Source organism: Pedobacter sp. GR22-6 (assembly GCF_037402555.1).
Taxonomy (GTDB): Bacteria; Bacteroidota; Bacteroidia; order Sphingobacteriales; family Sphingobacteriaceae; genus Pedobacter.
This window is the reverse complement of sequence record NZ_JBBEUC010000005.1, coordinates 1-57,671: the sequence shown is the minus strand read 5'-3', so window position 1 is coordinate 57,671 and position 57,671 is coordinate 1. Positions and strand designations below refer to the sequence as shown.

Here is a 57,671-nt window from a genome sequence, read left to right as displayed (position 1 = left end):
TTATAGCCAAATACAATAGCATCGACGGTTACTTTAATGTCCTGGTTTATGAAAGAGTTTGCTTGGTCCATATTTGAAGAGAAATTAGATACAAAGTAAACGATTTATATATTGTCTACAATAAACAGTGCTTTAGCCCAGTGTTTCTGGGAAGTACAAAAAATTGAAATTAGTATCTGAGAGAAATGTGCGTTTAGTTATTGATATCGACCACTAAAATTCTTCAAAACTGTCTCTTTCCCTAATCTCTTCTCCTATTAAAATAATCTGAAGAGTGTCTTTATCAATAGCGAAGTTCACATTTATAAAGTTATCTAATTCTGTTTCTGTTAGTTCGCATCCGCTAAATTCTGTGGCATTGTAGTTGATTTTGAACTTACCTTGAAATTCAGCCCCAAAGACAAGGTCGATTATTTTAAATACGGCCACCTTATATCTGCCCGGCAGATAATTGTCTAGAAGGTAGCTGATTTCGGTTTTGTGCTTACTTAACTCCTCCTGCAGTATTTTTGGCGCATCAGAGGGCTGATCGACAATAGATTGAATGATGCTAGGTGAAATGGAGAGTTTTTCTTCTGGAATCTTCATGATACTAAGTTAATAAACTCAGCTAGCCTTACAATACCTGTTTTTTATGTTGTAGATCCATAGGATGCGAGTCAACTCTGCCTTCGTGTTGGTGTTTTTCTGATTTTGGTTAAGCTGATGTGTGAGGAGAGGATTGCTGCTCTAGCAAAAGGAGAAACACATTAATTACTATATTCGAATGACTCGACAACATAAAGAGATATACAAATGAAAATACAGATCATCAGTGACCTTCATCAGGAATTTGGCGTTTCAGATCTGAACTTTGATAATGCGGATCTGGTGATCTTAGCAGGAGACACTAATCTGGGAATAAAAGGGATTGAATGGGTGAAGGAGAATAAATCTTGAGGGATTTATTAGTAGATACAAACCGATGTATTGGATACATGGACATATCCACACACCAGTCCGATATAAGATTGGGGATACAGAGATCATATGCAATCCTCATGGATACCTCGATGAAAAATACAATGGTTACGATAAAGAACTGATTATAGAAATATAGCTCCTGCATTTGCACTAGTAACAGGATAGTTGAAACTTTCAACTGCATTTTTCAGAAATCATATTGATGTTTACCTAACTTTAATTAAATGCAGGAAAAAGAGATAGAAATATTTGATCCGACGAATCTTTCAGACTGGCGGAAGTGGCTGGAGAAAAACCACCTGTCCAAACAGTCTGTATGGCTTGTTTGCTACAACAAAAATTCCGGTAAAAAATCAATAGCCTGGAGTGAATCGGTAGATGTGGCACTATGTTTTGGCTGGATAGATAGCAAGAAAATAAAGGTTGATGAGGAAAGAACACATCAGTTTTTTAGCAAAAGAAAAGCCAGGAGCACCTGGTCGAAAATCAACAAAGTTAAAGTGGCTCAGCTTATTGAACAAGGCCTGATGACTGATGCCGGGTACAAGAGTATTGATGTTGCAAAGCAAAATGGTTCCTGGACAATTTTAGATACGGTTGAAAATCTGGTTATTCCTGAGGATCTACGTGTTGAGTTTGAAAAAAATACTGTAGCCGGAGCGTTTTTCGATGGTATGAGTAAGTCCTCAAAGAAAGCCGTGCTTCAATGGCTCGTGCTTGCAAAAACAGCGGAAACGCGACAAAAACGTATTGCGGAAATAGTAGAATGTGCAGCGCAAAACCTGAAGCCGAAGCATTTGCGCTGAACACATCATTTTTAAGTTCGTAGGATTACAGAGAAGTTAAAAGCAGTTGCGCAATAACAGTTGCTTTTAAAATATTTTTAATCTTCCGGCTTCTCTTTAGGATTTGCCATACGCACAATCCTGGGTTCAAACTTTGCAAGTACATCAACCAGGTCGTTTTGTGCGGCCATTACTGCATGGATATCTTTGTAAGCCATAGGTGCTTCATCTACATCGCTCCCCATTAATGTAATTCGTTTCTCTACCAGATTGGCAGCAATTAGTTTTTTATCCAGTGTCTTAAAGGCGGCACTTCTGCTCATTAAGCGGCCCGCGCCATGACTGGCTGAGTTGATGCTTGTAGCGTTACCTTTTCCTCGTACTAAAAACCCTGGGGTACTCATACTTCCTGGAATGATCCCTAAAACACCCTCGCCAGCCGGAGTGGCTCCTTTGCGGTGTACCATTACTTCGGTACCATCTGCCAATTGTTCTTTCCAGGCAAAATTGTGGTGATTTTCTATCCTGGTCAATGGATTAATTCCCAAAGCACGGGCTATTTTATTATGGATCTCATGGTGATTTGCACTTGCGTATTCACCGGCTAAATTCATAGCGATCCAGTACTCTTGTCCTTCATCCTTATCCAGATCTAACCAGGCCAAATGCTTCGCTTCGCTGGGAAGTTTTGTTTTCACCATAGCGATTTTGCTGTAGTGGTCTGCCACAGCTCCCCCAAATCCGCGAGAGCCGGAGTGCGATAAGAGCGCAAGGTATTTACCGGCAGGGATACCGTCTAAGGCGCCTTCAGCGATGGTCAATTCTCCCCACTCTACAAAGTGGTTGCCGGTTCCACTGGTACCCAACTGAGCATAAGCCTTGTCTTTCAGCGTACGGATTAGCTTCGTTTCATTCCAGGTTTTGCTGTCGAACAATGAGCTGTCAAAATACGATTTGGTTGTGCAGCCCATACCGAAATAGGTATTGTCAACCAATATGTTTTTTAGCTTGTCTTTCTCTGTATCAACAGTTTCCGCAGGCAGGTCAAAAATGCTCAGACACATTCGACAGGCAATATCTACTCCAACAGCGAATGGAATAATAGCATTTGCCGTTGTAGCTAATACCCCACCAATGGGAAGCCCATAACCTTGATGCGCATCGGGCATCAGTGCACCTGCCACGGAGATAGGTAGCTGTACCGCTGTTCTCATTTGTGCCAGAGCACCTACCTCTATATGTTCTAAGCCCCATACGGGAAACTCTGCTACTTCTTCTTTCAGTTTGAAATTGCTGCGTTCTTGTTTTACAAACTTTCCTTCTTTACGCATGGCGATTACGTCTTCGGCCAGGTTCTTAAACTTCCCACCCTTCTTCAAAGCATAAGGCATCGGGTCATCAATCAGAGCTTCCAAATTGGCAAGGATTTCAGACTTGCCCATCACGTTATGTTTAAGCAAGCCATTGGCCACACGACTAAAATTGACCATAGTTTCCACATCGTTGATGCCTATGGCGTGTAGTTCGTTGTTGCTGATCTTTTCTTTTTCCATGATCTTTTATTATTTATTGATACAAAGAAATATAGCATCTGCGCAGCCTATTTGCGCAGATCAAAATAATTCATGAATCACTAAAATAATATTAGATTATTGCCAGTCAACAGAATGCCTCATCAGTAACCAACAAGAACCGTGAAATATAACCCTGCAGAGCATGCGATCAGTCAAGGAGAATAAAGGCGCTAATTTCATCCCCAACCCATATATACTTATAAATGGTTGTTTGCTCTTGTCCCTCTTTATCTTTTGAATGATGTGAGATGTAAAATGAGCCATCTCCTAAAGGGCACAAACCTGTTGCGCCCCATTTAAAATGCCAGCCTCTGATACCTGTAGCTGAATCTTTTTGTCCGGATTGCAATAAAGGGAGTGTTTTGACTTTTATCTGTTGCTCTCCTGAAGATATTTGCTCATCACCTGCGTTTTGATGCATATCGATTACGAATAGCTCGTAGTTTGGAAATTGGCTTTTTGTACCTGGGTATACCGCAGCGAACAAATTTCCAGTATGTGAATCGTAAGCTAAATTCTGGATCCCGTATCGGCTATTGCCGGTTTTCACAAAATACTTCTCCAATGGTTTTTTCGGCCCGGAATGGTGCAATCGATCCTGGGAAAGTTGCTTCCCATATTTATTCCAGTTGCTGATATCATATTGTAATAAAACCTGATGATCGTTATCTGTTCTGGCTGTATCTCCGTATATACCGTAAGCTACATATAGGTACTTCTTATCCAACATAGAACTTCCCGGTGCGGGAGCGAATGCAATTCCATCTATCCCTGAGCACGCAAAGCGGTGCGGCCTGGTTTCATTTTCGATCTTTACTTCGGCCTCATAGTCATTTACAGCTTCCTTAAGGTAAACCGTGCGTAACAGATCTTCTTTCTCAGCATTCATATTTGGTCTTGAGATCCTGGCTCCGTCGAATATCGCAATATAAAATCCGTTTTCATGCTGGTTTTGTATACCTAAAGATTTACTAATTCCCTTTCCAATCGCATCGCTTTTATATTCCAGTGATCCATAAATTCTTCCGTCATCGGCAATGTCCAAATCCCCTAAATGTCCGGCGAAACCGGTTACACTACCGATCATATTGCCGTCAAGATCCATTTTGACCAACCGGTCTGTAAAAGAAAAATATACATATCCCTTCGCCTGGTCTACCGCAACACCCTGCACGTGGAATTTACCTTGTTTTCCAGAATAAATGGAATCCGGCAAGTTTGGTAGCCGACTACCTTTCAGAGATTGGGCATTTAGTTTTAAAACTAAAAGAAAGAAAGGAATTAGTAATAGGTTTTTCATGCAGTTTAAAAAGGGATAAACCACAAATTTATAGATCTTGTATTAACCTAATCTGAACCTGCCATGAAGTTTTATCTTCTGCCGCTAACTTAAATTTTCTAAGATGGAGAGAATGTTTCCTGCCGGGTCTTTGAACCAGGCGATTACCGGCCCTTCGCCATGCATAATCCCTTTCTCATCGGTTTTTAGTTGCTCATCATCGTAGTGTTCAAATTGAACACCTTTGCTACTCAGCCATTCTACAGTTTTTTCTACACTCTGAACAGGAAAATTTAATACCGTAAAGGTAGCGGGAGTGTGATTCGCTTTAGGATAGACCATAATGGGAGTAACGTCATCAACGTGTAACTCCAGAATTCCCATTGAACCTTCATGGACTTCCAGTTCAAGGGTGCCTTGATAGAAATCTTTTGCTTTTTTCAGGTCATCAACGGAGAATGAGCTGAATGCTTTACTGTTCTTCAACATCGCTTATCGTATTATATTAGCTGATTATTTCGAGGGGTCAGGATTTCCATATGCCAAGCAGTCGCCTAATGATGATGATTTCTGCGATGTGATAGGCTGTATGGTCTGCAATCTGGAGTGCCTCACGCAAAATGCTCTGTCCGGTTCCATGGGGGATTGTTTCGTAAAGGTCTTCAGATTCTAGCAGCTCAATGAATGTATCCAGGTCGTTTTCAATCTCTTCTACAGTTTTTTCCCAGGTTTCTTTGTCTTTCGGAGTAGGATCCTGCGGCCAGTAGCCCTCAGGCCATTCAGGAGATTGATGTGCAGCATTCCGGCTAAACTCCAGCATATCCCATTGGGTAATGCGGATGTGTTCAGTAAGTTGCCAGATGCTATAGGGAAGATTGTGGGGTTGCTCTCCCAGGAGTTCAAAAGGGATGTCGGTGATCGCTTCTTTTATGCCCACATGCGCAGCACCGCCGCTTAGCAATTTTTTAAGTTCTACGATCAACATTTCGGTTCCTTTGCTCATAGTGTTTCCAGTTGGTTGCTATTTACACTACAAATAAAACGGACTAAAGTTTGAAACTCAGTGCACCTGCCAAATGGAATCTACGAAATAAGCATTTTGATCAAAGAAATTCCCTTGCAACCGGAAACCTGTTGATGTAGCCATTTGGTCAATTTCATTCAGGTCATACTTTTGAGAAATTTCCATAAATATGTATTCATTTTTCGAGAATGAAATATTTGCAGAATCGCCGATGCTTACGACCTGATCTTTTAAGCTGATGAGGTAGCTTTTGCAGGATCCTGATTCAGGGTCATAGCTGGCGTAATGCTCAAAATTGCTCAGATCAAATTCAGCATCCAATTCTTCGTTGATCCGGCGTAAAAGGTTAAGGTTAAAGGTACTGGTGATACCGTGTGCATCATTATATGCTGCCAATATCTGCCTTGGCGATTTTTTCAGATCGAAGCCGATGATCAAAAGATCGTCTTTGGACATTTGTGTCCTTAGCTCCGCACAAAATGCCTCGGCTTCTGAGGCATTCATATTTCCAATGTTTGCCCCCATGAATAAGATTACTTTTCTACGTTCTGAAGTTTTAGAAACCTGTTGCAGCATGTCAAGATAATCACCGTTTAGTCCATTGATCTTCAAGCCCGGAAGCATTGCAGGCAGCTTCTCCTCAAGGTCGGCAATGACATGTGCTGAAATGTCAATTGGCAGGTAGCGAAAATCTGCATTCCTGGACAAAAGCTCCTTTAACAGATGGATAGACTTCGTTGCATCTCCAGCTCCCAATTCAATTATGTCAAATGGACTGCCAGATTCCATCAATACTTTAGAAATGTGGCCGGACTGCTTCAGCAGGATATCCATTTCAGCTTTTGTAAGGTAGTATTCGTCCATTTCCATAATCTGCTGAAAGATATAGTCTCCGCGTTCATCATAGAAGTATTTCGAATGCATGAATTTTGGCGAGGCGCTCAGGCCAATCAAAGTTTCCTTCAGGAATTGCGTCCTGGCTGGAGTGATGGGTTCTTTAATCATTATGCTCATCTTATCTGGTTATTGGGCAAGTCGGATGCCTGTAAATTGCCACCTCAAGTGTGGATGAAAAAAATTGCGATAGGTTGATCTGCTATGTCCCTGCGGAGTTGCGTCTGAAGCTCCGCGCAGTACTTTTTGGTTGACCATGAATTTGCCGTTATACTCTCCAATGGCGCCCGGAGCTTTGCTGAATCCAGGATACGGCAAGTAGGCACTTTCTGTCCACTCCCATCGCTGTCCCCATTCAAATGAACCAGAGGCTGCTTCCCACTCAAATTCAGTTGGTAGCCGCATTCCTTTCCAACTGGCAAAAGCATAGGCCTCATAATAGCTCACATGACTTAGAGCTTCATCCGGACTCAAAATTTTCAGTCCGCCTAGTGTATAGTAATGCCATTGCCCATTAATGAGGTGCCAGTAAAGTGGAGCACTGATCTGGTTATTCCTCACCCAGTCCCAGCCTTCAGCATGCCAATGGCGAAAATTGTTGTAGCCACCGTCATTGATAAATTCCAGATATTCTGCGTTGTTGACCAGATTTGCATTGATGGAGAAGTCAGTCAGGTAAACCTTGTGCCTGTTAAGTTCATTATCGAAACAGAACCCCGGACCCTGATGTCCAATTTCGTAAATTCCTTCTTGAAAGTTCAGCATAGCTCCTTTGGAAGATGTGATCCGGGCGCTTTCCTTATCCATATATGCTGGAAATAGTGGATTGTGTCCAAGAATGTATTTGATGTCAGTCAGCAGCAATTCCTGGTGCTGTTGTTCATGATTGAATCCGAGCAAGAGCAATTCTTCGACTTCAAAACTGATCTCTTGCCCAAGTAATTTGATCATAGCCCGGTCTACATGATCGCGGTACTGGTAGATCTCTGTTACTCCCGGTCTGCTCAGGTTGCCACGGTCGGTGCGAATAACACGATTGCCAATCGTTTCATAATAGCTGTTGAAAACGTAATTGTAATCGGCATTATAAACTTGATAGCCTTTCAAATGAGGGCATAAAATGAAAGTTTCGAAGAACCAGGTGGTATGACCCAAATGCCACTTTGGCGGACTCACATCTACTGTGGGTTGCACGACATAATCCTCTATTTGCAGAGGGCGGCAGATGGTTTCAGAATGCGCTCTGATCTGCTTATAATCGTCTATAAGAGTCATCAATTTCGGTCTAAATAATTCTTAAGTTCTGTTATGGTATTAACATGCAGATGATCTGATTGTTTTTGCCTCATCATTAATGCATATGAATTGTTAAAGCCGATCGGCTTCAGCCACTCGATATCAAACCTTTTACGAAAGGCATCTTTCACATATTGGTAAGTCCGGTCCTTGTCCCTGGCAATTTGTTGCGCCAGTTGTGGGTCTGGCTGAAGGAGTACCAGCAGGCCTGTGCCGGTATATTCGGGATAGAGGTCTATCTGATCATTTCTAAGGGCATCGAAGCAGATTTTGGTGCCCCCCAGACCACTTTTTGTCGCCACATCGTATTCAGTGTATCCTTTGATCAACATACCATACATAGCGGCCAGGATATACTGTTCACCAAAGATCTTCGAACCGATGCGTACGGTACCCTTCCCGCCTTTTCTTGCTGTTACCCATAACCCGGTTTTAACCAGAAAATCCTGAGCTACTTTTTCCGGTGTCTGGTGGAGATAATCAGTCTTGTAGTTTAGGTCTGTCATGATAGAGTCGGTGATTTTTCCTGCCAGTTTGTTGAGAACGGTATCCAAGCCTGGAAATTTTTGAAGCGCGTCCGAGCGGATGATGGGGGCAGCATAGTAGGGAGGGAATATCGCCTGATCGTCCTCCAATATTTTAAGATCATAGGCTTTCAGTCTTCCGTCAGTTGAGTATCCGCTGATGACATCCAGTTCTCTTTCGTAGGCAGCCTTATACATGACTGCATCACTGATTACGACCGTTTGGATTTGGAGGCCATAGATTTTCCGAAGACCAATGTCGCCATCCTGCCGGCCCATGAATTCCGGTGTAAAACCAGCAGTTAATTTAGAGCTATAAGCCTTAGGAAGCAAATAAAACCCAGCCAGGCCCAGTAAGAAAATGGGTAAAAAAAGCAGGACTGATTTTAGTTTTTTGACATTCATGTTCTGGATCAGAGATAGCAAAAGATCGAGTACAACGGCTAATAAAGATGCAGGTATGGCGCCTGCAAGGATCATATTTGTGTTATTTAAAGAGATGCCCCCAAAAATGAATTCGCCCAGTCCACCCGCGGCGATATAAGAAGCGAGTGTCGCTACCCCTACATTGATTACAGTCGCCGTGCGGATTCCTGCAAGTATGACTGGCATGGCCAGTGGGAGCTCCACCTGAAGCAGGATTTGACGACTATTCATGCCCAGTGCCCTTGCAGCTTCAATAACTGACTTGTCTATGCCTATAATGCCAGTGTAGGTATTTCTGATAATTGGAAGAAGGGCGTATATCAGCAAGGCCACAATGGCCGGTTTTGCACCAATGCCAAGGAGGGGGATCATAAAGCCCAAAAGGGCAATGCTTGGGATAGTCTGTAAAATGCCGGCAACACCAAGTACCGATCCCGATAGCTTCGTTTTTCTGGCAATTAGTATACCCAAAGGTAAACCAACCAGCACTGCAAGCAGCACTGAGATAAAGGTAAGCCCCACGTGCTGTACGGTCTGCGTCAGCAGCTTATCTGATTCCTGGCTTATAAATTCAATTAAAGATTGTTGCTCATTCATCTTTTCCGAATTTTTGAGATTCCTTTATCAGGTCAGCAAAGCTAAGCGCTTCCAGGGCATTCAATTTAATTTCCAGCGACAGGCGTTGCCCATCAAAAAACTTCCTTGCAAAATCATTAGCAGGCTGATGCAGTAACTCCTCAGGGGTTCCGGTTTGTACGATCTTACCTTTGTCCATGAGACAGATCCTATCGGCCAGTTCGAAGGCCTCCTGTACGTCATGGGTGACCATAATTATGGTTTTTCTTTTCAATTCCTCCAGCTCCTTGAACTCCTTCTGGATACTGGAACGCGTCACATTGTCCAGAGCCCCAAATGGCTCATCCATAAGTAGTACCGGGGGATCAGCCGCCAAGGCTCTTGCCAGTCCGGCACGTTGCATTTGCCCTCCGCTCAATTGCGCAGGAAGCTTGTTCAGGAGTTCCCATGGGAGGTGTAGCTTGTCGGCAAGCTCCTGAATACGTAATTTGATCTTGTCCGGGGCCCATTTCAAGAGTTTAGGAACAATCGCAATGTTTTCGTAGACGCTGTAGTGGGGAAATAAACCAATATGCTGCATCACATAGCCAATACCAAGTCTGAGTATTTCGGGTACCTCCTGCCGGACATCTCTACCATTGATCAGAATACTCCCCTCGTCAGGTTCTATCAAGCGGTTGATCATCTTTAATGTAGTGGTTTTTCCGCAGCCGCTTGTGCCCAGCAGCACGAGGTTTTCCCCTTCGGCTATTTCCAGTGAAAAATCACTTACTGCTATGGTGCTGGCAAAAGCCTTGCCCAGCTGTTCAATCTTAATCATGGTATCGCTTTTTAGCTAGTCTTCGATTTTCATAAAAAGGTTATTGAGCGATTCAGCGTAGGTCGGATGTGCAAAAACACCAAACCTGATCTGCTCGTGGGTAATATTTCCCTGCATGGCCATTTGCAGTACAGTCACGATCTCGCCGCCATCAGCTGCCAGTATCGCTGCACCTAAAATTTGTTTGGTGTCAGCATCAACTACAGCTTTCATCATCCCTTTGGTTTCTCCGGTTTCTATACCCCTGGCGACTTGCGTCATCGGAAGAACGGCAACCTTGATGTTCAGTCCTTTTGCTTTTGCCTGTTGTTCTGATAAGCCAATACGGCCAAGCTGGGGGTCAGTAAACATGCAGTAAGGAACCGGCCGTTCCTCTATGCTGTAGTTTGAGTTTTTCAATAAATTACGATAAACAATAGTGTAATCGTTATAGGCAATATGTGTGAATGCCGGGCCTCCTTTGACATCGCCTAGCGCGTAGATTCCGGAAATGTTGGTTTCCAGGGTAGGATTGACCAATATGTATCCCTTTTCGTCGGTTTTCACTCCTGTGCTTTCCAGTTCAAGTTGTGCTGTCTGCGGACTACGTCCAACGGCGATCAGCACATGGCTGGCACGGATTTTCCTGGATATTCCGTCTACCTCAACGGAAGCAATGATTGCTCCTTTATCATCGAGGTCAAATTGTTTGGTTTTGGCTCTGGTGAGAATTTCAATGTCCTCCTCTTGCAGGAATTTTTTGACTTCTTCGGATATATCTTCATCTTCTTTGCCCAGCAGCCGGGAAGATTGTTCAAGTACGGTGACTTTGCTTCCAAACCTACTGTACATCTGACCAAATTCCAGGCCGATGTAATTGCCGCCTAGAACCAGTAAATGTTCAGGTACATCTACCAAGTCAAGGATTGAGGTGGAAGTCAGGTAGTCAATACTTTGTATCCCATCAATATCAGGGATGATGGTTTTTGCACCAGTATTGATAAAAATCCAATCAGCAGTTAATATTTCCTGAGTGCCATCAGCCGATACAACAGTCAATTCCTTCTCTCCACTAAAATGAGCTTCACCAAATATGAGGTCCAATCCCTTGGTACCTTCCAGCCCGCGCTGGCTGGATTCCCTGAACGATTTAACGATTTCATCTTTACGTTTTACAACCTGCTGAAGGTTGACTTTAACCTTATGGACCTCAACACCAAGTTCGGCAGCTTTTCTTGCCTGAAAAGCTATGCGGGCAGAAGCGATCATTGCTTTTGTTGGTGTACAGCCATCGTTGATGCAGGTTCCGCCAACCATTCTTTTTTCGATGATTGCTGTTTTTTTACCCGATTCCGCCAGCTTTTTGGCGAGTGGTGTACCAGCCTGACCGGCTCCGATGACAATGGCGTCGTAATGCTTCATGTGTTGCTGTTTTTATGAGAATCAATTTTGTTCGATCTTTCAGTTATATTCGTAGGCAATTTCAACAACCATGCAAAGCTTAGACCAATTACTGCGCGGCGAACTTAAAGGTAGCGTTTCTTTGAAACTCTCTGAAGGACTTTCTTCGTTTCCAGAACAGATATTCGAACTTTCAGATTCACTGGAGATTCTGGATCTGTCCAAAAATCAGCTGACTGAGCTGCCTGCAGATTTCGGGAGGCTGAAGAAGTTGAGGATCTTTTTCTGTTCAGAAAACCAATTCCGCGTTTTACCTGAGGTACTGGGAGATTGTCCCTTACTGGATATAGTTGGCTTTAAGTCGAATTGCATCGAAGTCCTTCCTACAAAATCTCTGAATACCAATCTGCGCTGGTTGATTCTCACCGATAATAAAATTGAGGAGTTGCCTGCAGAGATCGGCCATTGTAAAAGGATGCAGAAACTGATGCTGGCAGGGAATCGCCTTTCTTTTTTGCCTAAAGAACTGGAGCGCTGTAATCACCTTTCTCTCTTACGAATCTCCGCAAACCAATTGATCGAATTACCTGAGTGGCTGTTGACCATGCCGAAGCTTTCCTGGTTAGCCTTTTCAGGGAATCCCTTCTGTATCAGGCCGGATTTACCTCTTTTGCCTTTTGTCCGCTGGTCGGATTTACATATAGAGCAATTATTAGGAGAAGGAGCTTCAGGATTGATCTTTAAAGCAACTAGAAAAGTGGGCACGGAAAATCAGGAGGTTGCAGTAAAAGTCTTTAAGGGTGATGTGACCAGTGATGGATTTCCAGAGGATGAAATGATTGCTTATATCGCTGCGGGTGTAAATTCTGGCCTGCCAAGCCTGATCGGAGATATTGATGGACACCCGGAAGGAAAGAAGGGATTGGTGATGGAACTGATTCCGCCAAGGTTTTTTAACCTGGGCTTGCCGCCAAGTTTGGAGAGTTGTACCAGAGATGTCTTTAAGGAGGGTCAGGATCTTTCATTAAGTCAGATATTTAAAATAGCCGAAACCATAGCCTCCTTAGCCGCACAGTTGCACAAAAAAGGCATCATGCATGGCGATCTTTACGCCCACAATACCTTAATAGATCAGGAAGGGAATACATTATTTGGAGACTTTGGTGCTGCATCATTTTATGGTGCAGAAACGCTTAAAAGTGCTGCCGCTTTGGAGGCCCTCGAAGTAAGTGCTTACGGGCAATTACTGGATGATTTAATTTCCTTATGTCACGACACTGCTAGCCAGCCTCTATTGGCGCAGCTGTCGTCGCTTCGGGACAGTTGTCTTCATCCGGATATAAAGGCTCGCCCGGGTTTTGAAAAATTATCGGAAATGGTCAGTGCGCTGAGGCTTTCTCATTCATCTGCAACCAGACCTAGCGCTGCAAGCTGACTTTTAGTATCCCCATAACTCGTGTGGTAAATGCCAGTAAGGCCCAGGCCTTCTGCTACTTGCACAAACAACATACGGTCATCAATATAAACACTGGTTTCCAGATCACTTTGTGAAATGTCTATGGCGACTTTAAAAATGTCGGCATCTGGTTTTCTGAAATGCACGAAGCTTGAAGAAATGAAAAAGTCAATAAATTCATTGAGCCTGAAGGTGGCGATCCGGTATTGGTTGAGTTCTCTGCCTTCGTTGCTGATTACGGCCACTTTAAGATTGTACTTCTTTTTGAGATCGCAAACCAGCTGGATCATTTCAGGAAACGCCTGGGATTTACTGACCATAAAGTTTTTAAAATCATCTTTGCTGAAGCTGCGCTCTTCATAGAATACCAAGCGGTCGAGGTATTCATCCAGGGTAATCTTTCCTACCTCATAGGTGTCGAAGGTTAGGTGGTGTCTTTCTTCAGTTTCTTTGAGGTCCAGACCAAATAGCTGAGCGGCCTCGTATCTTGCCTGCCTGTCCCAGCCGTTTGTCAATAATACGCCTCCGATGTCAGTAAAAAGCGTGGTGATTTTCTTTTGTTGGCTCATATCCAAATATAGATAAATCAGGTCAGGATTTAAATCAAAAACGGGGATATCGTTCAGACATCCCCGTTAGCAGTTAGTTGGTGTAACCTGGATTTTGCACCAGGTTGACGTTGTTGGCCATTTGACGGAACGGAATTGGATAGATTTCTTTATTTACGTCATTGGTAGGTGTATGATCCCACCATGCGCCTTTTGTAAAGCGACCAAATCTGATGATGTCAGTACGTCTTTTACCTTCAAAGATAAACTCACGGCCTTTTTCTGCCAGGAGTTCATCCATAGTGAGTGTAGCGGTGGTATATTTCGCAGCCTCCCAGTCGGCATCGGTAAATGCACGCTTGCGGCTGAGGTTAATGAGATCAACAGCCTCCTGAGTTGCCACGTTATTGTTTTTGCGCATTAATGCTTCTGCTTTATTGAAATAAATTTCGGTTAAGCGGTAAATCATGAAATGATTTTCCCTGTAGTTCGGATCCGCTGTGAGACCAGTTTTGTATTTGTGGAACCTCGCGCCGCTATTTTCCTCTCCTTTGGTCATGCCACCTTCGGTTGTCAGGTCGCCTTCACTTTCCCTTCTGATGGTATTTACGTACACTAACGGTTTTCCAGTGTATTCTTCTGAACCGAGGATTGGAGTGGTTGTTCCGTATTTATATTGGGGCCCAAATAAGAACCATTCTTTTTTACGCTTGTCATTTTCCGCGTACGAGTTGAAGAAAGTCGGAATTACCACATAACCGTTGTTTCCTACATAAGACACACCCAGCGCTTCACTCATGTTGGCAAAGCCCATTAATGGAATCCAGTCCCAGACGAAGCCATTTTTAAGGCTGTAAGCATACTGGAACAGTGCTTCCGGAGCGCTGGCATTCGTATTGGCAAAGGTCTCTGTCAGGTTAGGTGCAAGGCGGGGAGTTCCACCAAGCCCACCCGCAGCACCGGTCATAATTTTATCACAAGCTGCAATGCATTGGTCCCACATGGACGTACCAGCCCACTTCTCTGCGTTCAGGTATAATTCTGCGAGCATTGCATAACCACCAGTCTGACCGATACGCCCAACCAATGAAGCTGAGTAGGGTGCAAGTTGGGGTACGTAAGTCTCCAGTTCTGTTTTAATGAATTCAAAAACTGCTTTTCGGGATGCTGTTGGAGGATTTTTAGGCAAGCCGACTTGTGTCACAATTGGGATGTTTCCCCACATGTCCATCAATTTGATATAATGGAAACCTCTGAGCACATGAAGCTCGGCGAGGATGGTTTTTAATTCCGCAGGATTCATTCCGATAGCTACGGCATCCACTTTTTCCAGATCTTCTATTGCAGCGTTTGTGTAGCCCAATCCAGTCCACATTCCTGACCATGCATTGGTTAACCTTGATTCGTTGACTGTCCATGTATGATAATGCTGCCTGATGTGATCTCCATTATCGAAAGCATGACGTCCTTTTTGGGGCCATGCGACCTGATCCGAACACATTTCTGCATGGTAGTAATATCCATCTCCGCGAATGGGCGCTAGCCAGGATTGAAGATGTGTCATTGGACGTAATGCACCCTGCAAAACTTCTGTACGGTTCTTGTAAAAGTTGTCTTTATACAATTCGCTGTAAAGTGTTTCATCCAGCTTTGTGCAGGCATTTAGTGTACCTAAAGCCGCAATTGTGCTAAGTATATATATTGATTTTTTAATTTGAAATTTCATAATGTATGTTGTTAAATAAACTAGAAACCTAGGCTGAAACCTACTGTCCATGATGTAGTTCTTGGATAAAAGCCTCTGGAATCAATGCCTGTTTCGAAACCAGTGTCTTGTAATTCCGGATCGAGACCGTCATAACCCGTCAGGGTAAGCACATTTCTACCGGAAATGTAAGCTCTCATGTTTCTGATGTAGCTACTGTTGAACTTAAAGTTGTAGCCAAGTGTCAGGTTGTCCAATTTTACGAAATCTCCTTTTTCCAGGTAGTAGTCTGAATAAAGAGGACTCTCTTTCAATTGTGCATGCTTAGTGAAGGCACTGTTGAAGATGTTATTCGGAAGATAACCTTTATTACCGTAGAAGATTTCCTGCAGGTTTAAAATGTCGAATCCGAACTTCCCTCTAAGCAGCAGGCTCAAATCGAAATTCTTGTACCTGAATGTCTGGTTTAAACCAACATTATATTTTGGAACACCATTTCCTAATATTGCCCAGTCATCCTGCGTGATCTGTGCAGCCGGTGCAACAGAGCCATCTGCTTTGTAAAACAACCATCCTCCTGCATCAGAAAAACCTGCAAAGCGTTTACCATAGAAATTTCCGATGGTACCACCTTCATATACGCGGATAGATGGACCCATTGCACCTGGATTCGGGATGTCCCCGAAGTTCAGCCATTGAGCTTTAAATACGTCGTTGGATAATTTGCTCAGCTCATTAAATTGTGAGTTTGCGGTCAAGTCTATGCTCCATTGGAGATCTTTATTGCGAACTGGAGTACCAGAGATTAATATTTCCACGCCATGATTTCTGATAGAACCTACGTTTGTCAATAGATCTGCCCGCACGTAAGAGGGTTGCTGTGCTGCATAATTGAATAAAAGGTCTCTGGTCTCTCTATTATAAACGTCGATCGCACCAGTAATCCTGTTATTAAACAAGGCGTAGTCCAAACCAAAGTTCCATTCTGCCTTGCGCTCCCAGCGTAAATCTGGATTAGGATTTTTACCAGCGCCGTAGGTCTGATAGAATGTACCTTCCTGTGGATAAACCCCTCCTGTTCCCAGCGTAATGAGAGAAAGGTAGTTTCCGATGCCTTGATTTCCAGTTATGCCATATCCGACACGGAGTTTAAGGTTGTTGATCGCCGGAAGCCCTTTCATGAAATTTTCCTCAGTAATTTGCCAGCCCAGGGAAGCAGCAGGGAAATTGCCCCATTTATTATTGATGCCGAATTTGGACGAGCCTTCACGGCGTAAGATAAATTGTGCGAAATACCTGCCTTTGTAGGCATAATTGGCACGGCCGAAGAATGCGATTAAGGTATTGTCTTCTTTGAAACTTGCAATTTCTGGTCTAGGTAATAATGGATTAGTATTGGCAGTACCTGAACCCAAATTCCAATCTAAAAAGGCATCGGTAGTTAAGCCATTGTTGCTGACATTGAAGCGTTCAGTTGTACCATATTGGTAACTATATCCCAATAGTCCGGTTAAGTTATGGTCGTCTGCAATGGTCTTTTTGAAGTTGATCGTCGACTCCAATGTCTTTGTCCAATCCAGAACATTCTCTTTTCTTCCGTAACCGAAACCTCGATAATTGGTTTGTGCACGCTGTTCCCAGTCGTCTTTTGACCGAAACTGTCTGTTATTATAATTGTTCCGAAGATAGGAGCCAAATACAGACACAGATATTTCATCAATTACGTCCAGGGTCATACGGGCATCACCTGAGAAGGTCTGTTGGTTGCGTTCGTTGATCCGGTTGGCAAAACGAGAGAGCGGATTGTATCCATCGTTAATCTCTGTCCAGCCTCCATCTGCCTTTTTTAATGGCATTGTGGGGTTCCAGATTACAGCTTGTTCGAAGTCGCCCCCGCCCCCGCCAAGTAAATTGGCCTTGTTGAAGTTTCCGGCCATATTCATTTGGAAAGACAGCTTATCTTTCAGTCCTTTCTGATTGATGTTTAGCCGGCCGCCAAATTGATTCCTGCTGTTCTCTTTAGCAATACCTTCGAAATCATTTAAGTACAAGGAGGCGCGGTAGTTGGATTTCTCTGTGCCACCTGAAGACGCAAGATTGTGGTATTGGCTCAGGTTCTGTTTGTTGATAAGTTCATCATACAGATCCGTAGATCCACCAAGGTCAACTGCTCGGGGCAATTCGCCCGCAGCCAGTCTGGTTCTCCATTGCTCTGCGGAAAGGAAATCAGGTTTTTTATCTACAAAATCACGTTGGAAATAGGTGTTATAGTCAAACTGTCCTTCTCCTGCTTTGCCTTTTTTGGTGGTAATCAAGATTACCCCTGCATTTCCTCTTGTACCGTAGATAGCAGCGGCTGAACCATCTTTCAATACGTCGATTGACTCGATGTCGTCCTGTTGCAAGAGATCGAGGTTTCCTCCGGGGATACCATCTATAACTATGAGTGGAGTAATGGTACCGGTTAAGGAGGTCACGCCACGAAGTTGAATTGCCGCACTTGAATTGGGATTATTTCCTTGTGTCCTGGTAATGGTTAGACCTGCAACTTTACCTTGAATCAGATCCATCGGTGATCTGGATGCACCTCTGTTGAAATCTTCGGATTTCAACGTAGCGACTGCGGAAGTTACTTCTTTACGCTTCTGTGTACCATAACCTACTACGACTACTTCATCCAGTTTACTGAGTTCATCCTTCATGGTAAAATCGATGGTTACCGATTTTCCTTCTGTAACTATAATCCCTGCTTTACGTTGAGTGGCAAATGAAATATAGCTTACTTCTATTGTATAAGTTCCGGGAGCAACATTTATGCTAAACTTTCCTTCCTCGTCGGCACCGACTGTTCTGTTCAGTTCTACCACTTTGATGCTAGCCCCTACCATAGGCAGGCTCTGCTCGTCCGTCACTTTACCGGTAATTTTCCCCGGCACCTGCATTTTATATAGGGTTACTACACCATTGTTTTCCTGAAAGCCAATGTGGTTGGGGGCCAAGATTGATTTCAATACCGTTTCCAGAGTCTTGTGCTCAAATTGTACGCTGCTTAGCACAATCTGCTCAAGTTTTAGGTTATCTGTAAAAGCAAATTCGATCTTGTTTCTCGACTGTATGCCCTGGATCAGGTCATATAGATTTGTTTTGCTGGAGGCTATATTCAGCCGCCTGTTGAGTAACTGGCCGTTAGACACCCCGGCCCATAATAGCTGCGAGGCCAGAACCGTAACCAGGGTACTGATTAATGTGATGCGCATAAGCTTCTGCAGTAGCAGTAATTTTCGTTTCATTAAATTTTTGTTAAACTCAAAATATGTACGGACAATGCTTTGATTAACCAAGCCGCTTTCATAGCTTTGAGTAGTTAGTAATTGATTCATTTACATTGCTAATGCCGGCAGTTTGTAGCGTCCAAACTCGAAACTGTCGACAAAGAATCATTAGGCGGATTCTATCGAGTTCGCCTAATGTTATTTTTAGTAGATTCTTATCTCATTTGAGCCCTCCTGTTTAAATTTTTTGTTTTGCAGTATGATCATTAGATTTTTTAGCACTTCTTCCTTCCGCTGATTAGAGCGAAGGGTAATGTTGTAAAGGAAGGATTTAACTTTATCGTCGGTCGTGCGGAGATTTACTCCGTACAAATTGAGCATTGCTTGTTTGAGCTCATCGTAACCTGCCTTTTGCAATACTACTTTTCCTGCCGTCCATGCTGTGTGGTTTATGGAATCAATTTTCACTAGCTGGTACAGTTCAGCTTTTTTATCGTAATCCAGTCCCTGGTTTTTTGTAAGCAATGCAAGTTGTTTGTGGCGCTCGTTCACACTCACTTTTCCACGCGTCACACTTACCTTGATCTGACTCAGGTGCGGGTAATTGCGTACATTGAAAGATGTACCCAATACACGCACTTGAAGTTCACTGGCATCTACAATAAATGGACGGAGCGTATCTCTTTTTACCTCGAAATTTGCTTCTCCACTTAGTTGGACCTGGCGGCTTCCCCTGCCATAATTCTTTTTGAGCGTCAGGCTTGAATTTGCATTTAGCCATATCACGGTACTGTCTTGCAACAATATTTTTTTGACCTCCTTAACGCCTGTTTGATAGGTCTTACTCAATATTGCAATTTCCTTTGTGGTCTCGGTCCGGGGTTGAAAATATTGGTAGCTGGCATAGGCACCCATTAGAATGACCACTGATGCTGCCAGCCTTAACCAACTTCTGTTATACCATGTTGTTTTCGGAGTCTGAGGGGCTATTCTTGAGAAAATATTTTCGCGTGTGGTACTGGTTTCCTCTCGTGTACGGATTCCGGGAATGAACAGCTGATCCTCGTCAAAAGATTCATACCAGGTATCTACAATGAGCCGCTCTGCTTCAGTTGCAGTTCCGTTATTGTATTTCTTTAAGAGTTTTTTTAAAAATGATGCTTGCACTATTCTTCGTTTACATAGAGATAGTGCATGTAAAGACTGGAAAGTACTTCAAGAGAAGGTTATCTTACTGTTAAGATAATATTAACAGCGCTAAAACAGTAAAGAATGATTCGTTGAGATCAGGATGCTTGCTGGAGATAATTACTTTAAGGCGCCTTAAAGCCTCTGTACTGTTATTCTTGACCGTCTGTTCGGCGAGGCCAAGGGCTTCAGCAATTTCAGAGATGGTATGATCTTTTGCACGCATCAGAAAAATCTTGCGCATATTTTCCGGAAACCCTTGTACAGCTTCATCCAATGTTTTCTTTACATCAGATGCAGCCATGATGTCGTAGACGCTGCTTTCAATTTCCTCCATTCTGGAAAGCAGGTAAGCGGAAGCTTCTTCGTGGAGATTTTTTCGCTCTATGGATTTGATGATGTTATATTTAAGCGCATTGTGTAGGTATCCCTTGAAAGATGATGTGATTGCTATGCTATGCCGGCGTGTCCAGATATTTGCGAAAATGTCCTGGACCATGTCTTCCGACTCCGACTGGTCTCTTAATCTTTTGTAGGCTTTCTGATAAAGCTCAGGCCAATGACGGTTAAAGAGTTCTTCAAACGCTCTAGGGTGGTCATTTTTCATGCCCTCCAGTAATTTGGAATCTATATCTAACTCAGTATCCATGGATTGATTTGTGCGGCAAAGATATCGCCTTCTTTTACTTATGCAAAATCATCCATGTTAAGTTTTTATAAGCATTTAGCAGAAATTAAAAAGGGGCATTTATCATGCCCCTTGTAGTGTTTTATGGAGGATTTTAGTATCCTGGATTTTGTTTGAATTCTTTTGATACATCCATTGTCGACTGTGGGATTGGGAAAATCCTGCGCTCTGGTTTTGAAGTCGGTTTTGCACTGAAAGGCAGTTCGTATTTACCGAAGCGGATCATTTGGGGTCTCCTAAGAAGTTCCCAATAAGTTTCAAAGGCAATTTCCCTGTACAAATCAGCTTCGGTCAGCGATGTAATCATTCTTCCCGGAGCATTGTTGTGATAAGCTTCCCTAGTTCTGGAAGTACGCAGCAGGTTGATGTCTGCCATCGCCTGTCCGGTTTGTCCTTTTCGGAAATAAGCTTCTGCCCTCATGGTATAAATGGCGCCGAGACGGAACAGCGGAATATCGACATTACTTGTTCCATTACCTTCTTCAGGATCGAATTCATATTTAAATACCCGTGCACCGCGGTTGATCTCGTTCTGAGCAAACACAGCCTGTCTTGGATTACTGAAGTTTAAGGCGGGAGTGAAGTCCATTCTTGTTCCTGTACTCTTTTCCATATAAAGTTCTGAAACCTTGATTCTGCCGTCACTTGTCATTTCAAAGCCTCCGGCTGATGTTAACTTAGGTCCATATTGCGGGCCGAACAGAATTCCGCGAGTGAAATGAAACCAGGGTTGATTGCTCACCGGTACGCGATCAGACGCCGGTACGCTTCCAATGGCGTCATTGGTAAACCATGTTCCGTCTGCATACTGATATTTTCTGGAAAAGCGCGGATCATCATGGTTGCCATCCCAGGTGGCAAAGAATTCCGGACTGATGCAAGCCGCATTAGTTCCTCTATTAAGAGGAGATGCTCTTTGATTTCTTTCTACACATACGTATGCGAAAGAGTTGGAACCATTCCTGATGTAGTCGATTTTTTGTGTAACGACCCAAATTAGTTCCGAACCATTGTTGTTTTTGATGTCGAAGTTCTCGAAATAGTTGCTTTTCAGCTGAAATTTTCCTGAATTAATTAGCAGGGTACTATAGTAGATCACTTTATCCATATCTGTCTCTGTACTATTTACCGCAGGCTCATTGAAATTGAATGTGGCTGCATATCTGTTTTTGAATACCGCGCGATTCAAATACATATTAGTCAACAGACCATAAGCCGCTTCTTTAGTAAAGCGACCGTTGTGTGTCGATTGTTGTCCAAGGCTGGCAAGAGTTGGGATCAATGCCTCAACTTGTTTTATCAACTCGTCGATCTCTGTTGCCGCTTGTTTGATTTCTAAAGGCGCTTTTTCAATTTCCGGGTTACGATAAGGTGCCTGGCCATATAAATCCAGCGTAGTAAAAGTGTAGTAAGCGAGTAGGGCTTTAGCTTCTGCCAGATAAAGTTCTTTCTGCGGGTGAGTACTAGCTCCTACTTCCTTGATGGCTGTCAGAGATCTTGTAATCCCATTGGTCAGGTTGTTCCAATTGTCGGTTACAATCGCATTGTCCGGAGCCCAGGTAAATTCATGCATGGCTCTCCATTTGCCGCCATCTCCCCAGTCACTACCCCTGGTGGGCAGCAAAGCCTCATCAGTAGTATATTCTTGTAGAGAAAAGACACCGCCATGATCTACAAACGTGCCGTCTCCAAGCCTATCGTATGCTGCGGCTATGGCACCTTCCGGACTTGAAGCATTGTTGCCCAACACTTCATCTAATACGACTTCGTCTAATTTTGTGCATCCTGTGAAGCATACTATCGCAAGTAAAATCAGGATATGCTGTAGTTTAAATAATTTGTTCGTCTTCATCATTATAATTTTATGCTGGCACCAAAAAGGAATGTTCTCGCTGTTGGATAGCTGGAGTAATCAATACCCAGCGACTGATTGCCCCCGCTGGCTTTAGGGCTGTTGATCAATGGGTCGTAACCGGTATAGTCAGTGATGGTCAGTAGGTTTTGACCGGTTACATATAGGTTCAAGTTCTGCAACCAGTTCCAGCCTTTGATTTTGAAGTTGTAACCTAAACGTGCTGAATTCAATCGGATGAAATCTGATTTCTCGAGGAAAAGCGTTGAGATCTGTGGAGCATTGGCAGAGTTTGCACCTGATTCATAATAACCCGTAGCTACGTTTCGATCGGAAGCCAAATTGTTGATGTTTAAGGCATTCAATCCTGTATTGTTCACGAGGTACGCTCCGGTCTGACCAATAATGGAGAAGGAGAAGTCAAAGCTTTTGTAAGACATCTGACTGTTAAAACCATAACTGAACTTCGGCAAGGCACTTTCAAAGATTTTTCGGTCTTTATTGTCAATCACACCATCTGAATTTTGATCCTTAAAAATATTTCCGCCTTTTTCATCAAAGCCGATATGCTCGGGGAGATAGAATGATCCTGCGGAATAGCCAGATTTATATATGTTGGCTAATACGCCAGACTGTCCCGGACCGGAGATTGCGCCAGATAAAACCTCTGACATCGGAAGATTTTTGATTTTATTATTCAATGTTGCACCATTGACATCTACTGACCAGTTGAAGTTTTGATTGCTGATTACTCTGGAACCCAACATAAACTCAAGTCCTTTGTTGACAATCTCACCATCAATATTTACCCATACCGTAGGTGTCGGGCTCAAAACTGGGGCAGTCATGTTTAAAATTGCGTCCGTTGTCGTTTTGTTGAAATAATCTAACGTACCGTAAAACTTCCCTTTCCAGAGTTCGAAGTCAAGGCCGATATTGTATTGCGTTACTACTTCCCATTTCAAGTCAGGGTTGGGAGTTCTGGTTACTGAAATACCATTAACAAGGTTTAGATCGCTATTCAAGTAATATCCATCAGCAGGGGATAATGCATAGCTTGCCTTGGTGAGTTTGTTTTGTACCTCTTGGTTTCCTGTTTGTCCCCAGCTGGCCCTAAGTTTCAACTCAGTCAGTTGAGGGATCTGCTGCATGAATGATTCTTGAGCCACATTCCAGCCTGCTGCGAAGGATGGGAAATAACCATATTTGTTATTGTCTCCAAAACGCGTAGATCCATCCGCTCTCAATGAAGCGGTAAATAGATACTTATTATTGAAGGAATAATTCACTCTGGAAAAGAACGACTGTAGTTCATTCTCCTGTGCAAATCCAGATACTCCAAATTGTATCCCAGAAAACGCAGGGTTGTTTTCAGGCAAAACGGGCAATGTAACAGGTCCTTTTAAACTTAATTGATCCATTGCAAAGCTATTGCCGGAACGTTCAAATTTTTGATAAGAGAAACCGCCCAATACTTCTAGTTTGTGTTTGTCCTGCAATAGGTTGTAAGTAAGATAGTGCTCCATCAAAGTACTCTTGGAGTCTAAATTGTACTGTACATAACGCCCGTTAGGGTTTCTATCGGTCACATTTGGAAATATCGTAGTATTTCTCTCTGCGACAGATCTGTCCAGACCTAAGTTTAATTTATATTCTAAGCCTTTTACAAGTCTGAAAGAAAGGTCTGTATTTCCCAGTATCCTTGTAGTGCGGGTTCTGTCCTTATAGATACTCAACAAATAAGCAGGGTTATAGTGGGCGTTCATGTTGAAGTTGGTGTATTTTCCATCTTCTGCAAATACATTTCTTGTAGGATTCGCCATGAGGGTATGGATGATCAGTTGACCATCGGAACCTCCATCATCACTGGTAGGGACACCGTCGTCTTTAGTTTCACTAGCTGTCAAATTGATTCCAATCTTCAGGCGTTGGTCATCCAAGAATGATTCCGCGCCATTGATCCTGGCGGAAGTACGTCTGAAATTGCTGTTTTTCACGATACCTTCCTGGTCCATCTGCGCAGCTGAGGCATAGTAGTTCCCTGAACTGGTTTGTTTAGAGAAGGATAAGGAATTGTTCCTTGTCACTGCTTGTCTGTAGATTACGTCCTGCCAGTCGGTATTACCTCCATGATCGAAAGCCGGATCTTTAATGGCCTTTCTATATTCGTCGGCCGACAATACATCCAATTTATGTGCTACAGTAGAAAGACCGAGGTAAGAATCGAGGGAAAAAGTGCCTTCTCCTTTTTTGCCTTTCTTAGTGGTTACAATCACTACACCATTTGATCCGCGGGCACCGTAAATCGCTGCTGCAGATGCATCCTTCAACACAGAGATGGATTCAATATCTGAGGTGTTGAGGAAGTTCAATGGATTTTTGGCTTTTGATGATCCAAAACCCACGTTTTGCCCTGTTGGACTTACATCATCATTTGTCAGTGGAACTCCGTCTACCACAAACAAAGGTGTACTCCCACTTCTGATGGAACCCACACCACGAATGGAGACATCAACGCCACCACCCGGTTCACCAGAGGCTCCAACAACCCTTACTCCGGCTACCTTTCCTTGTAAAAGATTATCTGCGGAGACAACCACTCCCTGTCTGAAATTCTTTTCATCCAGTTGAGCTACCGATCCTGTTACATCTTTTTTGGTTTGTTTTCCATATCCAACGACCAGTACTTCGCCCAGACTGGAAGCGTCTGATTCCAATTGGATATTTAACATGTTGCTGTTCACAACTACCTGCTTGTTTTTATAGCCGATGAAGGAGATTTCCAAGGTCTTACCTCTTGCAATTTTGATTTCAAACCTTCCTCCCGCATCTGTCGTGACACCGTTTTTTGTGCCGCTTTCTTTTACTGTAGCACCGGGAAGTGGATCGCCATTTTCGTCAAGGACTTTTCCTTTAACGATTTCCTGAGCCTTCATTGGAGCTTCAGGTTTTTTTTCCCGGATAGTTTTACTCACCAGTACCAGGTTGTTGACAATGCTATAGGAGAAGTCAGCCTGATCTGCCAGGTTTTTTAGTATAGCTTTAAAGGGCTTAATGTAAGCAATGTGGTATTGCTTCTGATCTGAGATAATGGCCTCGCTATAGCTAAACTTGTAGTTGGTCTGTTTGCTAAGCTGCGAGAAAATGTTGACTAGTGTGCCGCTGATGATGCTGTTTTTTCCAATAATGTGTTCTGGCGCTTTTACTTTGGCAAAGCTGGTCTGCGTCAACAAGCAGACGATCATCAGTAAACTGATGCTTTTAAATTTTAAATTGGTATATTTATCGTACATATTTGAGTTATTAATTTGTATTGATACTTAATCATTGGCCGCGGTTGTCTTCAGCAACTGCGGTTTTTTTATTGTGTTACAGTTACGGTTTCGTCATGTGTCCTGAATTTTAAGTGTGTGATGTAATTGATTTGATCTAGAATATTTTGAAGGCTTAAGCCGCCCTTAATGTATATCGTCATTTTGCCGTCGAGAATTTCGTCTTGAGCGGTTTCAAATGACACACCATATCTGTAAGTCAGTAGTCTGAGGACCTTAGCTACGGTAACATTGGATAGTTCTACGTCTCTCTGGTACCAGTTGCCCAAAAATGTGCGGTTTACGCTTTGTTTTTTAAGGCCCGAAAAATTGTAAAGTGCCTCTTCTTCCGGAAGCAGATCTACGCTTTCCTGCTCAGAGGAGACATTTACTTTTCCGGTTACTACAGTCACGCGGCATTCTTTATTTTGGAGACTGATGTGAAAGGAGGTACCCAGTACTTTAGTCCTGATCTGATTTGAGGTAATAACGAATGGATGCTCCGGATCTCTGTTTACTTTAAAAAATGCATCTCCTTTTACCAGGGTTACTGATCGTTCTGCGTCATCAAATCGGCTAGGGTATTTAAAGGTTGAATTGGCTGCCAAATAAATCATACTGCCATCTGCAAGCTTGATCGAATCTGCTCTGGATTCTGTGCTGAAAGTCAAAGATTCAGCCGAACTCGTTTGAGAATTGAGTACGATCCCAATGGTCAATAGTACGACCATACTCGCAGCAATGGCATACTTGTAGAAATGAGCTAATGGTTTCTTCAGTACTTCAGGTCTGATATTTTGATATATATATTCAGATATCCCCTCTTTCTTGCCCATAGTCGCTTCATTCCATGTAGCGGCGTCAAATTCCTGCTTAATGAAATTGTCCAGCAGTATCTGCTCTTGTTCCGAGATTCTTTTTTCTTCACTCTTTGCTATCAGTTCCCGGAGCTGATGTCTGTCTTTGTCTGCCATTGTACTTTTTATTCGGGTATAAGTACCGAGGAGGGCTAAAAAGTACTATCGGAAGTTGTTATGGAATGATTAAAGTATTGTTAAGCTGAGCAGGAGGATCAGCAAAAACAAAGAAAGCTCCCCAGCCTCATAGCGGAGTTGCTTTAGTGCATTGGAAATTTGGTTTTTGACAGTTTGTGGCGAGAGGTTGAGTTTAACGGCAATTTGCTCGATATCCATTTGTTCCAGTTTACTCATGATCAGGATTTCTTTCCTTTTTTCAGGTAGATTTTCCAGCAAGTTGTAGAGTTGTACTATCCGTTCGTTTTCCGCTTCGGAGGAAATTTCAGCCTGATAATCATCAAATCTTTCGTCGAGGGGAGTAGTGTCGAAGCGCTGATTTCTGTAGGCCTTGAAAACCTGGTTTTTAGCCGCACGAAATAAATAGTTTTCGATGGAGTTGATGTGGAGCTTGTCCTGTCTTTCCCAAAGATCTGTAAAAACATCCTGAACAATGTTTTGAGAAAGATGACCGTCGCGGGTCATTTTAAAACAGAAAGCGTATAGTTTTTCCCAATGCTGAATGTATAGCTGCTCAAAGTCTTTAAGATCTTTCATTTCAGGGATATCATTTCTCCGGGACAAATTACGGGAGAAAAGATGTGCTGAAGTTTACTGGAAGGTTATCATTAAATTAAATTCCTTTACCATTCTCAACAATTGTCCTGAAGGTCAGGTTGACCCGCGCTGTCCGGACAATCTTGGTCGGAGGCAAACGGTGTTGCCAGTATTGCTGAGTCAAGCCGCTCATGACCAATAAGCTACCGTGTTCCAGGGTCAAAGATATTTTTTGCTTGTTATCTTTATGTCTGAAAGCAAATTTCCGTTCTGCGCCGAAAGAGAATGAGGCGATAGCACCGTTTTTCTTTAGGTCTTTTTCCCCGTCGCTATGCCAGGCCATTCCCTCAGACCCATCATGATAGAGATTTAAAAGACAGGAGTTGTAGCTGTGACCAGAATGTTCTTGCGCAAGTTTTTTCAGCTCAAGCAATGCTTCAGTCCAGGGCAAAGCGGTCTTAGTCGTATTGGAGTAAGTGTACTGAAAAGGCTCGTCGCCATACCAGGCTACCTTTCTTTTCGTTAGGATGGTCTTCCCAAAGATGACGGCTTTGTCATTTTCCCAGTCAATTTTATTTAGCAGGGTATTTAAGTAGACATTCGCTTTTTCACTGCTTAAGATTCTTCCGTAATAATTGACAATACCGTCCACAGGTAACAAATTAACTTCCGGAACGGGATGTGGGTTGAATAAATCCATAATAAATGCTACTTTGAAATGGAAAAATCAGTTTTTGCACATTCCCAGCCAATGATTGCCGTTTTTCTCGTAGCCCCACATATAACCGCCGAAATTTCCCGTCGATTGGATTACACGGTGACATGGGATCAGGAATGCAATTGGGTTACTTCCGATGGCTGTGCCTACAGCCCGGGATGCTTTTGGACTATCAATTTGCTGTGCTATGCTTCCGTAGGTAGATAACTGTCCCATTGGTATCTTCAGCAGCGTCTCCCAAACCTTCAATTGAAAATCTGTTCCTTTAAGGTGGAGTTTGATTTCCGGCATTTTTGTCCAGTCATTTTGGAAAATCTGTAAAGCGGATTGTTGCAATTGGTCTTGTTCCTGCTTAAAAGATGCATTGGGAAATTTCGTTTTCATTAATTCAACACCGGTCACTTCGTCTTCTAAAAAGGCCATCCAGCATACTCCTTTGGTCGTAGAGGCGACAATTAGTTTTCCGAATGGGCTTTCAGCTATGCTATAATTGATATGTAGGTTTTTTCCCCCATTTTTATAATCTGCAGGACTCATTCCTTCTATACGTACAAAAAGGTCATGGAGCCTGCTGCTCCCTGACAAGCCGGTTTCATGAGCGGCTTCTAAAAGTGTTGCATTTTCCTGTAACAGTTTTTTGGCATGCGCTATACTGATGTACTGAAGGAACTTTTTGGGACTTAGCCCTGCCCATTCGTGGAACAACCGTTGAAAATGGAAAGGACTAAGGTGCACTTCTTCGGCAATGTCGTATAAACCGGGCTGCTTACGGAAATTATTGACGATGTAGTCTATCGCTTCTGCAATCCGGGTGTAATTAAGGTCTTTCTGGCGTTCCATGTTTTGGATAATAATAAACAAATATCCTAAGTATTTTCTCCAGACACAATCCGAATCTTGCTATCTTGATTTCCTTTGGTCATATTTGTGCTATGTCGTCACACCATATCGTTCGTGAAAAACAAGAGCCAGCATTGTATATCCATCATCTTGGGGCTTTTGATGAAGAATACCTTGGGCAGCTACTGGAGTGGAGCCCGACGCTGATTATCAATGCTTCAGATTATGAAAAGGTGATCAGCCTGGGATTAAAGGTCGATGCAGTCGTGAGTGCTGAAGATCAGATTTTTTTCCAGGAGAACACCAAAGTGATCCAGGCAGAAGGTGAGCTTCTTGATGCAGTACTAGACCATTTAATCGCTGAAAAATATCCTGCTGTTAATGTAATCGATCTCAAAAGTAATCTCCGGGAGTTAGGTAGTTATGTCGGGTCTATTAATATTGTTGTATTCACGGAAAAAGAAAAGGCTTATGCAATCCGCTCCGGCTTCAAGATCTGGAAACCAAGAGGTAGCATATTTTATATTGAGGTTGTCTCCTACTTTGAAGCAAGCAATTTGATGCAGAAAGAGAATGCGCAATTTGAAGTGGTCGAAGATGGATTTGTGACCTTCAGTTTTGATACCCCATTTTTATTTATCAGCGAACAGTTATGATCATATTAAGAAAAGCCAAAGAAGAAGACATCAGCATTATTCAGGATCTTGCGGGACGTACCTGGAGAATCACTTATGCCGAATACCTGTCTGTTGAGCAGATTGATTATATGTTGCACAAAATGTATAATAAAGGTGAACTACTTTCACAAATGCAGGGTGGACACCATTTCCTGATTGCAGGTGCAGAGCAGACCGATCTGGGCTTTGCCGGCTTCTCTGTCATCGATGCGGAAACGCGGACATACAAACTACACAAGCTATATGTACTTTCTGAAGCGCATGGCAAGGGGGTAGGAAAGCTACTGATCAATGAGGTAATCAATCTGATAAAAAAAGAAGGCGGTACGGCGATCCAACTCAATGTCAACCGGAACAATAAGGCTGCGGACTTTTATAAAAAGGCGGGCTTTGAAATTAAAGAAACCGTAGACCTTGATATCGGCAACGGTTTCTTTATGAATGATTATGTAATGGAGATGACCCTCTAATTTTCTACCAGACGAGGTATCCTGCTTGGTGTGTCGGTACCTTTCACAATGCTGATCGCACTTTTGGCAATTGCCTTAATGGTCGCCAGGATATTTTCTGTATCCAGGGTGCTATACTCATCTTTTACGGTATGATAGTATGGATCTTTATCGATCTGGTCAGTGCTGATGGTATGTGCAGGAACACCTAGTGCAGCCAGTGTGGCATTGTCGCTCCTATAGAAAAGGTTTTGACTGGGGTAAGGGTCCGGATGAAAAGTGAATTCTGTGCCTTCCAGGTTTTTTTGAAGAATTTTTCCAAAATCAGATTTATCAAATCCGGTAATAAAGGCAGCATTTTTTCCAAATTTGCTTTCCTTACCGATCATTTCGATGTTAAACATCGCCACTACATCGTCCGGGTTTAGTTTTTTGGAAAAATATTTGGCCCCAAATCCACCGATTTCCTCTGCAGTAAAGGCAACGAAAATCAGCGTGCGCTCATTGTTGTTTAGCGCCTTATAATACTTAGCCAATGCGATCATTGCCGTTACACCAGAGGCATCGTCATCGGCGCCATTAGCGATGCTGTCCTGTGCATTTCCTTTCACAATACCGAGGTGGTCGTAATGTCCGGAGAAAACCACAATTTCTTTAGCCTTTGATTTCCCCGGGATCATACCGGCAACATTGAACAATGGCCTTTGGTCGCTTTCATTTTTGGTAAAGTTCTGCCTGTAACCACTTTCTCCGGCTAGCGGCATTAAGCCGATTGCTTTAAACTCTGATTCAATAAATGAAGCTGCTTTATCAATGCCCTCAGTGTAAGTACCACGTCCCTGCATTTCGTCGCTGCTCAGTGTTTTGATCAGCCGGTCTGCATAATCTTTTGTAATGATCTGGTTGATATCCTGCGCAAGGGCTTGTTGTCCTGTAAAGGCGAGGAATAAGAGATAGATGAGTTTGTTCATAAATATTTAAGTAGTTTTCAGTTGATGCTTTCTTTTTTCGATTGCAGAGGAGACACGGGTGTCATGTACCCCATCGATCACCTCTATTTCGTAATCCTTGTCCTTATCCGATTCATGGATTTGTGCTGTCTCTATATTTTCTACCGAGCGGTCATAAGGGCCTCTGCTGCTCATTAGTTTTACAAACACCGGGAGGCATTCAAAAAAGATGAACAATAAGCCGATAAAGGCCACCGCCAAAGCGGTGTTGGGATCTCTCTCTCCTTTGGTGTTGAATCCGAGCTGTCCCAGTGCCCAGTTGCGGTCTGCAAATCCTGCGATGTTAGTCAAACTGTCGAGTTGCTTTGTGGTATATAATTTCTCGGTCATCAATCCATCGAATTGTTTCCGGTTATCCACAAAACCTTCCAATTTTCTGACCGCTGAGGAGAGGGTGTCTAAGTTCTGCTCTCTTTGTTTTAATTCTGCTTCCTTTCGTTTGGCATAAGGGCCATAGCCCATAATGCCTGAAGTTTCTGTAGTCTTGTTTCCGAAGATCTCAAAGTTGAGCTTCTGACGCTCTTCTTTAATGGCACTCTGCATAGAATCACGCTGAGCTTTTGTCTCGTTCAGCTTGCTGAGTTCTATTTTATACTTGTTGTCGAAGGCCGCGTTCAGCGTATCGATCCGAGAGCGCTGATTGTTGAGGTAGCTGATCTTCAAACGGTCTTTGATCTCTTTGTCAAATATCTTCAACTCCAGGGGGCGGGAGATGACAATCCCGATCATAATGGCCAGCAGTATCCTGGGTGTAGCTTGCAAAATCTGCTTATTGGTAGAAGCGCTTTTGTTGATACTGGATACAATGTATCTGTCCATATTGAAAATGGCAAGCCCCCAGATCAGTCCGAATAATACCGCAAATGCAGCAGCCATCGCATCACCCTTGAAAACGAAATACATAGCGTATCCACCTGATAGTGCAGCAAAAAGGCCAGTGAAAAATATAGTGGCACCGATGCCGATATATTTATTGTGCTCTGTAGGATGTTTTTCCAGTGTGGAAATATGAGCCCCTGAGCAAAACCAGAAAAAACGAGATAAAGAATTCATGATATAATAACCAAAGTTAGCAAAGAATACTATTTAAACGCCCGGAGCATTAAGTTGTTACAGAATTAATACCGCCACTCACAACTTATATCTTCAGACTCAGTAGTTATACTTGTTACTTAAGACTTCTTACTAATTTGTATCTTTGAGAAATTTAAACGACATGATTAAAGAAATAACTGTAGAAGAACTCAAAGAAAAGCTGGACAATAAAGAAGATTTTCAACTGATCGACGTCAGGGAAACCTTTGAATATGAAACTTCGAACCTTGATGGAATCAATATTCCCTTAGGTGGCATTTTAATTGAATCGGATCAGATCGCAACAGACAAGCCCGTAATCATTCATTGCAGAAGCGGCAAAAGAAGCGCTGCTGCGGTAATGCAGTTGGAGCAACAATTGGGACTAACCAATCTTTACAACCTGAAAGGTGGTATCCTGGCTTGGCAGGAAGCTTTCGATCCGGATATGCAAGTTTATTAAGCGATGGGAAAAAAGATCGCATTAAATGTTTTTTATAACCTGGGTATCATCATCTCCATTTTTGGGATGGTCTGGGCCTATAATAATGCCAAATATCCGGTGATTGCATTCTTTCTGGCAACTGCCGGCTTTTTCGTTTACCTGAAAATACAATTGGTAAAGGAAATGCGCAGCTCACTTAAGAAGAAGTAAACAGTCCGGCTGGTACTTCTTCTAAACCCAGACCTGGCAGGTCATTTAGCACATATCTGCCATCAGTGAGTAAGGGAGCCTTAAATGGATTGTTTTTCGTCAGCCACGGCCCGTCCAGATCCGACCAATCACACAGGGGCGCCAGTGCCGTCCCCGCTTGTGTCGCACAGGAAGTTTCACTCATACAACCAATTAATATTTTCATGCCAAATGACCTTGCCTTTAAAATCATCTGGTGTGCTTCATACATTCCCGCGCTTTTCATGAGTTTAACATTGATGCCATGATATGCACCTTTTAGAGTTTCCATATCACTCAAGCGCTGGACAGCTTCATCTGCCAGGATAGGGATCGGACTTCTTCCTGTAAGCCAGGCATTGCCGTCCGGATTATTTTTGTCCATCGGTTGCTCAATCAGTACTGCTCCCTGGTCATGCAGCCAATAAATCATATCAATTGCCTTTGCCTTATCGGTCCAGCCCTGGTTGGCATCTATATATAAAGGCAGGTTACTGACAGTCCTGATCGTACGGATCAGTTCCTGGTCATTATCCCGGCCCAGTTTAATTTTCAATACCTTGAATCCCCTGGAATCTGCGACCTTTTCACGGATGACTTCTGCTGTATCGATACCTATCGTATATGATGTTAAAGGCATTTTACCGGGATCTGCAGCATAAATTTCATGACAAGGCTTGTTCAATAATTTACCCTGGATGTCATTCAGTGCAATATCAATAGCCGCTTTTATAGCTGGCTGGCCTTTTTCCACGCTGTCCAGATAGTCAATGATCTCCTCAAAACTAAAAGGAAAAGTAAACCTGTTCCACTCTACCTTATTTAAGAAAGCAATGGCACTTTCTATGCTTTCACCCATATAAGGTACCATAGAAGCCTCGCCATAGCCTACGACATTTTCATAGGTTAGTTTAATGAGCATGATCGGTGTACTGGTCCTGGAGAATTTTGCAATGGCAAAAGGGTGTTTCAGTTCGAGCTGGTAGGGTGTATAGGCAATCTGCATGAGCTATGCTTCGGTAATGTAAAAAAATCTGTGCTGAAGCGAATGTATAAATAATATGCCTAATATTGTGCTCTAGTATGAATAGCAGCGTATATCAACCTTTCAAAAATTTCGACTTTAAGTATAAAAACTGTTTTCTCAGTGGAGATACGTTCAACACGCCAATTGTAGAGATTCCGATCTTACCGGAATGGTTGTTGAAGGTCGCTAATTTTACGGGAGAAGAGCAAATCAAACTTCTGGATGAAAGTGTAAGGTCTTACAATGCCTTGAAGGTTCCCTGCAATACCGAATTGCTTTCGCATTTTCTTGACCCTCTGGAAGAGAAGATCGCAACCGCCTTTTCCGATGGATATGCTGCTGTTTCTCAATTGGATGAAGTGAGTCTGTTCAGGTGGATCGGCAAATTTATGTATAGTCTGATCTATATCGAGATGAATGCTGCTGTGCGTTTGCAGCAACTGAGTGCAGACGGGCTAAACATGTCACAGGGATTGATGCATAAGTTTGGTAACCTGCATACCATGATTCAGGGGATTTACCTGGATGTGGTATTCGAAGATTTTAGCCCATGGTCCATCGTCGTGGTTCCGCTTGATGAAAAGGAAACGGCTTTTAGCTTTAGAGACGAGATCAATACCATGACCTTCTCTATGAAACTTGGCGACTTCGGGATCATTGCCTGTCTTCAGGATAATGGTACAAACAAGAAATTTCACGGAGAACTGCTGCAGCAGATTGAAGGTAAAGACTTGTCGGCTCCGCAATTTGAAGAGCTCTGTGCCAGGTTCTACTATTCCGCCTATTTGTTCAACAGACTTCCAGAATACGCAATTTTGCCTGTAGAAGGCTCTATTTATATCGATGCGATGCCATTGCGCGGTACGCTAAACAAACCTTTGTTCGATCACTGGCAACACAAAACTTATGCGCAGGTTTTACAGGATTTCTGGAAGCCATGGGGGCATACCTTGTTTGAGATCATTAAAGATCCAACAAAACCCATGAGCTATTTCGAGCCTCCGGCACTGCCTGAAATTCACTAGCCAATTTTAGCCAGTATTTGCGCTAAGAAATTTGGAATTACTCCCGGTACGATCAATACCATAACAATCATTCCTGTCAATGCCCCAAAAAAGTGTGCATCGTGATTGATGTTATCCCGGGCTTGCCTTGCAGCATAAACGCAGTAGATCAGATAGAGTGGACCAAATACAATAGCCCAAATTGGGATAGGCAGAGGCATGATATACAAGGTCGTAAAGGGGAATAACAATATTGCGGCAAATAGCACTGCACTTACTGCGCCGGAAGCACCTAAGCTATTGTACCAGATGTCATTTTTATGTTTGATGACTGTAGGGATGTCGCTCAAGATCAAGCCAACAAAATAGATAGCGGCAAATGGGCCGGAACCAATTGCCCGCTCCAAAGGAAACCCAAAGGAAAAAAAAGTAATCATGTTAAAGATCAGGTGCATCCAATCTGCATGGATCAGTCCGCTGGTGATCAAAGTGTAGACTTTTTGTCCACGTGAGATACTGAAAGGGTTCAGCATGAATTTCCCGTAAGCACTGTTATCGTTAAAGGCATAGATGCTGGTGACCACCGTAAAGATCATGATCAGGGCGGCAACAGGGGTATTGTTCAGGTATTCCATTTCGTTTATTTAAGCTGTAATTTGGTATCGGTCGTCAACCTTGCAATTGGATATCGGGAGTGTGTTTTTTCGTAATAATCAGAATTTTTATAGACAAAGTCAAGCTGTGCATCGGCATTTTTACCGAATTCAGGGTCTGCTGCCCTGGCATCCTCCAGCTTTTTCTTCATGCTGGGATCTGCCTTGAGCAGTTCTGCTGCAGTGTCTTCGAAAACATAGGCGGAGAAATGCTCTTTCATGCCCAATATACTGTCGAAGAAGTTCCAGTTGAAGAAGGAATCCGTCGCCTGTGGCTCCAGAGTTTCCAGGATATAGCGGTTTACAGCCTGGTCGGTATATACCAGATAATCGCCTTTGTAAAATTGCCTGTCTTGTGTTACAGTTTTCAGTTGTACTCCGGAATGGAGGTAATGTCCTTCGAAAGGTTTGCTCATCGTCTTGAAATCCCCGATGTAGTACGATTCTACAGGGATGAGCACATCTTCCTGTAATCGGTACAGCTTTACCCGATTCAGTTTCAGTAATTCAATCACTTTATCCCAGGCTTGCGAAATGACGTACGCGAGGGGTTTTTCAATTTCAACTGCAGGTTCAAAAGTATTCCACTCTTTGATTTTCTTCGTATAGGGTGCAGATCTGTCATAATACAACCGTTCTAAACCGCTTACTTCACTGGGCTTTTTATTCGAGGTATAGCCTTTAAACTCAATTTCTGTAAATCGCTGCTTGTTGAGTTTCCATTCCAATGAAAATTTTGACTGCCCGGCTACTGATTCGTCTGCTTTGCGTTTATTGTCCCCGATCTGTTTCGTATCGCGCTGCACGAGGTTGATGTAAATTTCCAGTAACCTGTAGGTCGATGCGACTCTTTGCTCGTATTCCTTTAGCATGTGTGTTTCTGGCATAAAGCCGATCGTATTGTGTAGCGTGGTATAGCCGGTAGAATAACGTGGAGATTCCAGAAATCCGGTAATCCCTGCATCTGGCGTTTCTTCGATTGAATTCACATAAGGTATCATCTCGAAGCCACTTTTTTTCATTTCTGCGTAAAGGTAGGGAAGCATGGTTCGAGTCATATATTCCGACAATACGGGGTGGAGTTTATCCTTTTGCGTTGGGATAAGGGTCATGATGTATTGGTAGTCGGCCCCATTGCTGGTATGGGTGTCTACAAAAATTTCCGGTTGCCAGGTATTGAAAATTTCCTGGAAGCCTTTTGAATTTTGACTGTCTGTCTTGATGAAGTCCCGATTGAGGTCGTAGTTTTTGCTGTTGCCCCTGAAACCATATGCCACAGGCCCATTCTGGTTTGCGCGGGAAGTCCCGCTGCGGTTAAAGATACCATCAATATTGTATACTGGAACGATGCAGATCACTACATCTTTTGGAAGTTTTTTCTCATGGAGCAGGTCACGGGCCAGCATCATGCTGGCATCAATACCTTCCGGTTCGCCCGGATGGATACCGTTATTGATCAGCAGCACACGCTTGTTGGCTTTCCGTATTGCAGCTGGATCGAAATTTTTCTCTTCAGAAAGAACCAGGAGGTGTAAGGGTTTTCCAAAATCGGTATTGCCATAGCTCAGTAACCTCGCCTGCGGATAGGTTTTTGCCAGCAACTTATAATGGGCAATGACCTCATCATAAGTAGCAGTTTCTTTTTTGCCACTTTTTTCATAGGGTGTCAGCTGTGCCGAAGTAGTCATGGTGAAGAACAGAAGTAAGGATAAAAGATGGTATTTCATTGAGCAAGTGAGTTTCAAATCAATACAATGATTTGGTAGAAAGGCCAAGTAAGCCAAAGTTATACCTGAAACCGAAAGAAAGATAGGTATAAACATCCGGACTGCCATTTTTAAATTTAATGGGGGAATCATCGTAGCCATCCATCCCCTCTCCCAGACTGAAATTGACCTGGTAATTGAGGTTGATGCCGAATTTCGGTTTGCCTGTGCGGTCGGAAAAGTAGTAATTGATTCCTGTACTCAGCGGCGCAACAAGGTCTGTAGATTTGTCTTTTCCTGGGAAAACATAAGGATTGGCTGTATTTCTGGTGCTGGGCTTTACAACCACGCGTTCCACATCATTTCTGATGATCCCTGCCCCAGCGCCGACATAGAACCATTTTATGGCATCTGCAAATGCATTCCGGTTAAAATTAATCACGGATCCCAGGTAAAGTTTTCCGTTGATATTGGCCGTCTTGTAGGAGTTGATGAACTCCCGCTCATTTGGATCGGTATAAATGTCGCCGCCCCGGATCTGTCCCATTTGGAATTCCCCGCCCAGACTGATAAACGGCGTGAGGAAGTAATCTGCGGTTCCGTACCCGGCAAAACTAATGGCATGTTCCTGAACATCTGTAAAAGACTGCGTCACGCCATATCCGGCACCGATGCTCAGTTTATGGAAGTTGGACTGGGCTACCGCAGTACCATGAAGGATAACTACGCTGAAGAATGAAATAAATGTCCGTTTCAAGGTATCTTCTTTAAGTTTATATAACTTTGAACTTTCTAATACGAGTATGCTAAATTATCAAAATAAAAACAAAACACTTCAAGACAGATTTACAAAGTATGTACAGATTGATACACAATCTGATCCCCTGTCGCCAACAGTACCTTCTACAGAGAAGCAGAAAGACCTGGGAAGGATTCTTGTTGCAGAACTTTTAGCAATGGGAATTAGTGATGCACACCTGGACGAATACGGTTATGTATACGCTACCATTCCTTCAACTACAGATAAGCAGGTTCCCGTAATTTGCTTTTGCTCGCATATGGATACTTCCCCGGATTGCACTGGTGCAGGGGTAAAGCCGATTATACACCTGAATTATCAGGGTCAGGACCTTGTTCTGCCCGATGACCAAAATATCGTGCTGAGGATGGATGAACATCCTGATTTGAAAGATCAGATCGGCAATGACATCATCACAGCCAGCGGTACTACATTACTGGGAGCCGACAATAAAGCTGGTGTTGCTGAGATCATGGAGGCTGCGGCTTTCCTGATGGAAAACCCGGAGATCAAGCATGGGACTATCAAAGTCCTGTTTACACCAGATGAAGAAATCGGCCGCGGGGTAGATAAAGCCGATTTAAAAAAATTAGGAGCTGATTTTGGTTATACCATTGACGGAGAAACGCTAGGTTCTATAGAAGATGAGACTTTCTCTGCAGATGGTGCTGTATTGACTATTCATGGCGTAAGTTCGCATCCAGGCTTTGCCAAAGGTAAGATGGAAAGCGCCATCAAGATTTTATCAGATGTGATCGCTGCCCTGCCTGCAGACTGCCTTTCCCCGGAATCAACAGAAGGTAAAGAAGGTTTTATTCACCCTGTAAGTATCAATGGAAGTGTAGAGCAAGCGGAAGCCAGGTTTATCCTGCGTGCCTTCAATGATGAAGAGCTTCAGGCCAATGGCGAATTGTTGGATGCTACAGTGCAGAACATCATTGAAGATTTTCCAAATTCGACCTATGAGCTGAAGATCAGCGAACAATACCGGAATATGAAGCAGGTGCTTGACGGTTATCCGCAGGTAGTGGCCAATGGGATCGAAGCGATTAAAAGAGCGGGCATCACGCCGAAGCAACAAAGCATCAGGGGTGGAACCGACGGCTCCCGGCTTTCTTTCATGGGCCTACCTTGTCCAAATATCTTTGCTGGCGAGCATGCTTTCCATGGCAAGCAGGAATGGGCTTCCGTACAGGATATGGAAAAAGCAGTACAAACGATTGTTAATATTGCCGTAGTCTGGGAAGAACAGGCTTAATAAATTCAGCGGGTTAGCCTTTTAAGGTTAACCTCGCTAAATATTGATCGGATTCATCTTCAAAGATGATCTCCGTTTGCCAGCCTTGCTGGGAGGCAACATCCTTTAATGTCTTTTGATCAACATAGATCCACTTGAACCAATTTCCTTTCTGGCTTTTATATTCATACCGGAAACTGACTTCTCCGTAATAACCACTGATAGGAAAAGCTACTTCCTGATATAAATAGGAGAGGTCTGAACTGTCAAATACCAATTGTCCCCCTGGATTAAGCAAGTCTTTTATCTGATTTAAGAACGACTTCAGCCCTGGAAGTGAACCGGTGAGCCCAATGCCGTTCATCATGAACAATAAAGTGTCATAGGTTTCGCCGGAATACTTCAGGATGTTCCCTTCAATTGCCTTTTTAAGGCCGCGCTGTTTCATAATGGCTACTGCAGGAGCAGAGATATCCATACCGGTAACGTCGAAACCACGACTTTGTAAAGCCAGGGCATGACTGCCTACACCGGCTCCCACATCCAATACTTTCCCTTTACAGAGCTCCAGTGCTTTCAGTTCGAGCTCAGGCATTTCCGCCTCATCTCTAAAGTAAATGTCAACCGGCATTTCTTCAGGTTCATCATAGGAATTGTGTACCCATAGCGTCTCTGCCGGTGGTTTGGTATATTGGTCTTTTAAAGCTTCGCCGAAAACATCCATGCCGCAAAGATAAATCTTTAAAGCTCAAATTCCTGATGATATTCTGGTATGGCGATATGTTTAAAGCCCTTTTCCCTGATGCGCTGCGCAAATTTTTGCTGTACCTCGTATTCGCCATGGACCAAAAAAAGTTGTTTCACTTTATCAGGATCCTGACAGGCAAGGAAATGGAGCAGGTCTTCATAGTCGCCGTGTGCACTCATCGACTGGATCGATTTCACTTCGGCCAACACGTCGTATTCTTCCCCAAACATCCATACGCTACGCCGACCAGCGATCAGTTTTCCTGCGAGGGAACCCGGAGAGGCATAGCCTACCATCAATATGGTGTTCTTTGGTTGGTCGATATTGTTTCGGATATGGTGCCTTACCCGTCCTCCTTCGGCCATTCCGGAAGAGGCAATGATCACACAAGGGCGTGGGTCATTATTGAGCGCTTTCGATTCCTGTACACTTTCAATGAACTTGAGTCCTTTAAAGCTGAATACATCATCGTCACGTTTCATGAGCGCTTTTACACCGCTGTTGTAAGACTCGGGATGGTTTTTCAGTACTTCTGTTGCTTCCAGTGAAAGCGGACTATCTACATAATACCGCAAATCCGGAAGTTGGTTTTTCAGCTCCAGTGCGTTTAGTGCGAACAGCAGTTCCTGAGTACGACCCACACTAAATGCGGGAATGATCAATTTACCTTTTTTAACTACGCAGGTTTGCTGGATGATTTCGCGGAGCGAAGTTTCTATAGGCTTCAGGTCTTTGTGCAGCGAATCGCCATAAGTAGATTCCATAATGATGTAATCTGCCTGTGAGTAGGTTTGTGGACTCTTGAGAATCAGGTCGCCATATCTGCCTACATCGCCGCTAAAAGTTACGCGGTGATTTTTCCCGTCCTCCCTGATGCTCAGGTGTACAGCTGCGCTGCCAATGATATGACCTGCATCAGTAAACCGGACACTGATCTGTTCATCGACCTCATGATCTTCCTGATAGGCTACTACTTTGAACTGACTGAGCGTTTTTTGTACATCTGCTTCGGTATAGAGTGGCATTTCCTGATCCTCTACCCGCTTGATATGTCTGTTTGCATATTCTGCATCCTGCTCATTGATCTTTGCAGAATCCAATAGAAGGATACGTGCAAGTTCCATAGTTGCAGGAGTGCAAAATACAGGGCCGCTGAAACCCTCGGCTACTAACCTGGGCAGCAAACCGCAATGATCTATGTGCGCGTGCGATAAGATCATATAAGTCACTTGCTCCGGATGGAAACCGAAAGATTCATTCAGTCCCTCTGTAACCTCTCCCATGCCTTGGAAAAGGCCGCAATCTAATAGTATTTGTTTATTGTTTTTAAGCGTAATCAAGTGTTTACTGCCGGTAACAGCTCGTGCTGCACCATGAAAAGCAATTTTCATTCAGTTTTATGCCGTAACTTTTGAGATGGTATCTTTTACTTTATCCGTTACGCCGGCCAATTTGTCTTTGGAAGAGTCAATCAGGTCGCAGAACCAATCTGCTACTTTATCTTTCACTTCACTGTTTTTGTCTGATGACAATATCAATGCGACTGCCGCGCCAAGAGCTGCTCCTGCCAATACACCGGCTATAATTTTTGTTTCCTTTTTCATAATATTATATTTTATGTAAACTAAACAAAAAGGAATTGGAATAGTTCGTTAAAACCATTAAAATTTCAATATTTTAGAATGATGCTAAGAGTACTGTCTTATTTGAATATCGGATTTGCCCTCCTCTACTTTATATTGTACCTGCTGAACAGCGTTTCCCTGACCATCTGCGCAATATTATTGGTCATTGTGCACAATGGCTGGGTGTTAAGGGCTGTTCAGCAGGATTTAAAATTGACTGCCATGCACTATATCCTGGCGCTGACCAATCTGGTTTTTGCCGGCTTTTTGATGACCTGGCTGGTCAGTATATTCAGGTCTTCCCTGGAGTACAATTATTTCGCAAATACATGGTTGTATATGCTGATCTCTGCATTGTTTGTTATTGGGATTTTATGCCAGCTGTTGGCCATGTTGTTGAGGAGGTCTTAACTTCCCTTCACCCGATTCAAAATATCTTCGCTACCTGTTTTCCTTTCTTTTTTCTGGATGTTCTGATTTCCAAAACGGTAAGAAAAGGAAAGGATTCCCCTGCGGCTGTCTAAACGGATATGGGTGTTCATATCTATATTTCCATAGATCGTACTCTCGCGGAATTGCCTGCTTTGGAAGATGTCATTGATCAATAGTTTGAGTGTGCCTTTATCGCCCAATACTGATTTCTGGAATCCGGCAGAGATGACATAATTGGCTTTGTAGCGCGATATTCCGTAGACAGAACCTCCGTTATAGAGTCCGGTTAATTCCATGCTGTATCCTTTCCCGGCTTTAAAACTATGTTGTGAATTAAAACTAAAACTTGTGGCATTAGTGGCTATCGCCCCATTGTCTCCGCTACCGCTGTATTCATTGCGGAATAAATTGGCGAAATGGGTTCCGCTCCACCAGTTCGTGATATTGGTAGAGGCCGTAAAACTGATGCCGTAATTCACAAGTCTCCGCAAGTTTTGCGGCATCTCAAACGTAGTGTTGAGTTCGTCAATCTGTCCATTCACCCAGGTCATTACGTCACTCGTGCGGTTATAGCTGATTGCTGTAGTGTAATTTCCTTTAAAACTATGGCTCAATTGGAAGGCATGGATGAGCTCGGGTTTCAGAAAAGGATTCCCCTGGTTAAACAACAGTGGGTCCCTGAATACACGGAAAGGATTCAGGTCTCCATAATCGGGACGTTCGATCCTCCGGCTGTAAGCCAATTGCAGCTGGTTGTTCTCGCCCAAGGGTTTGCTAATGAATATGCTGGGGAATAATTGAAAATAACTTCTTTCAATCAGGGAATCTGTAGTGATTTGATGACCTTCGGTACGGGTATATTCTCCCCTTAAGCCAATTTGAAGGCTAAAGCTCTTGAACTGCTGGTTGAAATTGACATAACCGGCATGGATCTGCTCTTTGTATTTAAAGTGGTTACTGCCGTTGGCATCGTATTCCCAGTTCCCATTGTTCAGCAGGTCATATCTGAGGTTGTTGTCTGAGGAAGTAAAGCTACTTTTCAGGCCACTTTCGAATTTTAAACTTTTAGTCAAAGGGTCTGCATAATCCAATTTGGCAAGGTAAACATCAGTAACCGCTGGTACGTAACCTCTTCTTGTGATGTCTGTGCCGTTACTGCTTCCGGCAAGTGTAACTGTTTTCAGATTGAGGTTTGAGGTAAAACTATTGCTGGCAAAATCAGCATCAGCAGTTAGCATCCGTCCTTCTTTCTCAAATTTATGCTGATAGTTTAGGTTATAGGTGAGGTTTTCCCAGTTCTGTTTGTCGTAGTTTGTGGTAGCCATATTGCTCAGCAAGGTGCCTGAATGATCAGTGAGCAGGTTTCCCGTTTTACTGTCATGAGTATATTTCCCTACGTTGCCATTCATCAGAAATCCAACTGAATTCCTTGCATTGAGCTCATAATCCAGCCCAAATCTGAAATTGTTGGTATGCAAGGGCTCGTTGGTTTTGGTGTCCTGGTTTGATGTCCTGTCTGCCGTACCTGTCACCACGCCGCTATTGTAAAACCTCCTGATAAAATCCAGATATTCCGTTTCTCCGCGGTAGCCATAATCGTAACTACCGTAAACATTTACCTTGTTACTGCGGTAGTTGAGGCTTAGGCCACTGCCATATCTTGCATTTCTGCCGGCGCCACCGTTTACAGATATACTGCCATTAAACCCTGTTGCCATATTTTTCTTCATCTGAATATTGATGATTCCTGCATTGCCGGCAGCATCGTATCTAGCGGAAGGATTGCCCATGATTTCTATCTTAGAGATCGAGGCGGAATTGGTCCCTTTCAATAAGGTGCTCAGTTCTTTGGGGGAGAGATAAGTCTGCTTGCCATTAATCATCACCAATACACCCGGCCGACCCTTTAACGAAATAGCACCGTCCTGATCTACGGTGACACCCGGGGCCCTCTCCAGCAACTCCAGCGCAGTATTACCCTCAGAGAGGATACTATTCTCCACGTTAATCACCGTTCTGTCGATCGTCTGCTCAATGAGTTTGCGCTGAGCTTTAATGGTTACGCCACTGAGCGTCCTGGTTTCTTCTTTCAGGGTAATTTCAGGAATTTCCAGCACAGTCTGATGAGCAGAAAAATGAAATGGCTCAGATTGATGGACAATAAAACCCATCGTGGTCACCTTTAGAAAATATTCACCCTGCGGAATTGAAACAATATCGAACCTACCAAGAGTATCACTCAGTGTTCCTTTCAGCATTTGCCCATCTGATTTGTGCAGGGCGACAGAAGCATAGGGCAATGCTTTACCATCGGCAGCGGATACCCGGCCAATGAGCTTTCCTTTACTTTGCGATAAGGCAGCAGGCATCGTTAAAATACAAAGCAGGAGCAGCAATATAATTGGCAAAAAGATGCCTGCAACAGGCGCTTTTCCTGTTGTGGTCATGTGTTCATTCATCATTTTAATTAATTAGTAAGATGTTTGGGAAGTGCTTTTTTCTTCTTGTTGAAGGCTTTTTTCTTTTTACCCCACCAGATGTAAAATCCGGTGATGGGCAGACTGGCGCAGATCAGACTAGCCAGGAAATAGGGTATTTTAGTGTAGACACCTGCAAAGTCGCCCACGTGCAGGCCATAGTTAGATCTGTTGATCCATTGTGCAAGGTCTTCGTCCCTTAGTCTTTTGGCAGAAGCGGGAAGTTCTTTGAGGGTATATTGATCCAGGTAAACATCACGCCAGGTTCCCCTGTACATGTCGGTGCAGACGTAGATCGGCTCTGAGGGTTTTTCAGGAAAATGGAGGATGATCTCCAGTGGATTGTGCTCAGCAAGTTCGTAGACACCCTTGTGATAGGCCTTGTCAATCTGCTGAAGAAAATTGACTTTGATGATATTTGTAGTATCAGATAGGGCCTCGATGCGCGGTCCCCTCGGACTTCCGCCAGCCAGCCAGTTGACTCCGTTATGGAACCAGGCAAAGCTCATCATGAGGGCTGTTGCGCCAATGAGCAGGGCAAGGAGTAAGGAATAAAATCCCAGTACATTGTGCAGGTCGTAATTCAGCCGCTTGAATTTCGCTTTCCATTTGATCGAAAAAGCTTGTTCTTTCCCTTTCTTGTTCCATTTCTTTGGCCACCAAAGAATCAGTCCGCTGATGGTGATGACGAAAAAGACCAGAGTAGTCCAGCCTGTGATCTGGTGCCCGATCTCTCTAGGAAACCAGAAATAGTAATGCCCGTCTTTAAAGAACTGAAAAATGTCATTCTCATGGGCTGCGGCCACAACCTCAGCTGTATAAGGATTCACATACACCACAGAGTCCATTTCATGAATCCTGAAGTGCGCGGTCCTGTTTTCGCCATAATACCAGACCGACTCTATCTCTCTTCCCGGAAAGCTTTTCTCCACAGATTGGTAAAGTACCGAAGGGGGAAGGATCTTGCCTTCGGTACTTTTTTCGGCTGTCAACCAGGGCGAACTCAGCGTTTTGATCTCCCGCTCAAACACAAGTATACAGCCTGTAATACCCAGGATCACTACTCCGATTCCGGAAATAATTCCGAACCATAAGTGAAACCAGGCGTTTATTTTTTTGAAAGTCATGTAAAATTCAGGAGGATATTAATTATTTCAATTTTTCGATCCGCAGGATGTAATCTATGCCGCCTACAAATTCTACTCCTTTGGTTAGTTTATCCGTAGCAGGGTCATATTGCCAGATGTAATCTCTATCGGCAGCATTTACCGCGATAAAGGCCTTGCCATCTTCTACAATTACACCATTGACCATCCGCTCGCCTTTATCGACTGGCAGATCCAGCTTTTTGATGAAAGTTCCGGTTCTGGCATCTACTACGCAGAAGTAGTGGTCCGCATCAATGGACTCTCCGGCGATACGGGATCTGATGATCGCTTTTCCATTTCCGATGTACCACATTGCCGGAGCCATTTCATTATTAGATGCTGCCGAAAAATTAAAGTAATAGGTAGGATCTATTTCTGTTGACCCGTTCTTGATCCTGTACATCGCCGAAGGCCTTTTGTAATCGTAGATGTTTACCGGGTCACTGATGAAATACAAGTCATTGTTTTCATCAACAAATGAAGATGGCGCGTATACGTTTGGTCCGCCAAGACCAGTACTGCGTGTTTCCTCCAGAGATTTCTCTACGGCCATGGTGTTGTAGTCGATTACCGCAACAAATGATTTTGCATAAACCGGCATATTCGGGTATTGAGTCCAGTCGGTTGAGGTAAAGGTGTAACCTAAGAAAAGCTTATTGGACCTGTATTCAGCGAAGCCAATGTTGTAAGACTGAAATCCATTAGCGATAGGGTTCAGGCTCAATTTCCCTGCTTTGATGGTCATCTTATCTACTTTAATGATCGCATAACGGGCTTCGCCTTTACCATCACCAAAGATCACAAGCGTATTGTTGTCTACCCAGGTATAAGAACTCCAGTTCAAATAAGAGAAAGGAATCTCTTTGTCGATGAGCAATACGCCGTTTTCAACATGATATTTCCCCAGTCTGCCACTTCCGGCATTGGCATGGTAATAAAAACCATCCTTCTGGATCACATCCTGGGCATAAACTTTTCCTGTCATCTCTGCACCATTGCCTTTCAGGCTGATGGTGCCACTTGTTAGCGAAGAAATGCTGGAAATGTAATAGGCAGTGTTAGGCCAGCTGCCTACACAAAGAACAGCTGAATATTGAGTGCCTACTTCAACATTACCTACATTTCTTTTTTCACAGCCACTGACAGAGAGTAATATTAAAGCAGTTAATAATAGTCTGGTGTATGTGTTAAATGATCTTTTCATCAGTATATATTTTATCTAATCTTTTCGTGAATTATTGAATGAAGTACCTGAATTTTACCGAGAATGACCTGCCAGGTTTTTGCAGTTTGAAGTTATCGTACGCCATGTGGTCTGTTAAGTTTCTGCATTCCGCGGAGACATTGTACTTTCCGTTATTTAATGAATAACTCAGTGCCGCATTGTGTATGAACTGTGTTGGGATATCAGATTTCCCATTAGGATTCCCTTTACTTTCCCAGGTCAGGTAAAACCAGTTGATGTATTGCGTAAACCAGTTGAACTGCAGACGTGTGCCTTTTCCAAGTAGGTTGTCTTTTCCGACAGTGATATCCGCATTGCCAAATAGCCATGGCTGATTAGGGATTTTGTTGTTATACGTACCCTCTACATAGTAGGACTCTGTTTGTCCGGATTTGGTCGTGTTAATGGCATTCTGGTAGGTCATATTCAGTGTTACCGAAAGCAGTTTGTCGTAGTTGTAACGTAATTCCGATTCCAGACCTGTAATGCGTACGCTTGACTGGTTTTCATTTTTCAATAAATTCGAACGCACATCAGCTACCGGAAAAATGAAATCTTTTGCATTGCGGTAAAACCCTGATGCTTCGATGTAGAAGGAGTTTTTGTCAATCTGGAAACTATAAAATGTGCCCAGGTTGATGTTGTCACTGCTTTCCGGTTTCAGATCAGGATTGCCTTGCAGGTTCAATCCGTCGCCGAATACTTCCTCCGCTTCCTGAAGACGATAGGCGTGTTCATAAGAAGCTTTAAACCCTAGTCCTGAATTCAGTTTATATCTTGAAGCAACCCCATAACCCCAGTTATTCGATGAAGTATCCTGCGCCGTGTAAATGCGGTTGATGTATTTCGCACGATCCAGGCCCAGGTTGTAATATTTAGCAAAAAAGGTATTTACCAGTTTCCCCTCAAGGAGATCCTGCTGGTACGCAAGGCCGACAATCTGCTTGTTAATTTTACCGGGTATGCTGTCACGGTCTTCATAAACCGCATTGTAGTTTTTATTTTTTAAGTGATCCAGGGTATAATTTAGATTCAGCGAATGGTTAGGGTTGATGGTATAACTCATATTGGCCATAGCATAGGTCCTTGGTCTTTCAATAACACCTATCGTTTTGATACCTTTTCCCATCTCTGTATATCCGGCATCATACCAGGAATTGCTCCAGTCGTATTTACCAAATAGCGTGTCTGTAGTCCGGTAGGTATCCGTAGAGCGTGCAGCGAAAGCACTTAGGTTTAAACCCTCTGTAAAAATGTTATTTTTCTTGTAGCGAACTGTGGCACTTTTGGCATAACTGGTTCTTTTTACTTTGCCGTAAACGGTCTTCTGATCGAAGCCGGTTTGCAGGTCTTGCTGGGCTTCGTTATAACCTGCACCTATGAACAATACATCTGCCCATTTTTTATTGATGATACCCGCTTCCACCTGACCGAGGGCAGAAAGGTAATTGTCGTGGAAACGCTTTACATCTCCTGTTATATATTCTTTACCAAACAATTCTTCTTCAGGAATGTACTGACCTTTTCCAGGACTTCCGGCCAGAACATCTACATTCTTCATTTTGTAATTGTTGAGGGAAGAATTAAGGAAGCCACTGGCCTTGACGATGATCCCGGTCTTCTTTTCTACAAACTGCCCGGTAATGGCAGAACGGTTGGTACTGAAAGATCCATAGCTATGGCTCAGATCCAGATAGTTTTTTACACCTTGATTGGTTACCACATTTACAGCACCGCCCATCGCGTCTGCGCCTAATTGTACCGGCACTACGCCTTTGTAAACCTCCAGACGATCGGCAAGGTTCACCGGGATGTTGTTCAGTGACATTGCACTACCCATTACTTCCATCGGAATACCATCAATGAAAAATTTCACCTGTTTGCCAGATAAACCATTAATGGAGAATTTGAAGTCTGAACCGAGTCCGCCTTGTTCGCGAATCCTCACCCCTGTGCTTCGGTTGAGGATCTGGTTTAGGTCTGCCGTTGTATTTGCATATTTTTTTGTGTCTATGGCATTGACGGCAAAGCCGGATTCCCTGACTTCCTGGGTTTTCGTTTTTCCACTGATATTGACATCATGGAGCTGGTTCTGGTCCTTGCTGAGGCTCACATTGATCGTTAGGTTTTCATTTTCTTTTAGGATCACTCTACTCGAAGAGCTGATGTAACCCAGGTAGGAGATCACCAGGGTATAACTGCCGGCTTTTATACCTTTTAGTTCGTAATGCCCATTGGCATCAGTCACTGTTCCGGTCTTCGTGCCTTTCAAGATCACAGTAGCACCGGTAATGGCTTCATTGCCTTCTTTAACGTAGCCTGAAAGTTGCGTGGCGTTTTGAGCGAATGCGCCAAAAGAAAAGGCGCTGAATAAAATAATGAGTAGAGTTTTCCCGTATGACATTGTTTTTAGATTGTACATTATACTTGTAGGTAGCATAAAGCACAACTAACCGAAGGCCAGCTCAACAAAAAAGTGAAATTAATTCAGTTTGTCTATCCTCAGGATAAAATCTGTACTGCCTTTTAGTTCCAGGCCTTTCTTTAAAATGCCTGATTTCAGGTCATATACGTAAATGCAGTTTCCTTTCTTATCTGAGTTGATCGAAATATAGACGGTGTTATTTTCAACCAGAACGCATTCCCTTCTGGTACCTTTATCGAGCGGAAGGGCGAGTTTCTTTATTACTTTTCCAGCTGCTACGTCAATCAGGTAAAATTCAAAATGTGCGGTGCTGTAATGATCACCAAGTCCTTTGAATAAGTCTTTGCGTTCTGTACGGATAATTGCTTTTCCCTCTCCAACCGGCCACATGCCATAAGCATGGTTGCCTAAAGCGGCAGAAATATTGAAAAAGTAAGTCTGGTCGGGGCTCACAGCCCCTTTGTTGATCCGCATAACAGCCGTTGGCAGTTCAGGGCTGTTGCCCAATGCAATTCCGGGACAATCCATGAAATAATAATTCTGCGCGGCATCAAAAAATGCAGAGGACTGGATATTGTTGACGCCACCCGGATAGGTGGAGCGGGCATCTTTATGCGTTTGCAGAGCCTTCATCTGCGGATAGCTCAGTTCTGTTACATAAGTAGTGTCGCTGGTGGTATAGTCAGAAGCGCTCAATTGTTGATGGTAGGTATAGCCAATCAGCAAAGAATTTCTTTGAGGTGCGACAAAGCCTACCGACATGTTGTCAAATCTTCCTGAAGGACGGGGAATATCCATATCTCCAGCTGCAAGCTGTTTCATGCTGCGGGTATCTAGCAGTACGTATTTGACCTGGGCAAACTCAGGTGTCCCCAGTCCCGTAAGCAGGAGGGTGTCCAGCCCAATCCAGTGGTAGTTTTCTACGGAGAATTTTTCTAGGGGCATGGCCGATACCGGGCTGAAATTTCGGCCTTCGATCCGGTATTTGATAAAACTTGCTGATTTTCTGTCCAGGTGATAATAGTAACCGCGTTTGACCAGTATACTGCGGTCTACCTTCCTGATGTCCAGTTCGGCGCCTTCTTGCTCCGGAACGAGTATCCCGCTGTCAAGATTATTGGTTTCCAGCAGGTATTCCTTGCCATCGTGTCCCATAATGTATAGGCTATACTTGCCGGGCAGCTTATCCCCAAAGTTCAGGGGAGCCTGTGTACAGGACAGCAGACAGCAGTTGAGCAGTAGTAAATAGAAAAGACCTTTAGATATTAAATTCATTGATAATTTGCTTTTGAAGCATCGGAGGAAGATCCATCAGGTTCTTCTCACTAATGATGATAATCTGGTCCTTACCGTCTTTTCCCTTCAATATAATATACGTCTGACCTTGTTTAAAGGTAATCTTCTCGGCGCTACCTTCAAAGCTCAGTGTAATGTCTTTTTTAGGACAAATGAGCATGCTGCCAGACAGGTCTACTACCCCCGTCAGGTTATCTATCCTTGCAGAGGTATTGGTACCTACGGAGAGCCTGTAACCACTATCTTCTACATGGCGCACATTTACAGATGAAGTATTGTTGATGGAAACCAACTGGTTGATTGGTTCTTTCTTGCTGAGCAGTTGATTGCTAGCTACTGCAATTAAAATGATGACCAGGGATGCCGCTATTGCGCCGGACCAAAAGGAATTTTTCAGCAGACTTTTCCTGCCCGTTTCAGCATCGCTTCGAACCTCCTCTTCGTTTGGGAGAATAGATGAAATTTCTTCCCAGATGGCTGCTTTATGTGCAGGCTTAGACTCTTCCATTGGCAGTTGCAGGGCTTCATCGCTATCGCTAGAAAAAAGCCAGGCTTCTACAGCATCGGATTCTTCCGGACTGCATTCATTCCTGTGGTATTTTTCTATTAGGTCCTTACTGATCTTCATTGCGCTGTTAAAGCCTGCTTAATGGGAATACAAACTTAGATAAAATATAAGTAGCATGACAAGCGCTTTACCCTAAGTCTAAAATAAAATTTAACTGGAATAATTGGAAAGGTTGAGACGGAGTACACCCAGGGCTTTGGTGATGTGGTATTCGACGGCGCGTTCTGTAATGAGCAAAGCAGAGGCGATCTCTTTGTTGCTCAATCCTTGTTCTCGGCTCATTTTATAGACTTCTCTGCAACGGCAAGGTAATGTATCTACCAGTAGGTTTACTTTTTCTTTCAGGTTGTTGAACATCACCCGCTCTTCTGTGCAGTTGGAAGAAGTACTGCAACCTTCATGCTTTAAGCAGATGTGTTTCTGTTGGCTGACTTTATTCCTGATGTATTCAAAGGTCTTGAACTTCGCCGAACGGATCAGGTAATTGTTCACATTTTCCAGTTCCAGTTCTTCCCTTCTTTCCCATAAGGACTTGAAAATATCCTGTACCATCTCACGGGCAGGCTCTATTTCCCGAATGTTGTTGTAACAAACCGCATAGACTTTCTCCCAATACATATTGTACACCGTCTCGAAAGTATTCCTATCGATACGCAATGCGGTGCTGGATATGTTGGTCTTTTCTGGCAAACCTAATAATTTACCTCGCAAATATACTATTTAGACTAATTATAAAGAATGCTATTTGGAAAAATAAATAGCCTTGTCAGGCTTTAAATGGACAGACTGAATGCGGTCTGAAAATTAAAGTGCTGTTTGAGGTGGAGGATACCCCTAAAATGCGTCATCTCGACGAAAGGAGAAACCTCTTGCTTAGTATAGTTCAAGAGATCTTCCCTATCGTCGAGATGACGGTAAAAATTAGCAGGCTATTTGTATTGCCTTATTTCTTCTGTTGGGAAAGGAATGTCACCAACGAAGCCAGTTCTTCGTAAGACAATGAATTGGCCAGTCCTGCCGGCATCATGGAATTCGGCATTTCCTTACGTTCCAAAATATCGCTTTTCTTAATGGTGAAAACTTCACCGGCAGTATTCCGCATTACGACCTTCGCTGCAGTTTCTTCGGTTACGAAGCCCATATAGGTATTGTCGCCTTTTGCTTCGATCAATACGGTGCTAAAGCCCTGAGAAATGGAAGCATCTGGTTTCAGGATGGATTCTGCAATCTGTTCCCTGTTCATGATCGAACCAATCTGTCCCATGAAAGGTCCGTTCATTTTTTCGCTCCTGCTCAGACTATGGCAAGCCACACAACCCTGACGGGTAAATAGCGCTTTACCTTTTACAGGATCACCTTCCAGTTTGTTGATGGCAATCAGCACATCTTCAATAGAAGCTTTACCGACCTGACCTTTTTGGTTTTTGATCTTTTCCAAATCGATCTTTGGTTCTTCAACCGCTGCAATTTTTTCTTCTACACCAAATGCGGGGATTTCCATACGGTGGCGCGCATCCAGGTCTACAAAGAACTGCTTGCCTGCAACATCGGCTTTTGACCACTGTGCTTTAAGGAAAGTTTCAATCAATGGCGAGGCCGACCAGGTGACAGCTTTATAATATGGACCATGGGAATCTGGTCGCGTTCCCCACCACCACGATGCATCATAGGTATCTTCTTTTTTATACAGACGCGCCAATGTGATCAGGATCTGTTTTTTTAGTTGTGCATCACCAGATTGCTCGTGTACATAGATCAGTCCATCTACGGCTTTTTGATTGTGCATGTAGCGCAATGCCCATAATGCGAGACTGGAGTTTTCTGTGCCAATGGCTGCAACGCAGGCATCTACAGCTTTCAGGTTCACCAATGCCTGTACCGCCAGGTGTGGCAATATAATGGCCGAATTTGGCGTAGCATGCGGACCTTCTACTCCTTTTGCAGGTTCTACAAATGAAGCAGGAACTTTGGTTTTTAGCAAAGCTGCCGCTGCATCTTGACGACCTAAACGTCCCAATCCGATGATGGATGCGGCCTGTACGCGCACAGAAGCATCAGTGAGCCCTTTTAAAAATGGCTCAGTTGGTACGTTTTGCAGATAATCTTTACGGTCCGTCAGCGCACGAAGGGCAAATTCTTTCATCGCCTCTTCCTGTGACAGTGCCACTAATGATGCAATACCATCCGCACCTGCCACCTGAGCATAAGTGTACATTGCTGCTACGCGTGCATAAAGTGGCAATTTTTTATCGTTTGCCATCTTCAAAGTAGTCGCCGTCACCTGCGCTGCAGGACGGTTAAGCAATTCCTGTGAAGCACTCAGTCGGGCAACAGCACTTCCTGTGTTCAGCATGCTGGTAAGCTGTGCTACAGATAACGTGGTCACATTCGGGAAAGCTTTGTATTTCCAGTTTGTCGGTACCACACGTGCTACATACCCTTTACCTGCACTTCCGGAATAGCCTGCGCCATCCCAGGCCGATAGGTACAACCTGCCCGATCCATCTACATCCAGATCGGTAATTTGTGGTAATTTAATGAATTCTTCTTCCTTTTGAGTAAAGGTTGGTCCATCTGTGCTGACCCTATGGATGTACAGCATGCTTCTTCCCCAGTCGGCCATCATCGGCACTTTGTTGTATTTTTCAGGCCAGCTGTCTTCATCCATATACAAGGCTCCCGTTCCTGAACCTCCACCCAGATCCACCAGGGCAGGTATGATCTCATCTGTAAAATGCTGGAACAGCACAGGGTAGCCATACTCTCCCGATTGAATGTGATGAGAGAAACGCACGTTCCATCCACCGCCATCATTCGTGTTCTCACGTGTAAACACATTCATATAAGGGTCGATGGCCACATCATAAACGTTACGGGTTCCATGTGTATAAACTTCCATCTCTGTTCCATTCGGACGCACGCGAAGTACACCTCCACCCAGCATGGTCAGCTTTTTACCGCTGCGGTCTACGGCATCATGGAAGCCAAAATCACCTACCGAAATGTAGATCCATCCGTCGATACCCAATCTAATGCCGTTCGTTGCATGATCTGTTCCGCGTTCCTGGATATATTTAGCATTGCTGATGTGTTCAATTAATGGTTTCGCAGGGCCATCGGCTTTGCCATCTTTGTTTTTATCTTCGAAAACCACCAGGTCCATTCCTGTTGCTTTACCGCTTTCTTTGGAGAAGGTGGTGTGCAGAACGAATACCTGATCGCCGGAAGCAATGATGCCACGTGGGTTATCAACCAAGGCAAACTCGATGTGTTCATCCATTTTTCCATCATTATCCTTGTCTACCAGTTTCAAAATGCGGCCTTTGCCTGGATCTTTACCCAGAGAGCCGATCATGTCTACGCCTACAAATACTTCACCGCTGGCGGCTACTGCGAGGCAGGCCGGACTTGGTGTTACTTCAGGGCCCGAAAATGTAGTGATGACCAGGTCATCAGGAGCAGGAATGGTACTTTTTGGGGTACCAAAAAAATTATTTAATCCTAAAACAATGATAATTGAAGATATCAGTGTTATTGATAATTTGATCATGTGATATGTGCTGTAATGTTAATGTTTCGCTATTCTTTTCTCAGCCATCAGTTGCTGAACAACCGCCTGAAGCTGTTTTGGGTCCTTTGCATATTTTTCCAGGTTGATGATCTCAACTTTTCTGAAATCGACAGGATGACTTTCACTTTGCAATGAGATGCTGCCACCAGTTATCAGTTCGCCTTCTTTGGCTCCGCCTACAGGATCTTTCTGTGGCCTTTGGTAGCGCAAAACTTCTTCGCCGTTCACGTAATGAACAATCTCGGAACTTCCCAGCACCAACACTTCAACGCGAACCCATTGCTCACCATTAAAGGTTTTTGACCTCGACTCGATGCAGTGCGTCTGGATGACCTTGTTATCCAGTACGAATTGCGTGCCCGGAGTACACAGGTTGGCGGTAGGACGATCCCCATTACCGGCACCACCCAAAAGCTGGACCTCAATCGAGTTGGGGAAATCCTGATCTTTTTTCATCGTTGTCGGGTCTTGTCCGTGGATCATGATTCCACTGTTGCGGTAGGCCCAGCCCGCGCCACCTTTTACCTGTTCGCCAACGAAACGGTATTCTGCTGCAATAAGATAGTATGAATACGGCTTCTTAAAGAACAAATGCCCATATTGATCGCCAAATTCACTGTATTGGTCATACCGCACCTGTATTTGTCCGTCCTTTACACGAAAAGTATTGCCATAATTATCATTCAGATCGTGTTTTCTGATTTTGACTTGCCAGTCCTTCAGATCCTTGCCATTGAAGAGTTGCTCCCATTTTGGTTTGCCAGGAGACCGGTCGATCGTACCCGCCATGAATACAAAAGGTAAGCACAGGATCACGACGGTCCTGAACAAGGCATACATAGATTTGTGTTTCATTGTTTTGGTTTATTGTGTGTGTTTTATTAATGTAAACTTAGGAATAATATTTTTTTATCTCTAGCTGTATTTTAGTGAATCCGCCGCCTTGTAACGGAGATTCTAGACAATTAAGGAGAATTTGCAGGCTTTTATGAAATAAAGAGCCTCCCTTGCATCGCTTAATTTGCTTTTTTTCATTGTCTGAGCACTCTTTTTTTATCATTTTATCCATGGCGTCCTGATTTCGTCGATGAAAAAAATATTACATCCCGTTCGTCGAAAAATTTGGGGCGTTGGTCGTGGCTTCCCTTTGACTGGTATAATACAGGCAAATTGACTGAAACGTTTGCCACTTAAGGCCGTCTTAATAACAAACAATAAGAAAAACCTTAATTAAAAATATTATGAAAACTTTTATCAAAACATCATTCGCCACTTTATTAACAGCACTAGTATTAACCTCATCTGCATTTACAGGCACAGCAGCGGAATTTATAAAATCAAGGTCATTGACTACAACTCCCATCCAGGGAATCAATAAAATCTGGGTAAGTGGAAATGTGAAGCTCGTACTGACTCAGGGAAGCACAGAAAGTATCAATGGAACAGAATCCTATGATCAAACCAACACATCCGTACAAAGCAAAGGTCAGACCTTGTATATCAACTCTACTTCCTCTATTCAGGTAACCATAAACATCACGGTCAAAGACTTGCAACGGATTGAAGCCTATGGCCAGGCTGTGGTGCTCACCAGCAACAATTTTGATGTAAAATACCTGCAGGTATTTTTGAACCAGAATGCCAAGGCCAAAGTGAATGCACTTGCAGGAAGTTTGTATACCGTAATTAAAGACAATGCGACTTTGAAAATGAGCGGTGTAGCACAAGAACACACCATGTTGGCCAGCAATATGAAGAATGTGAAACTGGTAGATTTCGTATGCCTGAAGAATAATAAAGCGCCACAGGTAGATAGCGTTAAGCTGGCCGCATTGACCAAATAGGTTTAACCTGTAAAGTATGAACCCCATAACAAGGCAAATTGGATGCCTGTTATGGGGTTTTTCGTTTAAATACTTTTTTCTCTTAGCTTTAGGGGAGAATGAAAAAACAGATTCCCATTGCGCTCATCTACAGCAGGCTGGTATTTGCTGCGCTTATTATATTGCTGGCGATCCAGCAGCCTGCTCATTACCGCCTCTTGATCAATGTGCTTTTAGTTACGGGTCTGCTGACAGATGTATTTGACGGCATCATTGCAAGAAGCCTAAAGATTTCGACGGTGAAACTGCGTCGATTGGATTCGATTGTAGACCAGGTTTTCTGGATTTCCGCCTTAGTCGCTGCCTATCTCATTTGCAGCACATTTTTTAAGGAGCATGCCATCCTATTATTCTTGTTGCTAGCAGCAGAAGCCATGACGTATGGTGTGAGTTACATCAAATTCAAAAAAGAAGTGGCAACACATGCGGTATCTTCCAAGTTTTGGACGCTGCTCATCCTCGCTACGCTCATACAAATCATTTCCAGTTGTGATTCATCCTGGTTATTTATGACTTGCTTCTATGTAGGCATGGTCACCCGGATGGAAATCATGGCCATTTTGTTGCTCCTATCACAGTGGGAAAATGATATTCCCAGTGTTTTTCATGCTATTCGGATCAGGCAAGGCAAGAAGATAAAAAGAAATAAACTATTTAACGGTTAGATTATGACTTATTTGTTTCCATTGAGGAGATCCCTTTATGTCTGTCGGCAGATTGCGAGGTAACTGCTTCTCACAAAAAACACACCTGAGTCACGATTCCTTCACAAACAGGTACCTTTTTGTGGGCTATTTGTGAAGCAGGTGTGAAGAAAGTGTGAATGAGCCTGCTTTTACATAAGTATTGTTTCTTTTGTATATAGTATGAAAGTGTGTTAATGTTATGTTTGGATTTAGTAGAGGCTTGCAAGAGCTTTGGTTAAGCCTTGGTAGGGCCTTGATTGGGCCTGGACCCATCCAAGACATGTATAGCTATCTTTATGTCAGTTTGCAAACCTTTAGCGTTGTTTAATACAGGCTGATTTCCTATCCAATTTTGGCCATACATTTCTAATATGTATTTTTTGGATCCGCATTGTAATTTTTTCTTACTGATAAATAGCATGTTACGGTATTTTTTCAATTAAAAGGTGTTTTGTATTTGTGCGAGCAGATATTTTTCCTACTTTTGCATCCCGCTTCGGAGGAAGAGAAACGAAGAAAAAAGATTGAAACAATAGGTTTTAGAGACTGAGCCTGGACGAGAAAGACCAGGATAAACTGAAAGAAACA

At 43.4% G+C, this 57,671-nt stretch carries 52 protein-coding genes (1 of these 52 running past the window's edge); 12 read left to right on the top strand and 40 right to left on the bottom strand.

Annotation, left to right across the window (positions count from 1 at the left end):
- Positions 1–71, bottom strand: partial view of an NUDIX hydrolase gene (locus tag WAE59_RS20900; RefSeq protein ID WP_337857936.1) — the 5' portion only. It extends 637 nt beyond the left edge of the window; the window shows 71 of its 708 coding nt (coding positions 1–71); its start codon is at positions 69–71; the stop codon falls past the left edge of the window.
- A gap of 142 nt (positions 72–213) precedes the next feature.
- Positions 214–588: a hypothetical protein gene (locus WAE59_RS20895; protein WP_337857935.1), complete on the bottom strand. Its 375-nt coding sequence runs from the start codon at positions 586–588 to the stop codon at positions 214–216.
- 207 nt (positions 589–795) lie between these two features.
- Between WAE59_RS20895 and WAE59_RS20890 the strand changes: the two genes are divergently transcribed.
- Positions 796–939: a hypothetical protein gene (locus WAE59_RS20890; protein WP_337857934.1), complete on the top strand. Its 144-nt coding sequence runs from the start codon at positions 796–798 to the stop codon at positions 937–939.
- A gap of 248 nt (positions 940–1,187) precedes the next feature.
- The gene (locus WAE59_RS20885) at positions 1,188–1,769 is read left to right on the top strand and encodes a YdeI/OmpD-associated family protein (protein WP_337857933.1); all 582 of its coding nucleotides are present in this window, start codon (positions 1,188–1,190) and stop codon (positions 1,767–1,769) included.
- Positions 1,770–1,846: 77 nt separating this feature from the next.
- Here the strand turns inward: WAE59_RS20885 and WAE59_RS20880 are convergent, their stop codons facing one another.
- The 9 genes from WAE59_RS20880 to WAE59_RS20840 form a co-directional block, all read right to left on the bottom strand.
- Positions 1,847–3,301 carry an RtcB family protein gene (locus WAE59_RS20880; protein ID WP_337857932.1) on the bottom strand — a complete coding sequence of 485 codons (1,455 nt, stop codon included), beginning with the start codon at positions 3,299–3,301 and terminating at the stop codon, positions 1,847–1,849.
- Positions 3,302–3,470: 169 nt separating this feature from the next.
- Entirely contained in the window at positions 3,471–4,622 is a 1,152-nt protein-coding gene (locus WAE59_RS20875; RefSeq protein ID WP_337857931.1) for a hypothetical protein, read from the bottom strand.
- 84 nt (positions 4,623–4,706) lie between these two features.
- Positions 4,707–5,090, bottom strand: coding sequence for a VOC family protein (locus WAE59_RS20870; protein WP_337857930.1), 384 nt, complete (start codon positions 5,088–5,090; stop codon positions 4,707–4,709).
- Between the two features lie 37 nt (positions 5,091–5,127).
- Entirely contained in the window at positions 5,128–5,604 is a 477-nt protein-coding gene (locus WAE59_RS20865) for a DinB family protein (protein WP_337857929.1), read from the bottom strand.
- A 57-nt stretch (positions 5,605–5,661) separates the two neighbouring features.
- Positions 5,662–6,639 (bottom strand): L-histidine N(alpha)-methyltransferase, encoded by a 978-nt coding sequence (locus tag WAE59_RS20860; protein ID WP_337857928.1) that lies wholly within the window; start codon positions 6,637–6,639, stop codon positions 5,662–5,664.
- A 9-nt stretch (positions 6,640–6,648) separates the two neighbouring features.
- Positions 6,649–7,794: an ergothioneine biosynthesis protein EgtB gene (gene egtB, locus WAE59_RS20855; RefSeq protein WP_337857927.1), complete on the bottom strand. Its 1,146-nt coding sequence runs from the start codon at positions 7,792–7,794 to the stop codon at positions 6,649–6,651.
- The gene (locus tag WAE59_RS20850; protein WP_337857926.1) at positions 7,794–9,362 is read right to left on the bottom strand and encodes an ABC transporter permease/substrate-binding protein; all 1,569 of its coding nucleotides are present in this window, start codon (positions 9,360–9,362) and stop codon (positions 7,794–7,796) included. The genes egtB and WAE59_RS20850 overlap by 1 nt, the downstream gene beginning before the upstream one ends.
- Positions 9,355–10,161, bottom strand: a complete 807-nt coding sequence (locus tag WAE59_RS20845; protein ID WP_337857925.1) for an ABC transporter ATP-binding protein — start codon at positions 10,159–10,161, stop codon at positions 9,355–9,357. Before WAE59_RS20845 ends, WAE59_RS20850 begins: the two co-directional genes overlap by 8 nt.
- A 15-nt stretch (positions 10,162–10,176) precedes the next feature.
- A complete protein-coding gene (locus tag WAE59_RS20840; RefSeq protein WP_337857924.1) occupies positions 10,177–11,562 on the bottom strand; it encodes a mercuric reductase in 1,386 nt (461 codons plus the stop codon).
- Positions 11,563–11,632: 70 nt separating this feature from the next.
- On the opposite strand from WAE59_RS20840, the gene WAE59_RS20835 reads away from it, so the two are divergent.
- Positions 11,633–12,976 carry a leucine-rich repeat-containing protein kinase family protein gene (locus tag WAE59_RS20835; RefSeq protein WP_337857923.1) on the top strand — a complete coding sequence of 448 codons (1,344 nt, stop codon included), beginning with the start codon at positions 11,633–11,635 and terminating at the stop codon, positions 12,974–12,976.
- Here WAE59_RS20835 and WAE59_RS20830 read toward each other — a convergent pair.
- From WAE59_RS20830 to WAE59_RS20780, 11 genes are all read right to left on the bottom strand, one after another.
- Positions 12,940–13,566, bottom strand: a complete 627-nt coding sequence (locus tag WAE59_RS20830; protein WP_337857922.1) for an HAD family hydrolase — start codon at positions 13,564–13,566, stop codon at positions 12,940–12,942. The two genes, WAE59_RS20835 and WAE59_RS20830, sit on opposite strands and share 37 nt — an antisense overlap.
- A gap of 73 nt (positions 13,567–13,639) precedes the next feature.
- Positions 13,640–15,271 carry a RagB/SusD family nutrient uptake outer membrane protein gene (locus tag WAE59_RS20825; RefSeq protein WP_337857921.1) on the bottom strand — a complete coding sequence of 544 codons (1,632 nt, stop codon included), beginning with the start codon at positions 15,269–15,271 and terminating at the stop codon, positions 13,640–13,642.
- A gap of 20 nt (positions 15,272–15,291) precedes the next feature.
- Positions 15,292–18,540, bottom strand: coding sequence for a SusC/RagA family TonB-linked outer membrane protein (locus tag WAE59_RS20820; protein WP_337857920.1), 3,249 nt, complete (start codon positions 18,538–18,540; stop codon positions 15,292–15,294).
- Positions 18,541–18,726: 186 nt separating this feature from the next.
- Positions 18,727–19,689, bottom strand: a complete 963-nt coding sequence (locus tag WAE59_RS20815; protein WP_337857919.1) for a FecR family protein — start codon at positions 19,687–19,689, stop codon at positions 18,727–18,729.
- 70 nt (positions 19,690–19,759) lie between these two features.
- Entirely contained in the window at positions 19,760–20,359 is a 600-nt protein-coding gene (locus WAE59_RS20810) for an RNA polymerase sigma factor (RefSeq protein WP_337857918.1), read from the bottom strand.
- A gap of 133 nt (positions 20,360–20,492) precedes the next feature.
- Positions 20,493–22,253, bottom strand: coding sequence for a RagB/SusD family nutrient uptake outer membrane protein (locus WAE59_RS20805; RefSeq protein ID WP_337857917.1), 1,761 nt, complete (start codon positions 22,251–22,253; stop codon positions 20,493–20,495).
- A complete protein-coding gene (locus WAE59_RS20800; protein ID WP_337857916.1) occupies positions 22,253–25,543 on the bottom strand; it encodes a SusC/RagA family TonB-linked outer membrane protein in 3,291 nt (1,096 codons plus the stop codon). The genes WAE59_RS20805 and WAE59_RS20800 overlap by 1 nt, the downstream gene beginning before the upstream one ends.
- 68 nt (positions 25,544–25,611) lie before the next feature.
- Positions 25,612–26,535 carry a FecR family protein gene (locus tag WAE59_RS20795; RefSeq protein ID WP_337857915.1) on the bottom strand — a complete coding sequence of 308 codons (924 nt, stop codon included), beginning with the start codon at positions 26,533–26,535 and terminating at the stop codon, positions 25,612–25,614.
- A 69-nt stretch (positions 26,536–26,604) separates the two neighbouring features.
- A complete protein-coding gene (locus WAE59_RS20790; protein WP_337857914.1) occupies positions 26,605–27,132 on the bottom strand; it encodes an RNA polymerase sigma-70 factor in 528 nt (175 codons plus the stop codon).
- 76 nt (positions 27,133–27,208) lie between these two features.
- A complete protein-coding gene (locus WAE59_RS20785; RefSeq protein WP_337857913.1) occupies positions 27,209–27,832 on the bottom strand; it encodes an alpha-ketoglutarate-dependent dioxygenase AlkB family protein in 624 nt (207 codons plus the stop codon).
- A 27-nt stretch (positions 27,833–27,859) separates the two neighbouring features.
- Positions 27,860–28,690, bottom strand: coding sequence for a methylated-DNA--[protein]-cysteine S-methyltransferase (locus tag WAE59_RS20780; protein WP_337857912.1), 831 nt, complete (start codon positions 28,688–28,690; stop codon positions 27,860–27,862).
- A 92-nt stretch (positions 28,691–28,782) separates the two neighbouring features.
- On the opposite strand from WAE59_RS20780, the gene WAE59_RS20775 reads away from it, so the two are divergent.
- Together WAE59_RS20775 and WAE59_RS20770 are read left to right on the top strand one after the other, a co-directional pair.
- Positions 28,783–29,346, top strand: a complete 564-nt coding sequence (locus WAE59_RS20775; RefSeq protein ID WP_337857911.1) for a thiamine pyrophosphokinase — start codon at positions 28,783–28,785, stop codon at positions 29,344–29,346.
- The gene (locus WAE59_RS20770; RefSeq protein ID WP_337857910.1) at positions 29,343–29,837 is read left to right on the top strand and encodes a GNAT family N-acetyltransferase; all 495 of its coding nucleotides are present in this window, start codon (positions 29,343–29,345) and stop codon (positions 29,835–29,837) included. Before WAE59_RS20775 ends, WAE59_RS20770 begins: the two co-directional genes overlap by 4 nt.
- On the opposite strand, the gene WAE59_RS20765 is transcribed toward WAE59_RS20770, so the two are convergent.
- Positions 29,834–30,787 (bottom strand): M20/M25/M40 family metallo-hydrolase, encoded by a 954-nt coding sequence (locus WAE59_RS20765; protein WP_337857909.1) that lies wholly within the window; start codon positions 30,785–30,787, stop codon positions 29,834–29,836. The two genes, WAE59_RS20770 and WAE59_RS20765, sit on opposite strands and share 4 nt — an antisense overlap.
- Positions 30,788–30,793: 6 nt before the next feature.
- Positions 30,794–31,879 carry a DUF4407 domain-containing protein gene (locus tag WAE59_RS20760; RefSeq protein WP_337857908.1) on the bottom strand — a complete coding sequence of 362 codons (1,086 nt, stop codon included), beginning with the start codon at positions 31,877–31,879 and terminating at the stop codon, positions 30,794–30,796.
- Between the two features lie 166 nt (positions 31,880–32,045).
- Between WAE59_RS20760 and WAE59_RS20755 the strand changes: the two genes are divergently transcribed.
- Entirely contained in the window at positions 32,046–32,363 is a 318-nt protein-coding gene (locus WAE59_RS20755) for a rhodanese-like domain-containing protein (protein ID WP_337858198.1), read from the top strand.
- 3 nt (positions 32,364–32,366) lie between these two features.
- Positions 32,367–32,555, top strand: a complete 189-nt coding sequence (locus tag WAE59_RS20750; RefSeq protein WP_337857907.1) for a DUF6358 family protein — start codon at positions 32,367–32,369, stop codon at positions 32,553–32,555.
- On the opposite strand, the gene WAE59_RS20745 is transcribed toward WAE59_RS20750, so the two are convergent.
- Positions 32,542–33,579, bottom strand: a complete 1,038-nt coding sequence (locus tag WAE59_RS20745; RefSeq protein WP_337857906.1) for a dipeptide epimerase — start codon at positions 33,577–33,579, stop codon at positions 32,542–32,544. The two genes, WAE59_RS20750 and WAE59_RS20745, sit on opposite strands and share 14 nt — an antisense overlap.
- A gap of 77 nt (positions 33,580–33,656) precedes the next feature.
- Here WAE59_RS20745 and WAE59_RS20740 point away from each other — a divergent pair, with 77 nt between their 5' ends.
- Positions 33,657–34,625 (top strand): hypothetical protein, encoded by a 969-nt coding sequence (locus WAE59_RS20740; RefSeq protein WP_337857905.1) that lies wholly within the window; start codon positions 33,657–33,659, stop codon positions 34,623–34,625.
- On the opposite strand, the gene WAE59_RS20735 is transcribed toward WAE59_RS20740, so the two are convergent.
- Genes WAE59_RS20735 through WAE59_RS20725 form a run of 3 tightly spaced genes read right to left on the bottom strand, consistent with a single transcriptional unit; the run spans position 34,622 to position 37,720 of the window.
- Positions 34,622–35,239 carry a rhomboid family intramembrane serine protease gene (locus WAE59_RS20735; RefSeq protein WP_337857904.1) on the bottom strand — a complete coding sequence of 206 codons (618 nt, stop codon included), beginning with the start codon at positions 35,237–35,239 and terminating at the stop codon, positions 34,622–34,624. The genes WAE59_RS20740 and WAE59_RS20735 overlap by 4 nt on opposite strands.
- A gap of 5 nt (positions 35,240–35,244) precedes the next feature.
- Positions 35,245–36,984, bottom strand: a complete 1,740-nt coding sequence (locus tag WAE59_RS20730; protein ID WP_337857903.1) for a M14 family metallopeptidase — start codon at positions 36,982–36,984, stop codon at positions 35,245–35,247.
- 19 nt (positions 36,985–37,003) lie between these two features.
- The gene (locus WAE59_RS20725; protein ID WP_337857902.1) at positions 37,004–37,720 is read right to left on the bottom strand and encodes a hypothetical protein; all 717 of its coding nucleotides are present in this window, start codon (positions 37,718–37,720) and stop codon (positions 37,004–37,006) included.
- Between the two features lie 46 nt (positions 37,721–37,766).
- Between WAE59_RS20725 and pepT the strand changes: the two genes are divergently transcribed.
- The gene (pepT, locus tag WAE59_RS20720) at positions 37,767–39,020 is read left to right on the top strand and encodes a peptidase T (protein WP_337857901.1); all 1,254 of its coding nucleotides are present in this window, start codon (positions 37,767–37,769) and stop codon (positions 39,018–39,020) included.
- A gap of 13 nt (positions 39,021–39,033) precedes the next feature.
- On the opposite strand, the gene WAE59_RS20715 is transcribed toward pepT, so the two are convergent.
- The 3 genes from WAE59_RS20715 to WAE59_RS20705 are packed head-to-tail and all read right to left on the bottom strand — an operon-like array spanning position 39,034 to position 41,351.
- Positions 39,034–39,723 carry a class I SAM-dependent methyltransferase gene (locus WAE59_RS20715; RefSeq protein WP_337857900.1) on the bottom strand — a complete coding sequence of 230 codons (690 nt, stop codon included), beginning with the start codon at positions 39,721–39,723 and terminating at the stop codon, positions 39,034–39,036.
- A gap of 17 nt (positions 39,724–39,740) precedes the next feature.
- Positions 39,741–41,138 (bottom strand): MBL fold metallo-hydrolase, encoded by a 1,398-nt coding sequence (locus WAE59_RS20710; protein ID WP_337857899.1) that lies wholly within the window; start codon positions 41,136–41,138, stop codon positions 39,741–39,743.
- Positions 41,139–41,144: 6 nt separating this feature from the next.
- A complete protein-coding gene (locus WAE59_RS20705; protein ID WP_337857898.1) occupies positions 41,145–41,351 on the bottom strand; it encodes a YtxH domain-containing protein in 207 nt (68 codons plus the stop codon).
- 78 nt (positions 41,352–41,429) lie between these two features.
- Between WAE59_RS20705 and WAE59_RS20700 the strand changes: the two genes are divergently transcribed.
- Positions 41,430–41,783, top strand: a complete 354-nt coding sequence (locus WAE59_RS20700; protein ID WP_337857897.1) for a hypothetical protein — start codon at positions 41,430–41,432, stop codon at positions 41,781–41,783.
- On the opposite strand, the gene WAE59_RS20695 is transcribed toward WAE59_RS20700, so the two are convergent.
- The 9 genes from WAE59_RS20695 to WAE59_RS20655 all read right to left on the bottom strand — a co-directional run bounded on the left by WAE59_RS20695 (position 41,780) and on the right by WAE59_RS20655 (position 55,369).
- Positions 41,780–44,266 (bottom strand): outer membrane beta-barrel protein, encoded by a 2,487-nt coding sequence (locus WAE59_RS20695; protein ID WP_337857896.1) that lies wholly within the window; start codon positions 44,264–44,266, stop codon positions 41,780–41,782. The two genes, WAE59_RS20700 and WAE59_RS20695, sit on opposite strands and share 4 nt — an antisense overlap.
- 5 nt (positions 44,267–44,271) lie before the next feature.
- The gene (locus WAE59_RS20690) at positions 44,272–45,408 is read right to left on the bottom strand and encodes a PepSY-associated TM helix domain-containing protein (protein WP_337857895.1); all 1,137 of its coding nucleotides are present in this window, start codon (positions 45,406–45,408) and stop codon (positions 44,272–44,274) included.
- A gap of 22 nt (positions 45,409–45,430) precedes the next feature.
- Positions 45,431–46,633, bottom strand: coding sequence for a DUF4374 domain-containing protein (locus WAE59_RS20685; protein WP_337857894.1), 1,203 nt, complete (start codon positions 46,631–46,633; stop codon positions 45,431–45,433).
- Positions 46,634–46,664: 31 nt separating this feature from the next.
- On the bottom strand, positions 46,665–49,058 hold the full coding sequence (locus WAE59_RS20680) for a TonB-dependent receptor (protein ID WP_337857893.1): 2,394 nt from the start codon (positions 49,056–49,058) through the stop codon (positions 46,665–46,667).
- A gap of 78 nt (positions 49,059–49,136) precedes the next feature.
- Positions 49,137–50,354, bottom strand: a complete 1,218-nt coding sequence (locus tag WAE59_RS20675; RefSeq protein ID WP_337857892.1) for a hypothetical protein — start codon at positions 50,352–50,354, stop codon at positions 49,137–49,139.
- Complete coding sequence (locus WAE59_RS20670) at positions 50,338–51,003, bottom strand: hypothetical protein (protein ID WP_337857891.1); 666 nt, start codon at positions 51,001–51,003, stop codon at positions 50,338–50,340. The genes WAE59_RS20675 and WAE59_RS20670 overlap by 17 nt, the downstream gene beginning before the upstream one ends.
- Before the next feature lie 90 nt (positions 51,004–51,093).
- Positions 51,094–51,633, bottom strand: a complete 540-nt coding sequence (locus WAE59_RS20665; RefSeq protein ID WP_337857890.1) for an RNA polymerase sigma-70 factor — start codon at positions 51,631–51,633, stop codon at positions 51,094–51,096.
- 253 nt (positions 51,634–51,886) lie between these two features.
- Positions 51,887–54,493, bottom strand: coding sequence for a DUF7133 domain-containing protein (locus WAE59_RS20660; protein WP_337857889.1), 2,607 nt, complete (start codon positions 54,491–54,493; stop codon positions 51,887–51,889).
- Between the two features lie 18 nt (positions 54,494–54,511).
- Positions 54,512–55,369 (bottom strand): 3-keto-disaccharide hydrolase, encoded by an 858-nt coding sequence (locus WAE59_RS20655; RefSeq protein ID WP_337857888.1) that lies wholly within the window; start codon positions 55,367–55,369, stop codon positions 54,512–54,514.
- Positions 55,370–55,755: 386 nt separating this feature from the next.
- Between WAE59_RS20655 and WAE59_RS20650 the strand changes: the two genes are divergently transcribed.
- Positions 55,756–56,358 (top strand): GIN domain-containing protein, encoded by a 603-nt coding sequence (locus tag WAE59_RS20650; RefSeq protein ID WP_337857887.1) that lies wholly within the window; start codon positions 55,756–55,758, stop codon positions 56,356–56,358.
- A 98-nt stretch (positions 56,359–56,456) separates the two neighbouring features.
- Positions 56,457–57,062 carry a CDP-alcohol phosphatidyltransferase family protein gene (locus tag WAE59_RS20645; RefSeq protein ID WP_337857886.1) on the top strand — a complete coding sequence of 202 codons (606 nt, stop codon included), beginning with the start codon at positions 56,457–56,459 and terminating at the stop codon, positions 57,060–57,062.
- The last annotated feature ends 609 nt before the right edge of the window (positions 57,063–57,671 follow it).

Excerpts from the sequence above, each read along its gene's own strand:
- WAE59_RS20895 (WP_337857935.1), bottom strand. The coding sequence starts at position 588 with ATGAAGATTCCAGAAGAAAAACTCTCCATTTCACCTAGCATCATTCAA.
- WAE59_RS20890 (WP_337857934.1), top strand. The coding sequence starts at position 796 with ATGAAAATACAGATCATCAGTGACCTTCATCAGGAATTTGGCGTTTCA.
- WAE59_RS20885 (WP_337857933.1), top strand. The coding sequence starts at position 1,188 with ATGCAGGAAAAAGAGATAGAAATATTTGATCCGACGAATCTTTCAGAC.
- WAE59_RS20880 (WP_337857932.1), bottom strand. The coding sequence starts at position 3,301 with ATGGAAAAAGAAAAGATCAGCAACAACGAACTACACGCCATAGGCATC.
- WAE59_RS20875 (WP_337857931.1), bottom strand. The coding sequence starts at position 4,622 with ATGAAAAACCTATTACTAATTCCTTTCTTTCTTTTAGTTTTAAAACTA.
- WAE59_RS20870 (WP_337857930.1), bottom strand. The coding sequence starts at position 5,090 with ATGTTGAAGAACAGTAAAGCATTCAGCTCATTCTCCGTTGATGACCTG.
- WAE59_RS20865 (WP_337857929.1), bottom strand. The coding sequence starts at position 5,604 with ATGAGCAAAGGAACCGAAATGTTGATCGTAGAACTTAAAAAATTGCTA.
- WAE59_RS20860 (WP_337857928.1), bottom strand. The coding sequence starts at position 6,639 with ATGAGCATAATGATTAAAGAACCCATCACTCCAGCCAGGACGCAATTC.
- egtB (WP_337857927.1), bottom strand. The coding sequence starts at position 7,794 with ATGACTCTTATAGACGATTATAAGCAGATCAGAGCGCATTCTGAAACC.
- WAE59_RS20850 (WP_337857926.1), bottom strand. The coding sequence starts at position 9,362 with ATGAATGAGCAACAATCTTTAATTGAATTTATAAGCCAGGAATCAGAT.
- WAE59_RS20845 (WP_337857925.1), bottom strand. The coding sequence starts at position 10,161 with ATGATTAAGATTGAACAGCTGGGCAAGGCTTTTGCCAGCACCATAGCA.
- WAE59_RS20840 (WP_337857924.1), bottom strand. The coding sequence starts at position 11,562 with ATGAAGCATTACGACGCCATTGTCATCGGAGCCGGTCAGGCTGGTACA.
- WAE59_RS20835 (WP_337857923.1), top strand. The coding sequence starts at position 11,633 with ATGCAAAGCTTAGACCAATTACTGCGCGGCGAACTTAAAGGTAGCGTT.
- WAE59_RS20830 (WP_337857922.1), bottom strand. The coding sequence starts at position 13,566 with ATGAGCCAACAAAAGAAAATCACCACGCTTTTTACTGACATCGGAGGC.
- WAE59_RS20825 (WP_337857921.1), bottom strand. The coding sequence starts at position 15,271 with ATGAAATTTCAAATTAAAAAATCAATATATATACTTAGCACAATTGCG.
- WAE59_RS20820 (WP_337857920.1), bottom strand. The coding sequence starts at position 18,540 with ATGAAACGAAAATTACTGCTACTGCAGAAGCTTATGCGCATCACATTA.
- WAE59_RS20810 (WP_337857918.1), bottom strand. The coding sequence starts at position 20,359 with ATGGATACTGAGTTAGATATAGATTCCAAATTACTGGAGGGCATGAAA.
- WAE59_RS20805 (WP_337857917.1), bottom strand. The coding sequence starts at position 22,253 with ATGATGAAGACGAACAAATTATTTAAACTACAGCATATCCTGATTTTA.
- WAE59_RS20800 (WP_337857916.1), bottom strand. The coding sequence starts at position 25,543 with ATGTACGATAAATATACCAATTTAAAATTTAAAAGCATCAGTTTACTG.
- WAE59_RS20795 (WP_337857915.1), bottom strand. The coding sequence starts at position 26,535 with ATGGCAGACAAAGACAGACATCAGCTCCGGGAACTGATAGCAAAGAGT.
- WAE59_RS20790 (WP_337857914.1), bottom strand. The coding sequence starts at position 27,132 with ATGAAAGATCTTAAAGACTTTGAGCAGCTATACATTCAGCATTGGGAA.
- WAE59_RS20785 (WP_337857913.1), bottom strand. The coding sequence starts at position 27,832 with ATGGATTTATTCAACCCACATCCCGTTCCGGAAGTTAATTTGTTACCT.
- WAE59_RS20780 (WP_337857912.1), bottom strand. The coding sequence starts at position 28,690 with ATGGAACGCCAGAAAGACCTTAATTACACCCGGATTGCAGAAGCGATA.
- WAE59_RS20775 (WP_337857911.1), top strand. The coding sequence starts at position 28,783 with ATGTCGTCACACCATATCGTTCGTGAAAAACAAGAGCCAGCATTGTAT.
- WAE59_RS20770 (WP_337857910.1), top strand. The coding sequence starts at position 29,343 with ATGATCATATTAAGAAAAGCCAAAGAAGAAGACATCAGCATTATTCAG.
- WAE59_RS20765 (WP_337857909.1), bottom strand. The coding sequence starts at position 30,787 with ATGAACAAACTCATCTATCTCTTATTCCTCGCCTTTACAGGACAACAA.
- WAE59_RS20760 (WP_337857908.1), bottom strand. The coding sequence starts at position 31,879 with ATGAATTCTTTATCTCGTTTTTTCTGGTTTTGCTCAGGGGCTCATATT.
- WAE59_RS20750 (WP_337857907.1), top strand. The coding sequence starts at position 32,367 with ATGGGAAAAAAGATCGCATTAAATGTTTTTTATAACCTGGGTATCATC.
- WAE59_RS20745 (WP_337857906.1), bottom strand. The coding sequence starts at position 33,579 with ATGCAGATTGCCTATACACCCTACCAGCTCGAACTGAAACACCCTTTT.
- WAE59_RS20740 (WP_337857905.1), top strand. The coding sequence starts at position 33,657 with ATGAATAGCAGCGTATATCAACCTTTCAAAAATTTCGACTTTAAGTAT.
- WAE59_RS20735 (WP_337857904.1), bottom strand. The coding sequence starts at position 35,239 with ATGGAATACCTGAACAATACCCCTGTTGCCGCCCTGATCATGATCTTT.
- WAE59_RS20730 (WP_337857903.1), bottom strand. The coding sequence starts at position 36,984 with ATGAAATACCATCTTTTATCCTTACTTCTGTTCTTCACCATGACTACT.
- pepT (WP_337857901.1), top strand. The coding sequence starts at position 37,767 with ATGCTAAATTATCAAAATAAAAACAAAACACTTCAAGACAGATTTACA.
- WAE59_RS20715 (WP_337857900.1), bottom strand. The coding sequence starts at position 39,723 with ATGGATGTTTTCGGCGAAGCTTTAAAAGACCAATATACCAAACCACCG.
- WAE59_RS20710 (WP_337857899.1), bottom strand. The coding sequence starts at position 41,138 with ATGAAAATTGCTTTTCATGGTGCAGCACGAGCTGTTACCGGCAGTAAA.
- WAE59_RS20705 (WP_337857898.1), bottom strand. The coding sequence starts at position 41,351 with ATGAAAAAGGAAACAAAAATTATAGCCGGTGTATTGGCAGGAGCAGCT.
- WAE59_RS20700 (WP_337857897.1), top strand. The coding sequence starts at position 41,430 with ATGATGCTAAGAGTACTGTCTTATTTGAATATCGGATTTGCCCTCCTC.
- WAE59_RS20695 (WP_337857896.1), bottom strand. The coding sequence starts at position 44,266 with ATGATGAATGAACACATGACCACAACAGGAAAAGCGCCTGTTGCAGGC.
- WAE59_RS20690 (WP_337857895.1), bottom strand. The coding sequence starts at position 45,408 with ATGACTTTCAAAAAAATAAACGCCTGGTTTCACTTATGGTTCGGAATT.
- WAE59_RS20685 (WP_337857894.1), bottom strand. The coding sequence starts at position 46,633 with ATGAAAAGATCATTTAACACATACACCAGACTATTATTAACTGCTTTA.
- WAE59_RS20680 (WP_337857893.1), bottom strand. The coding sequence starts at position 49,058 with ATGTCATACGGGAAAACTCTACTCATTATTTTATTCAGCGCCTTTTCT.
- WAE59_RS20675 (WP_337857892.1), bottom strand. The coding sequence starts at position 50,354 with ATGAATTTAATATCTAAAGGTCTTTTCTATTTACTACTGCTCAACTGC.
- WAE59_RS20670 (WP_337857891.1), bottom strand. The coding sequence starts at position 51,003 with ATGAAGATCAGTAAGGACCTAATAGAAAAATACCACAGGAATGAATGC.
- WAE59_RS20660 (WP_337857889.1), bottom strand. The coding sequence starts at position 54,493 with ATGATCAAATTATCAATAACACTGATATCTTCAATTATCATTGTTTTA.
- WAE59_RS20655 (WP_337857888.1), bottom strand. The coding sequence starts at position 55,369 with ATGAAACACAAATCTATGTATGCCTTGTTCAGGACCGTCGTGATCCTG.
- WAE59_RS20650 (WP_337857887.1), top strand. The coding sequence starts at position 55,756 with ATGAAAACTTTTATCAAAACATCATTCGCCACTTTATTAACAGCACTA.
- WAE59_RS20645 (WP_337857886.1), top strand. The coding sequence starts at position 56,457 with ATGAAAAAACAGATTCCCATTGCGCTCATCTACAGCAGGCTGGTATTT.